The organism is Campylobacter showae (genome assembly GCF_900573985.1).
GTDB classification, from domain to species: domain Bacteria; phylum Campylobacterota; class Campylobacteria; order Campylobacterales; family Campylobacteraceae; genus Campylobacter_A; species Campylobacter_A showae_E.
This window is the reverse complement of sequence record NZ_UWOK01000001.1, coordinates 1,890,886-1,947,826: the sequence shown is the minus strand read 5'-3', so window position 1 is coordinate 1,947,826 and position 56,941 is coordinate 1,890,886. Positions and strand designations below refer to the sequence as shown.

General features: G+C 46.3%; 57 protein-coding genes, 1 tRNA gene and 2 pseudogenes (2 of these 60 running past the window's edge). 43 read left to right on the top strand and 17 right to left on the bottom strand.

Annotated features, from left to right (window positions below; genetic code table 11):
* Both argH and EE116_RS13260 read left to right on the top strand, forming a co-directional pair.
* Positions 1-137, top strand: partial view of an argininosuccinate lyase gene (argH, locus tag EE116_RS09795; RefSeq protein WP_122874256.1) — the 3' end only. It extends 1,261 nt beyond the left edge of the window; the window shows 137 of its 1,398 coding nt (coding positions 1,262-1,398); its start codon lies off the left edge, out of view; it ends in the stop codon at positions 135-137.
* Between the two features lie 460 nt (positions 138-597).
* Positions 598-1,293, top strand: a pseudogene (locus EE116_RS13260) (methyl-accepting chemotaxis protein); the annotation flags it as partial.
* 326 nt (positions 1,294-1,619) lie between these two features.
* Here EE116_RS13260 and EE116_RS09785 read toward each other — a convergent pair.
* Positions 1,620-1,826 (bottom strand): transcriptional regulator, encoded by a 207-nt coding sequence (locus EE116_RS09785; protein WP_122874254.1) that lies wholly within the window; start codon positions 1,824-1,826, stop codon positions 1,620-1,622.
* 160 nt (positions 1,827-1,986) lie between these two features.
* On the opposite strand from EE116_RS09785, the gene EE116_RS09780 reads away from it, so the two are divergent.
* Entirely contained in the window at positions 1,987-2,718 is a 732-nt protein-coding gene (locus EE116_RS09780; protein ID WP_122874253.1) for a YaaW family protein, read from the top strand.
* Positions 2,712-2,915 (top strand): hypothetical protein, encoded by a 204-nt coding sequence (locus EE116_RS09775; RefSeq protein ID WP_122874252.1) that lies wholly within the window; start codon positions 2,712-2,714, stop codon positions 2,913-2,915. Before EE116_RS09780 ends, EE116_RS09775 begins: the two co-directional genes overlap by 7 nt.
* Before the next feature lie 90 nt (positions 2,916-3,005).
* Here the strand turns inward: EE116_RS09775 and EE116_RS09770 are convergent, their stop codons facing one another.
* Positions 3,006-3,359 carry a histidine triad nucleotide-binding protein gene (locus EE116_RS09770; RefSeq protein WP_009493554.1) on the bottom strand — a complete coding sequence of 118 codons (354 nt, stop codon included), beginning with the start codon at positions 3,357-3,359 and terminating at the stop codon, positions 3,006-3,008.
* 123 nt (positions 3,360-3,482) lie between these two features.
* Between EE116_RS09770 and pheS the strand changes: the two genes are divergently transcribed.
* From pheS to EE116_RS09720, 10 genes and pseudogenes are all read left to right on the top strand, one after another.
* Positions 3,483-4,475: a phenylalanine--tRNA ligase subunit alpha gene (gene pheS / locus EE116_RS09765; protein ID WP_122874251.1), complete on the top strand. Its 993-nt coding sequence runs from the start codon at positions 3,483-3,485 to the stop codon at positions 4,473-4,475.
* Positions 4,472-6,804: pseudogene (gene pheT / locus EE116_RS09760) on the top strand (phenylalanine--tRNA ligase subunit beta). Before pheS ends, pheT begins: the two are co-directional and overlap by 4 nt.
* The gene (gene aroA / locus EE116_RS09755; protein ID WP_122874250.1) at positions 6,801-8,075 is read left to right on the top strand and encodes a 3-phosphoshikimate 1-carboxyvinyltransferase; all 1,275 of its coding nucleotides are present in this window, start codon (positions 6,801-6,803) and stop codon (positions 8,073-8,075) included. Before pheT ends, aroA begins: the two are co-directional and overlap by 4 nt.
* Positions 8,065-8,895 carry a 4-hydroxy-3-methylbut-2-enyl diphosphate reductase gene (locus tag EE116_RS09750; RefSeq protein ID WP_002948360.1) on the top strand — a complete coding sequence of 277 codons (831 nt, stop codon included), beginning with the start codon at positions 8,065-8,067 and terminating at the stop codon, positions 8,893-8,895. Before aroA ends, EE116_RS09750 begins: the two co-directional genes overlap by 11 nt.
* Positions 8,896-9,030: 135 nt before the next feature.
* Entirely contained in the window at positions 9,031-10,701 is a 1,671-nt protein-coding gene (locus EE116_RS09745; RefSeq protein ID WP_122874249.1) for a 30S ribosomal protein S1, read from the top strand.
* A gap of 4 nt (positions 10,702-10,705) precedes the next feature.
* Positions 10,706-11,191 carry a hypothetical protein gene (locus tag EE116_RS09740; protein ID WP_122874248.1) on the top strand — a complete coding sequence of 162 codons (486 nt, stop codon included), beginning with the start codon at positions 10,706-10,708 and terminating at the stop codon, positions 11,189-11,191.
* Positions 11,188-12,765 (top strand): phosphoglycerate dehydrogenase, encoded by a 1,578-nt coding sequence (gene serA, locus EE116_RS09735; protein WP_122874247.1) that lies wholly within the window; start codon positions 11,188-11,190, stop codon positions 12,763-12,765. The genes EE116_RS09740 and serA overlap by 4 nt, the downstream gene beginning before the upstream one ends.
* 43 nt (positions 12,766-12,808) lie before the next feature.
* Entirely contained in the window at positions 12,809-13,030 is a 222-nt protein-coding gene (locus EE116_RS09730; RefSeq protein ID WP_122866783.1) for a hypothetical protein, read from the top strand.
* Positions 13,031-13,140: 110 nt separating this feature from the next.
* Positions 13,141-13,707 carry an elongation factor P gene (gene efp, locus EE116_RS09725; RefSeq protein WP_002948377.1) on the top strand — a complete coding sequence of 189 codons (567 nt, stop codon included), beginning with the start codon at positions 13,141-13,143 and terminating at the stop codon, positions 13,705-13,707.
* 18 nt (positions 13,708-13,725) lie between these two features.
* A complete protein-coding gene (locus tag EE116_RS09720) occupies positions 13,726-14,352 on the top strand; it encodes a DUF4304 domain-containing protein (protein ID WP_122874246.1) in 627 nt (208 codons plus the stop codon).
* 15 nt (positions 14,353-14,367) lie between these two features.
* On the opposite strand, the gene EE116_RS13075 is transcribed toward EE116_RS09720, so the two are convergent.
* On the bottom strand, positions 14,368-14,619 hold the full coding sequence (locus tag EE116_RS13075) for a SelT/SelW/SelH family (seleno)protein (RefSeq protein ID WP_277418917.1): 252 nt from the start codon (positions 14,617-14,619) through the stop codon (positions 14,368-14,370).
* 89 nt (positions 14,620-14,708) lie between these two features.
* Here EE116_RS13075 and EE116_RS09710 point away from each other — a divergent pair, with 89 nt between their 5' ends.
* The 12 genes from EE116_RS09710 (at position 14,709) to EE116_RS09655 (ending at position 28,137) form a co-directional block, all read left to right on the top strand.
* Positions 14,709-15,257, top strand: coding sequence for a DJ-1 family glyoxalase III (locus tag EE116_RS09710; protein WP_122874245.1), 549 nt, complete (start codon positions 14,709-14,711; stop codon positions 15,255-15,257).
* A gap of 377 nt (positions 15,258-15,634) precedes the next feature.
* Positions 15,635-15,880, top strand: a complete 246-nt coding sequence (locus EE116_RS09705; protein ID WP_002948394.1) for an RNA recognition motif domain-containing protein — start codon at positions 15,635-15,637, stop codon at positions 15,878-15,880.
* Positions 15,881-15,950: 70 nt separating this feature from the next.
* A complete protein-coding gene (locus EE116_RS09700; protein WP_122874244.1) occupies positions 15,951-17,090 on the top strand; it encodes a glutamate--tRNA ligase family protein in 1,140 nt (379 codons plus the stop codon).
* A gap of 378 nt (positions 17,091-17,468) precedes the next feature.
* Entirely contained in the window at positions 17,469-21,449 is a 3,981-nt protein-coding gene (gene dnaE, locus EE116_RS09695; protein ID WP_122874243.1) for a DNA polymerase III subunit alpha, read from the top strand.
* 385 nt (positions 21,450-21,834) lie between these two features.
* Positions 21,835-22,446: a hypothetical protein gene (locus tag EE116_RS09690; protein WP_122874242.1), complete on the top strand. Its 612-nt coding sequence runs from the start codon at positions 21,835-21,837 to the stop codon at positions 22,444-22,446.
* Positions 22,443-23,192, top strand: coding sequence for an ABC transporter permease (locus EE116_RS09685; protein ID WP_122874241.1), 750 nt, complete (start codon positions 22,443-22,445; stop codon positions 23,190-23,192). The genes EE116_RS09690 and EE116_RS09685 overlap by 4 nt, the downstream gene beginning before the upstream one ends.
* Positions 23,189-23,881 (top strand): ABC transporter ATP-binding protein, encoded by a 693-nt coding sequence (locus tag EE116_RS09680; protein WP_122874240.1) that lies wholly within the window; start codon positions 23,189-23,191, stop codon positions 23,879-23,881. Before EE116_RS09685 ends, EE116_RS09680 begins: the two co-directional genes overlap by 4 nt.
* 81 nt (positions 23,882-23,962) lie before the next feature.
* Complete coding sequence (locus EE116_RS09675) at positions 23,963-24,883, top strand: ABC transporter substrate-binding protein (protein ID WP_122874239.1); 921 nt, start codon at positions 23,963-23,965, stop codon at positions 24,881-24,883.
* Positions 24,884-25,006: 123 nt separating this feature from the next.
* Positions 25,007-25,789, top strand: a complete 783-nt coding sequence (locus EE116_RS09670; protein ID WP_122874238.1) for a tetratricopeptide repeat protein — start codon at positions 25,007-25,009, stop codon at positions 25,787-25,789.
* A 236-nt stretch (positions 25,790-26,025) separates the two neighbouring features.
* Entirely contained in the window at positions 26,026-26,508 is a 483-nt protein-coding gene (locus EE116_RS09665) for a flavin reductase family protein (RefSeq protein WP_241091679.1), read from the top strand.
* 109 nt (positions 26,509-26,617) lie between these two features.
* The gene (locus EE116_RS09660) at positions 26,618-27,376 is read left to right on the top strand and encodes an SDR family NAD(P)-dependent oxidoreductase (protein ID WP_122874236.1); all 759 of its coding nucleotides are present in this window, start codon (positions 26,618-26,620) and stop codon (positions 27,374-27,376) included.
* A 110-nt stretch (positions 27,377-27,486) separates the two neighbouring features.
* Positions 27,487-28,137, top strand: coding sequence for an NAD-dependent epimerase/dehydratase family protein (locus EE116_RS09655; protein WP_122874235.1), 651 nt, complete (start codon positions 27,487-27,489; stop codon positions 28,135-28,137).
* A 78-nt stretch (positions 28,138-28,215) separates the two neighbouring features.
* Here the strand turns inward: EE116_RS09655 and EE116_RS09650 are convergent, their stop codons facing one another.
* The 3 genes from EE116_RS09650 to EE116_RS09640 form a co-directional block, all read right to left on the bottom strand.
* Positions 28,216-28,887 (bottom strand): cysteine hydrolase family protein, encoded by a 672-nt coding sequence (locus EE116_RS09650; protein WP_122874234.1) that lies wholly within the window; start codon positions 28,885-28,887, stop codon positions 28,216-28,218.
* Between the two features lie 126 nt (positions 28,888-29,013).
* On the bottom strand, positions 29,014-30,012 hold the full coding sequence (locus EE116_RS09645) for a sensor histidine kinase (protein ID WP_122874233.1): 999 nt from the start codon (positions 30,010-30,012) through the stop codon (positions 29,014-29,016).
* On the bottom strand, positions 30,009-30,824 hold the full coding sequence (locus EE116_RS09640; RefSeq protein WP_122874232.1) for a DUF234 domain-containing protein: 816 nt from the start codon (positions 30,822-30,824) through the stop codon (positions 30,009-30,011). The genes EE116_RS09645 and EE116_RS09640 overlap by 4 nt, the downstream gene beginning before the upstream one ends.
* Positions 30,825-30,939: 115 nt before the next feature.
* On the opposite strand from EE116_RS09640, the gene EE116_RS09635 reads away from it, so the two are divergent.
* The 4 genes from EE116_RS09635 to EE116_RS12845 all read left to right on the top strand — a co-directional run bounded on the left by EE116_RS09635 (position 30,940) and on the right by EE116_RS12845 (position 34,745).
* Positions 30,940-32,232 carry an aminotransferase class V-fold PLP-dependent enzyme gene (locus tag EE116_RS09635; protein ID WP_122874231.1) on the top strand — a complete coding sequence of 431 codons (1,293 nt, stop codon included), beginning with the start codon at positions 30,940-30,942 and terminating at the stop codon, positions 32,230-32,232.
* Entirely contained in the window at positions 32,229-32,861 is a 633-nt protein-coding gene (locus EE116_RS09630) for an SEL1-like repeat protein (protein ID WP_122874230.1), read from the top strand. The genes EE116_RS09635 and EE116_RS09630 overlap by 4 nt, the downstream gene beginning before the upstream one ends.
* Before the next feature lie 479 nt (positions 32,862-33,340).
* Positions 33,341-33,841, top strand: coding sequence for a hypothetical protein (locus EE116_RS09620; RefSeq protein WP_122874228.1), 501 nt, complete (start codon positions 33,341-33,343; stop codon positions 33,839-33,841).
* A gap of 28 nt (positions 33,842-33,869) precedes the next feature.
* Positions 33,870-34,745 (top strand): hypothetical protein, encoded by an 876-nt coding sequence (locus tag EE116_RS12845; RefSeq protein WP_241091678.1) that lies wholly within the window; start codon positions 33,870-33,872, stop codon positions 34,743-34,745.
* A 259-nt stretch (positions 34,746-35,004) separates the two neighbouring features.
* On the opposite strand, the gene EE116_RS09610 is transcribed toward EE116_RS12845, so the two are convergent.
* From EE116_RS09610 to EE116_RS09575, 8 genes are all read right to left on the bottom strand, one after another.
* Positions 35,005-35,556 carry an NAD(P)H-dependent oxidoreductase gene (locus EE116_RS09610; RefSeq protein ID WP_122874227.1) on the bottom strand — a complete coding sequence of 184 codons (552 nt, stop codon included), beginning with the start codon at positions 35,554-35,556 and terminating at the stop codon, positions 35,005-35,007.
* Between the two features lie 296 nt (positions 35,557-35,852).
* Complete coding sequence (gene thiE, locus EE116_RS09605) at positions 35,853-36,455, bottom strand: thiamine phosphate synthase (protein WP_122874226.1); 603 nt, start codon at positions 36,453-36,455, stop codon at positions 35,853-35,855.
* Positions 36,448-37,230, bottom strand: coding sequence for a hydroxymethylpyrimidine/phosphomethylpyrimidine kinase (locus EE116_RS09600; RefSeq protein ID WP_122874225.1), 783 nt, complete (start codon positions 37,228-37,230; stop codon positions 36,448-36,450). The genes thiE and EE116_RS09600 overlap by 8 nt, the downstream gene beginning before the upstream one ends.
* A 44-nt stretch (positions 37,231-37,274) precedes the next feature.
* Positions 37,275-38,003, bottom strand: coding sequence for a hypothetical protein (locus EE116_RS09595; RefSeq protein ID WP_122874224.1), 729 nt, complete (start codon positions 38,001-38,003; stop codon positions 37,275-37,277).
* A complete protein-coding gene (locus tag EE116_RS09590; RefSeq protein WP_122874223.1) occupies positions 38,003-38,719 on the bottom strand; it encodes a basic amino acid ABC transporter substrate-binding protein in 717 nt (238 codons plus the stop codon). The genes EE116_RS09595 and EE116_RS09590 overlap by 1 nt, the downstream gene beginning before the upstream one ends.
* A gap of 60 nt (positions 38,720-38,779) precedes the next feature.
* A complete protein-coding gene (locus tag EE116_RS09585; protein WP_122874222.1) occupies positions 38,780-39,601 on the bottom strand; it encodes a basic amino acid ABC transporter substrate-binding protein in 822 nt (273 codons plus the stop codon).
* Positions 39,602-39,613: 12 nt separating this feature from the next.
* The gene (locus tag EE116_RS09580) at positions 39,614-40,342 is read right to left on the bottom strand and encodes an amino acid ABC transporter ATP-binding protein (protein ID WP_122874221.1); all 729 of its coding nucleotides are present in this window, start codon (positions 40,340-40,342) and stop codon (positions 39,614-39,616) included.
* Positions 40,335-41,045, bottom strand: a complete 711-nt coding sequence (locus EE116_RS09575) for an amino acid ABC transporter permease (protein WP_002948422.1) — start codon at positions 41,043-41,045, stop codon at positions 40,335-40,337. Before EE116_RS09575 ends, EE116_RS09580 begins: the two co-directional genes overlap by 8 nt.
* A gap of 139 nt (positions 41,046-41,184) precedes the next feature.
* Here EE116_RS09575 and putP point away from each other — a divergent pair, with 139 nt between their 5' ends.
* Both putP and EE116_RS09565 read left to right on the top strand, forming a co-directional pair.
* Positions 41,185-42,675 carry a sodium/proline symporter PutP gene (putP, locus tag EE116_RS09570; RefSeq protein ID WP_122874220.1) on the top strand — a complete coding sequence of 497 codons (1,491 nt, stop codon included), beginning with the start codon at positions 41,185-41,187 and terminating at the stop codon, positions 42,673-42,675.
* A complete protein-coding gene (locus EE116_RS09565) occupies positions 42,676-43,923 on the top strand; it encodes a DUF2130 domain-containing protein (protein ID WP_122874219.1) in 1,248 nt (415 codons plus the stop codon).
* Between the two features lie 680 nt (positions 43,924-44,603).
* Here the strand turns inward: EE116_RS09565 and EE116_RS09560 are convergent.
* Positions 44,604-45,467, bottom strand: coding sequence for a CbrC family protein (locus tag EE116_RS09560; RefSeq protein WP_122874218.1), 864 nt, complete (start codon positions 45,465-45,467; stop codon positions 44,604-44,606).
* Positions 45,468-45,562: 95 nt separating this feature from the next.
* Positions 45,563-45,979 (bottom strand): SseB family protein, encoded by a 417-nt coding sequence (locus EE116_RS09555; RefSeq protein WP_122874217.1) that lies wholly within the window; start codon positions 45,977-45,979, stop codon positions 45,563-45,565.
* A 110-nt stretch (positions 45,980-46,089) separates the two neighbouring features.
* Between EE116_RS09555 and EE116_RS09550 the strand changes: the two genes are divergently transcribed.
* Positions 46,090-46,166: transfer RNA gene (locus EE116_RS09550), tRNA-Ile, on the top strand.
* Positions 46,167-46,413: 247 nt separating this feature from the next.
* On the opposite strand, the gene EE116_RS09545 is transcribed toward EE116_RS09550, so the two are convergent.
* Complete coding sequence (locus EE116_RS09545) at positions 46,414-47,520, bottom strand: FtsW/RodA/SpoVE family cell cycle protein (protein ID WP_122874216.1); 1,107 nt, start codon at positions 47,518-47,520, stop codon at positions 46,414-46,416.
* A 52-nt stretch (positions 47,521-47,572) separates the two neighbouring features.
* Here EE116_RS09545 and EE116_RS09540 point away from each other — a divergent pair, with 52 nt between their 5' ends.
* The 10 genes from EE116_RS09540 to tyrS form a co-directional block, all read left to right on the top strand.
* The gene (locus EE116_RS09540) at positions 47,573-48,589 is read left to right on the top strand and encodes an RluA family pseudouridine synthase (RefSeq protein WP_122874215.1); all 1,017 of its coding nucleotides are present in this window, start codon (positions 47,573-47,575) and stop codon (positions 48,587-48,589) included.
* A complete protein-coding gene (locus EE116_RS09535; protein ID WP_241091677.1) occupies positions 48,519-49,736 on the top strand; it encodes a fibronectin type III domain-containing protein in 1,218 nt (405 codons plus the stop codon). Before EE116_RS09540 ends, EE116_RS09535 begins: the two co-directional genes overlap by 71 nt.
* On the top strand, positions 49,736-50,911 hold the full coding sequence (gene trmB, locus EE116_RS09530; protein WP_122874214.1) for a tRNA (guanosine(46)-N7)-methyltransferase TrmB: 1,176 nt from the start codon (positions 49,736-49,738) through the stop codon (positions 50,909-50,911). The genes EE116_RS09535 and trmB overlap by 1 nt, the downstream gene beginning before the upstream one ends.
* Positions 50,895-51,566: a cell division ATP-binding protein FtsE gene (locus EE116_RS09525; protein WP_122874213.1), complete on the top strand. Its 672-nt coding sequence runs from the start codon at positions 50,895-50,897 to the stop codon at positions 51,564-51,566. The genes trmB and EE116_RS09525 overlap by 17 nt, the downstream gene beginning before the upstream one ends.
* A complete protein-coding gene (locus tag EE116_RS09520; RefSeq protein ID WP_122874212.1) occupies positions 51,553-52,362 on the top strand; it encodes a cell division protein FtsX in 810 nt (269 codons plus the stop codon). The genes EE116_RS09525 and EE116_RS09520 overlap by 14 nt, the downstream gene beginning before the upstream one ends.
* Positions 52,359-53,609 (top strand): murein hydrolase activator EnvC family protein, encoded by a 1,251-nt coding sequence (locus EE116_RS09515; protein WP_122874211.1) that lies wholly within the window; start codon positions 52,359-52,361, stop codon positions 53,607-53,609. Before EE116_RS09520 ends, EE116_RS09515 begins: the two co-directional genes overlap by 4 nt.
* A 71-nt stretch (positions 53,610-53,680) precedes the next feature.
* Entirely contained in the window at positions 53,681-54,400 is a 720-nt protein-coding gene (pyrH, locus tag EE116_RS09510) for a UMP kinase (RefSeq protein WP_122874210.1), read from the top strand.
* 15 nt (positions 54,401-54,415) lie between these two features.
* Entirely contained in the window at positions 54,416-54,634 is a 219-nt protein-coding gene (locus tag EE116_RS09505; RefSeq protein WP_002948448.1) for a DNA-directed RNA polymerase subunit omega, read from the top strand.
* The gene (locus EE116_RS09500) at positions 54,618-56,816 is read left to right on the top strand and encodes a RelA/SpoT family protein (protein ID WP_122874209.1); all 2,199 of its coding nucleotides are present in this window, start codon (positions 54,618-54,620) and stop codon (positions 56,814-56,816) included. The genes EE116_RS09505 and EE116_RS09500 overlap by 17 nt, the downstream gene beginning before the upstream one ends.
* A gap of 17 nt (positions 56,817-56,833) precedes the next feature.
* On the top strand, positions 56,834-56,941 hold the start of the coding sequence (gene tyrS / locus EE116_RS09495; protein WP_122874208.1) for a tyrosine--tRNA ligase. It continues 1,101 nt past the right edge of the window; 108 of the gene's 1,209 nt are visible here — the first part of the coding sequence; its start codon is at positions 56,834-56,836; its stop codon lies off the right edge, out of view.

Here is a 56,941-nt window from a genome sequence, read left to right as displayed (position 1 = left end):
AGAGTCTGGACGCGGATGCGGTTAAATTTCTTGATCTAAACGCTTCTAAGGAGGCGCGCAAGTCGCAAGGAGGCACGGCGAACGAGAGCGTGGCGGCGCAGATTGAAATTTTAAACGAGTGGCTGAAAAATAAATAAATTTTAAAATTTATCGCTTAAAGATGAAATTTTTAATATAATTATAGAAAAGTTTAAGGAGGAAAGGATGTTTGGAAACGGCTATAAAAAAGAGCTTGAGAGCAAAAACGCGGCTCTATCGCAGGAAAACGAAAGTCTAAAAGCGCAGATAAAACAACTGCAAAGCGAGCTGGAAGCGGCAAAATCAAGTGCTGCGAGCGAGCATAACGCGCCAAAACCGCAAGCCGAAGCGGTCAAGCTGCTAATAGCCAGCTATGCCGACGGTATGAATTTCTTGCAAGGCACGATGGAAGAAAATTTAGAAATACTGGAAAACATAAACGAGCTAAATAACCTAACGTTTACTAAGACAGGCGAACTGCGCGAGCAGACGAGCTTTATCGTTAGTTCTATGCAAAACGTCCAGCAAATGAGCGGCGACTTGCAAAACGACGCCTCATCGCTAAATAACAGCGTGATGTCGATCGTGGAGATTATAAATCTCATCAAAGATATTTCCGATCAGACGAATTTGCTAGCTCTAAACGCGGCTATCGAAGCGGCTCGCGCGGGCGAACACGGACGCGGATTTGCCGTGGTGGCCGATGAGGTGCGAAAGCTTGCCGAACGCACGCAAAAAGCCACTCTCGAAGTCGAGGTAAATATAAACGGACTTAAACAAAGCTCAAATACGATGATAGGAATGAGCGAAAATTTCTCTAAAATTTCGGGCGACGTGATGCGCGTTTTGAGCGATTTTCAAGGCACTATCGCAAGCGTGAACGAAAATACGCAAAACATCCTAAATCAAGCCCTAAACGTTACTAATGAAGTAAACGTCAGCAACGGTAAAATCGACCATATAAATATGAAACTAAACGGCTATAGAGCCGTTTTAAACGGCGAATTTGACGGCATTCCTAGCGTTGGTAGCTGCCGTTTCGGTAGGTGGTTTAGCGAAAAGGTCAAAAACGTTATCGTAAAAGACGCAAAAACCATCCAAGACATCTCGCACGATCACGAAAACGTCCATAGCGGACTTGATAAGGCGATCAAAATTTTCGCAGATAGTAGCAAGGATAACGCCGCCGGAGTGGAAATCCTAAAAGACGTGGAAAACTCGAGCAAAGTAGGCTTTGAAACGCTTTTAGACGCGGTTAGAGAGGCTAGGAAATAATGAAATTTAACCGTCCTGGCAAAAGGTCGGCGGCGGTTAAATTTTAAAAAGATAAAATTTGCGCGTTCGCCGATGGCTTTTGGTTCTCGGCGCGCTTAGCATAAAAACTCGTCGAGCCGCTGTTATCGCTATCCGTGCGGCTTGCTGAGAGAATTTAAAATTTCAGTTTAAATTATAAATGCAAATTTAATATATGTTTCGCGGTGTGGTCAAATTTAGCAAATTTGATTTGTGTCTAAAATTTAGCGTCAAATTTGCAGTTTATCCTATTTTTTATCGGCGCCGGATTTTTGGCGAATTTATCGCGCAAAATGCGGCTCCAATCCTTACTTCAATCTAAAATTTTGATTTTCTTCTGCGATTTTTTGAAGCTCGTCTAGGTTTTTTTCGGCTTGTTTTAAGAGCTCGTCGAATTTAAACCCTAGCATAACGATGCGGTAGAGCTCGGGCTTGCTTTTCTTCCAGTTATAAAGCGTTTTTGTATCTATATTTAAAATCCCCGCTATGTCTCTTTTTGATAGATTATTTCCCATTTTTAGCCTTTTTATCGGGAATTTTTAGTAAAATAGGCTGACTTATCAACTAAAGAATAATTACCTTATATTTATGTTTTATAAGGATTTATTCCTTAAATTTAATATCTCTTAAGGCTCGTTTCGGTAGCATTCTTAAAATTTTAAATGAGGGGTAAAAATGGCGTACAAATTTGATGAGGATTTGGAGTTCTTGCGTGAGCTAAAAAGTAGCGATTTAAATGAGCTTGTTGATATTCTTAAAGGTAAAGATGGGGATGGAAGAATGACTGAAGAGCTGAGCGCTAAAGATGATTTTAAAAAATTTTATCCAGACCATCAAAGGTATATAGAGTTGATTTGTGAGGAGTTGCAACTTTTTGGCGGTAATACGTTTGCAAATATGTTTAGAGGGCATGGTCTTTTATATAAAGAAATTTTATGCGACGTTTGCGATAAGTTAAAGGTTAATTATAATAAATCCCAAAATACTCAGATGATAGAACAGGGGTTATTTATGAAAATTTTATCGGACAGTCTAGATAAAATGAGCGAGGAGGATTTGAAAAATATTTCAAGCGACCTTGGACTAAAAACTACTAACTTTACGTCTCAAGCCGTTATGGGCGCTTTGCAAGTAGCAATTAAAGGAGGCGGATTTATGTCGTATAAAATAGCTCTCATCGTGGCAAATACTATCGCAAATATTATTTTGGGCAGAGGGCTTAGTTTGGCGGCGAATGCGACGTTTACAAGAACTATTAGCATATTTGCTGGACCTATAGGCTGGCTTATTACGGGTGTTTGGACTGCGGCAGATATAGCCGGTCCTGCATATAGAGTAACGATACCTGCGGTTATCCAAGTGGCTTTTTTGAGGCAAGTTTATTTGAATAAGGGTGAAGAATGTTAATGGAAATCGTTTCGTTAATAAGTGGGGGTAAAAAAATTTGGGATTGGATCGAAGAGCAAGAAAGACTTGAAAGGCGTAGAAAACGCAATGCCGCAATAATCAGATGCCTAATCTACTCCGCTATTATCGGCGTTTTGTATTATTACGGCTTTATGGATAGCTTTTTTGAATGGATTTATAATTGGTGGAATGATTAAATTTAAACCAAAAACAGGCGAACCGACCTAAATTAAAGGTCGGCTCGCTAAGTCAAATTTACGCTCAAATTTCGAGCGTAAATTTAAAATTTAAAACGTGCTTTGCGGATCGGTCGCGGTATCTACCCAGCCAAGCTTTGCCCCCGCTAGTAGGTGAAAGTGCAGGTGCATGACTTCTTGACCACCGTTTTCGCCGCAGTTTGTAACTAGGCGGTATCCGCTCTTATCTACGCCCATTAGCACCGCGACCTCTTGGATAAATTTCGTCATCTCGCCCATCAGCGCCCCGTCCATCTCCTGGAAATTTTCAAAGTGCTTTTTTGGGATGATCAAAATATGAATCGGAGCCTTTGGATTTATGTCGTTAAAAGCTAGAAATTTGTCGTTTTCTAGTACTTTGTTGCAAGGTATCTCGCCTGCTACGATTTTTTCGAATATCGTCATGATTTTCTCCTGGTTAAAATTTGGCTTAATTATAACAAGTAAAAGTTAAAATTTCCCGCCTTTTAGGCAGATTTTATCAAATTTTGACTACAATCTATCCTAAAATTCAGTAAAGGTAAAAACTTGCAAGAGTATAGAGAAAGTATCGCAAAATGCGGAAATTTGGCGGATTTAGACAAGATTCGCGTCGCGCTACTAGGCAAAAAAGGCGCGATCACGTCGGAATTTGCTAAGCTTAAGGATATGGACGAAGCGGCCAAGAAGGAATTTGCGGCAAATTTAAACAAGCTAAGAGACGAATTTGAGACGCTTTTAGCGGCCAAAAAAACCGAGCTTGAAAGTGGCGAGATAAAAGCCAAAATGAAGGCTGAAGCGATTGACATAACGCTATTTAGCGAGCCTTCGGGCGCGGGCGCGCTACACCCCGTGATGGCTACGATGGATAAGATCATCGAGTACTTTATGATGCAAAATTTCTCGCTCGAGACGGGACCGCTGATAGAAGATGATTTTCACAACTTCGAGGCGCTAAATTTACCTAAATATCACCCCGCGCGCGATATGCAAGATACGTTTTATTTTAAGGATTTTAGGCTGCTCCGCACTCACACTAGCCCAGTGCAGGTGCGCACGATGATGAACAAAAAGCCGCCGATTCGCATGATAGCGCCGGGAACGGTATTTCGCCGCGACATGGATCTAACGCACACGCCGATGTTTCATCAGGTGGAAGGCCTCGTAGTCGAGGAGGGCGGCGCGGTGAGCTTTGCAAATTTAAAATCAATGCTTGAAAATTTCTTAAAATACATGTTCGGCGACGTTAAAGTACGCTTTCGCCCTAGCTTTTTCCCGTTTACCGAGCCCAGCGCGGAGGTCGATATCAGCTGTATTTTCTGTCACGGCGACGGATGCCGCGTATGCAAGCAAACGGGCTGGCTCGAGGTGCTAGGATGCGGCGTGGTCGATCCAAACGTCTTTAAAGCAGTCGGCTACAAAAACGTGAGCGGATACGCATTTGGACTCGGAGTCGAGAGATTTGCGATGCTGCTTCATCAAATTCCTGATTTACGCTCGCTTTTCGAGGGAGATTTAAGATTATTGGAGCAGTTTAAATGATAATTTCAAGAAATTGGCTAAACGAATGGCTAGATATCTCAAACGTAACGAGCGAAACTCTGCTAAAGACGTTAAATTCGATCGGGCTTGAGGTCGATAGCTTTAAAGAGATCAGGGTACCTAAAAATATCGTCGTAGGCTATGTAAAAAGCAAGATAAAACACGAAAACGCCGAGAAACTAAGCGTTTGTCAAGTGGACGTGGGCGGCGAGACGCTACAAATCGTCTGCGGCGCAAAAAACGTCGAAGCCGGACAGTTCGTGCCGGTGGCGCTACCAGGCGCCGTTATGCCAAGCGGCCTAGAGATAAAGAGGGCAAAACTGCGCGGCGTCGAGTCAAACGGTATGATCTGCTCATCCGTCGAACTAGGCCTCGTAAAAACAAACGACGGCATAATGCCGCTAGATGAAAGTATCGGCGAACTAAAACTGGGTAAAGAAATTTGCGAATATCCGCTACTAAACGACGATATCATCGAGATCGAGCTAACGCCAAACCGCGGCGACTGCCTGAGCGTCTACGGCGTAGCGAAGGATCTGTCGGCCGCGCTTGATCTGCCGCTAAAAGACGCCGCCAGATACGAAGAGGGCGAAAATTTGCTCGGTATCGGGCGCATCTTGGCTATTCACGCCGAGGAAAATTTACAAAGCAGCTTTCAGTACCGCGCTTTTGAGATAAAAGAGTATTTTGACGAAAATTTGCTGATGAAGATCCGTTTGGCGCTGATCGAATGCGATAAACAAAACCGCATCGAGCGCCTGCTAGACTATGCTACGCACTCTACGGGCGTGCTGTTTAGCGCGTATGACTATGCCAAGCTTAAAAAGGACGACGAGCGCGTTGTTTTTGATCTGCAAAAGGGCGCAAATTTGGCGACTGAAATTTTAGCCGGCGGCGAGCTTTTGGGCGTTGGCGGCGTGTATCAGACGGATGCGGCCAGACTTGACGAAAATAGCAAACTAATCATAATAGAGGCTAGCTACACAGACCCGGAAGTCATCGCGACAACCGTCTACGAGGATAAGCAAATGCCGCGCCAAGCGCAGGCTTACCGCTCGCTAAGAGGCAGCGAGCCAAACGTAGGTTTTGGAGCCGATTTTTTATTTAAACAGCTGGCCGCGCTAAAATCGGTCGCGCTTTATGCGGGCTCTCAGCAAAGCGTGATGACGCGCGAACCAAAGGTCGTGAGCTTTACGATGAGCGAAATGCAAAAAATGATCGGTCAAGAAGTCGCTCAAAACGACGTCGTGAGGATACTTAAAAAGCTTGGATTTAGCCTAACTTTTAACGCCGAAAAAGAGGGTGCGAACGTGAAAGTGCCGTTATTTCGCCACGATATCGTAAATGCGCAGGACGTGTGCGAGGAGATCGTGCGAATGGTCGGTATCGATAATATCGCCTCAAAGCCGCTAAATTTCAGCGAAGCAAACCGCATAAACGATACTTTTACCGACTACAAAAACGCGCTAAATTTGCGTAAAAAAGCCGCTGCGGCAGGATTTTTCGAGAGCGTGCATTATGTATTTGACGACGCCGGCGAGCTAGCGGCGCTCGGTTTTGCGCCTTGTAAGGCCGAGATAGCCAACCCGATAAATAGCGAGCTTAACACGTTAAGGCCGACGCTTGCAAATCACTTGCTAAAATCGGCCGAGCGAAACGTAAAAAATCAGCGCAAATCGGTCAAAATTTTTGAATTCGGTAGCGTATTTAGCCAGAGCGGAGAACAAAGCGAGAGATTTGGCTTCGTAGCTAGCGGACTGACAAAAGAACCTAGCCTGCTAAACGGCGCAAAGCCTGCCGATATCGACTTTTTAGGCTTTGCGACGGCAGTTAGAAACGCGATCGGCGAATTTGAGCTAAAAGCGTGCGACGACGTAAAATATTTAAGCGAATTTGAACAAGCGAAAATCTATCAAAACGGCCTTTGCGTGGGCTATATCGGCCGCGTGGACGTGCGAGTCGAAGCCGCGCGCGACCTGCCGCGAACCTATCTTTGCGAGATAGAGTTTGAAAAGCTTAAATTTGACGGCGCGGTCGTCAAAGCCTACTCAAAATTCCCTGCTATCAGCAGAGACCTAAGCCTAATCGTGCCTAAAACTATGAAATTTGAAGCGATAAAAGAGTGCATAAACGCGCTAAAAATCGAGTTCCTAAAAGAATTTGCACCGGTTGATATATATTCAGACGATAAGCTCGGAGACGACGCGAGCTTAAGCGTCAAATTTAACTTCCAAGATATACAAAAACGCTTGAGGACGAGGAAGTGGCGGCGATAATGGATAAAATTTTGGACGCTTTAAAGCAAAATTTAAATATCGGACTAAGATGAAAGTTTACGCATTAAGAACGCCGATAAATGCGAGCCTGGAAAACATCGCGGCCGATAAATCCATCTCTCATAGATGCGCGATATTTTCGCTTTTAAGCGATAAGCCAAGCCGCGTGAAAAACTATCTAAAGGCCGAGGATACGCTAAATACGCTAGAAATCGTAAAAAATTTGGGCGCGCATATCGAGGAAAAAGAGGGCGAGCTAATCATAACTCCGAGCGCAAATTTAAAAGAGCCTAGCGTTGTTTTAGAGTGCGGAAACTCGGGCACGGCGATGAGGCTTTTTATGGGCTTTTTGGCTGCTAGCGAAGGTTTTTTCGTGCTAAGCGGAGACGAGTTTTTAAATCGTCGTCCGATGGCGCGCGTGGCTAAACCGCTGATCAGCGTCGGCGCTAAAATAGACGGTGCAAACGGCGGAGATCACGCGCCTTTGGCGATCCGCGGCAAGAAGCTGGAGTATTTTAAATTTGATAGCAAAATCGCCTCCGCGCAGGTAAAATCAGCGCTGATTTTGGCTGGGCTAAAGTCAAACGGCTGCGAGCTTAGCGAACCTGAGCTTAGTCGCGATCACACCGAGCGCATGCTAAAAGGTATGGGCGCAAGTTTGCAAATTTTACCCCGCGGCGTCAAGGTTGAGCCGATGAACGCGCCGCTAAAACCACTTGAAATTTGCGTTCCAAACGATCCTAGCTCGGCGTTTTTCTTTGCCGTAGCCGCAGCGATAATCCCAAATTCCCACATCGTGCTAAAAAATATGCTGTTAAATAAAACGCGCGTGGAGGCCTTTAAAATTTTAGCCAAAATGGGCGCGCAAGCAACGTTTAAAGAGACTTCTAGTACATACGAAAGTATCGGCGAGATCGAGATAAAGCACGCGCCGTTAAAGGCCGTGGACGTGAGTGAAAATATCTCATGGCTGATCGACGAGGTACCGGCTCTTGCTATAGCGTTTGCAAGTGCAGAGGGCACTAGTAGCGTGAGAAACGCAAAAGAGCTTCGCGTAAAAGAGAGCGACCGCATCGCGATCATGGTGCAAGGTCTGCGAAAATGCGGGCTTGAAGTCGAAGAATTTGAAGACGGCTTTAGCGTAAAAGGCGGCGAGGCAAACTGCGCTATCATAGACAGTAACGGCGATCACCGTATCGCGATGAGCTTTGCGGTGCTTGGACTAAAATGCGGAATGGTTATAGAAAAGAGCGAATTTATCGCGACTTCGTTTCCAAATTTTAGCGGGATTTTAAGGCAACTTGGAGCTAGCGTTGAAGATTGAGCTTGCTAGCAGTTACGGATTTTGTTTTGGCGTCAAGCGCGCTATAAAAATCGCCGAAAACGCTAAGGACGCCGTAACTATCGGACCCATCATTCACAATAACGACGAGATAAACCGCCTAAATAAAAATTTTAACGTCAAAACGCTTGAGGGGATAAGCGAAATCGACGGCGAAAAAAAGGCAATCATCCGCACGCACGGTATCACAAAGGGCGACCTAGCCGAGCTAAAAAAAAGCGATATAAAAGTGATCGACGCGACGTGTCCTTTTGTCACCAAACCTCAGCAAATTTGCGAGAAAATGAGCAAAGAGGGCTACGACATCGTGATATTCGGCGATGAAAAACATCCCGAGATAAAGGGCGTGAAATCATATGCCATCGGTAAGGTTTTCGTCGTGCTAGAAGAGAGCGAGCTAGAGGGCGTAAAACTAGCGCAAAAAGTAGCCGTCATCAGTCAAACTACTCGCAAAGTAGAAAAATTTATGCAAATCGTAAATTATTTGATGCTGCGCGTAAAAGAGGTACGTGTTTTTAACACGATTTGTAATGCTACTTTTGAAAACCAAGAAGCTGTTAAAAACTTAGCCGTTAGAGCCGACGTGATGGTTGTAGTCGGCGGCAAAAACAGCTCAAATACAAAGCAGCTTTATCTCATCTCAAAAACCGCCTGCGAGGATAGCTATCTCGTGGAAAACGAACTAGAACTAGAGCGCGCATGGTTTGAAGGGAAAAATCTCTGCGGAGTGAGTGCAGGAGCGTCTACACCTGATTGGATTATCCAAAAAGTGATTGATAGGCTGGAGAGCTTTCAAATTTAATAAATACTCATTACCTTTTTAAACAAAATTTCAAATTTAGCCCTGAAATTTCGCAAGTTAATCTACAAATAAGTTAATATTAAGTAAAATTGAGTCTAATTGTGTTAAAAGCAAAATACATACAAAAGGAACAAGATGGCTGCGGTGAACAAAAAAGTTCAGCTTAGTAAGGCAAACGACGGTATCGAAGACGACGATTTTGCCGCGATGTTAGAGGAGTCTTTTAAAAAGACTGAAGAGGATAGCGACGGAATAATCGTCGATATTAAGGGCGATGAGGTTTTTGTAAATGTCGGTAAAAAATCAGAGGGAATTTTAAATATTTCCGAGATCCAGGACGAAAACGGAGAGCTTAAATTTAAGGCTGGTGACACGATCAAAGTCGTCATAACCGGCTCAAGAGGCGGAAAGCCGATCGTATCTCATAAAAAAGCGCTTAGAAAAGAAAAAGTAAAAGCTTATATAGACTCATATAATGAAGAAAATCAAGACATATTTGACGTAAAAATAATCGGTAAAAATAAAGGCGGTTTTGTTGCCCAAAACAGCGACGGTATCGAGTTTTTCTTGCCTCGCTCGCAAGGCGGCTTTAAAGACGCAAACGCGGTAGTAGGAAAGTCGTTTAAAGTAAAAGTCATAAAAATAGACAAAGACGAGCAAAGCATTATCGTGTCAAGAAAAAAACTGCTTGACGAAGATAGAAAGAAAAAAAGAGAAGCGATATCTGCAGTCGCTGAAAATACGGACGTGATAGAGGGCGTGGTTAAGAAAATCACTACATATGGTATGTTTGTAGACGTAGGCGGAGTGGATGGACTCGTACACTACAGCGAGATAAGCTATAAAGGACCGGTAAATCCAGGCTCTATCTACAAAGAGGGTGATAAAGTTTTAGTAAAAGTTATCAAATACGATAATGAGAAAAAGCACCTTTCTCTATCTATCAAGGCTGCAACTCCGGATCCTTGGGAAGAGATAAAAGATGGACTAGATGTGGGCGACACTATAAAAGTAACAGTCAGCAATATTGAGCCTTACGGCGCATTTGTCGATCTTGGCAACGACATAGAGGGCTTTTTGCACATTTCTGAAATTTCATGGGATAAAAATATCAAAAATCCAAAAGATCACATTAGTGAAGGCGAGGAGCTTGACGTCGAGGTTATCGAGATAGACGCAAAAGATCGCCGCCTAAGAGTGAGTCTGAAAAACCTACTCAAAAAACCGTTTGACGAATTTAAAGCCCAATTTAAAGAAGGGGACGTCACTAAAGGCGTAGTTACTAGCGTGACGAATTTTGGAGCATTTGTTAGGATTGGCGCAGTTGAGGGCTTGCTCCATAATGAGGACGCTTCATGGGATAGAAACGACAAGTGCAAAGATTTGTTTAAAGTGGGCGACGAGGTTGAGGTAAAAATCATCAAAATAGACTCTAACGAGCAAAAAATTTCGCTTAGCCAAAAAGATCTAAAGCAAAGCCCAGTACAAGCTTATGCGAAGAAATTTAACGTAGGCGACATCGTGACTGGTAAAATTCGCGATATTAAAGATTTCGGCGTATTTGTAGAGCTTGGCGATAACGTCGATGCGCTCATCCGCAAAGAAGACCTAGGTAGCGTAAGCGCTGAAAGCTTAAACATAAACGATAATATCGAAGCTGCGATAGCTTTTATCGACGAGAAGAAAAATAGAATCCGCCTAAGCGTAAGGCGCCTTGCAAGACAAAAAGAGCGCGAGGTGCTAAACGAAATAAATAGCGATGATAAAGTTACTTTGGGCGACATTATCAAAGAACAGCTATCATAAGTAAATGAAGCGATATTTGTTCTGGGGTGCGATTGCTTTTTTGCTGATTTTCGTCTGCGTGTGTGGCGCTTTGCTGTATAAGTACGCGGACGTAAATTTAAAAGAGTCCGCGCCTGCGGAGCTACAAGTATCACAAAATAACGAGGAGCAAAATTTGACTACTGGCCCTACTTCTTGGGTTGGCGAAATGGCAAATTTGGCTCCTAAAAAATATGCTTTGGCAAGCAACGAGATATATGTAGAATTTAAAGACGAATCAAAAGCCGTCGTAAAAATCGCCTATCAGCTGATAATAGATAAAAACGATATTTACTCGATGTTCTGCCTCACTCAAACATTAAAAAATATACCCGTAGATTTTAGCGTAGTAAAAGAAAATTCACAAAATTTAATTTACATAAACACGCAAGACGGCGGCGTTTTAGATCGCGTTATAAACGAACTTAAAGCGTACGATATACGCTCAACTTTCAAGGAGATCAAGCTATGAAAACGATAATAGTGTGCGACGCAATACATAAAGTCGGCTTTGAAATTTTAAATCGCGAAGAGGATATAAAAGTAATCGACGCAGTAAACGTGCCTAAAGATAAGCTTTTGGATATCTTAGGCGAGGCTGACGTGGCTATCACGCGAAGCTCGACCGAGGTCGGCGAAGCATTTTTAAATGCGGCTAAAAATTTAAAAGCTCTCGTGCGCGCTGGCGTGGGCGTCGATAACGTAGATATAGACGGTTGCTCAAAGCGCGGCATAATCGCGATGAACGTCCCTACGGCAAACACGATCGCCGCGGTGGAGCTAACGATGGCTCATATGCTAGCTGCTGCTCGCTCGTTTCCGTATGCTCACAACGACCTAAAAATCGATCGAATTTGGAAACGCGAGAAGTGGTATGGCGTTGAGCTTTTTAACAAAACTCTAGGCGTCATCGGATTTGGCAACATCGGCTCACGCGTGGCTACTAGGGCTGCGGCTTTTGGTATGCAAATCGTTGCTTACGATCCGTATATCGATCCGTCGAAAGTAACCGATATGGGCGGCGTTTATACGCGAAATTTCGACGATATCCTTGCATGCGATTTCATCACGATACACACTCCGAAAAATAAAGAAACCATAAACATGATCGGCGAGGCAGAGATCGCAAAAATGAAGGACGGCGTGCGCCTCATCAACTGCGCTCGCGGCGGTCTTTACAATGAAGAGGCTCTGTATAGCGGCCTAAAAAGTGGCAAGATCGCGTTTGCGGGTATCGACGTATTTGAGAAGGAGCCGGCGACGGATCATCCGTTGCTTGAGCTAGATAACGTCAGCGTCACGCCGCATCTTGGCGCAAATACGCTCGAGTCTCAAGCTAACATCGCTATCGCAGCAGCCGAGCAGGCTATCTCTGCGGCTCGCGGCATCAGCTATCCTAGCGCGCTAAATTTACCGATAAAAACGGAAGACCTGCCGCCTTTTGTAGAGCCTTATATCGAGCTTACAAGCAAGATGGCCTTCCTCGCCGCGCAGATCAACAAAAAGGCTATCAAAGCTATCCGCATCGAGACGCACGGCCCTATCAGCGAGTACGCCAACTCTATGCTTACCTTTGCGATCGTGGGCGCTTTAAAAGAGAGCCTCGGCGATACGATAAACTACGTAAACGCTAAATTTTTGTGCGACGAAAAAGGCATAACGACAGAGAGCACCGTCGGCGGCAATAGTATTTTTAAAAATAAAATCACCGTTCGCATAACGACCGAAAATGATGTAGTAACGATCGGTGGAACCGTATTTGGCGAAAATCAGCAGCGCATCGTGACGATAAACGGCTTTAAAACCGACTTTAAGCCTAAAGGTAAGATGATTATCTTTAAAAACAACGACGTTCCGGGCGTTATCGCTAAAATTTCATCTATCCTTGCCGAGGAAAAGATCAATATCGCCGACTTCCGCCTAGGACGCGACGATCACGGAATGGCGCTTGCGGTCGTGCTTGTGGATGAAAAAATAACCAAAGAGACGCTGGCTAAGTTAAACGATCTTGATGTTTGCGTATGGGCGAAATACGCAGTTGTCTAAATTTGAGCCCGAATCAGGGCTTAAATTTAAGGAGGGTTTGAGTATGAAATTTTTACTTTTTATTCCGATTTTGTTTTTGCTAATGGGCTGCGAGAGCGAGGCGCAAAAGCAAAGTACTAAAAATTTCGAGAAAATTTTGACCGAAAAAAAGAAATTTCAAAAGATACAAAAAGACGAACCTAGCGTAAGCGAACAGATGAAAAGGGAAATCCACTCGCAGTCTGAACAAAGCAAGGAAAAAGGCGAGTTCAAATTTAAGCCTTAAATTTGAGTTTTGCTTCGGCGTGAGCGGTCAAATTTGCCGCCTCGCTGCTTCTTAAACTAAACTAAAAACTTTTTTGATATAATCAGCCTTTAAAACTACAAGGAGAGAAAATGGCAACCTATTCAATGGGCGACCTAAAAAAAGGACTAAAGATCGAACTAGACGGCGTTCCGTATAAAGTCGTCGAGTATCAGCACGTAAAACCTGGCAAGGGCGCAGCTTTCGTTCGCGCGAAAATCAAATCTTTTATCGACGGTAAAGTGCTTGAAAAGACCTTCCACGCGGGCGACAAATGCGATCAGCCGAATTTGGAAGAAAAAGAGATGCAGTATCTTTACGACGACGGCGAGTTTTGCCAGTTTATGGACACTGCGACCTACGAGCAAGTAGCGATCAGCGATGAGGACGTAGGCGATGTTAAAAAATGGATGATCGACGGCATGATGGTTGAGATCTTGTTTCACAACGGCAAGGCTATCGGAGTAGAAGTGCCGCAAGTCGTCGAGTTAAAGATCGTCGAGACTCCGCCGAATTTCAAAGGCGACACCCAGGGTGGCAAAAAGCCTGCTACGCTTGAGAGTGGTGCAGTCGTACAGATACCTTTCCACGTGCTCGAAGGCGAGGTCATCCGCGTAGATACCGTCCGCGGCGAGTACATCGAACGCGCAAACAAATAATCACAGTCGTCAAATTTGATGAAAACAAAATTTGACGAGCTCATAGCCCAAGCAAAGCCGCTATTTAAAGATAACGGCTTTGCTAAAAACGGGCTAAATTTCTACAAAAATACCCCCGAACTTATCTATGTTGTAAATCTCCAAAAAAGTAGCGGCAATACTGCATTTGAAACTAGATTTTACGTAAACTGCGGCATTTACGGCGCATTTATCAACGCTGCGACCGGCAAAGAAACCGTCTTAAAACCCAAAGAATACGAATGCCATTTTAGAGAAAGGATTTCATCCATCACGGGCTCCAAAACAGCTTACTATGAAATCAACGAAAATACCGACACCGAAGCCCTTTGTCAAAATTTAACAAATGATTTAACGGCGGTGTTTAGATTTTTTGGCGAGATAAAAACCGAACGAAATTTGATTGATTTGATGCTGGAGCGAAACGGTCTGGCGGTGGTTGAGCAGCTTTTTGAATATTTACTCATAAAGAATGAACAAGAAATTTTGACCAGTCACGCGTTAAATTTGTTTGAAAAGCATGGAAACGAAGCTAGATGGAAAATTTTTGAGAGGCGTATAAACGATTTGCTTAAAAAATACGAAAAAGACGAGATAAAATTTGAAGAAATAAAAGCCAAGGCCTAAGCCTCGGCTTAGACTTTAGGCTGATTTTTTAACGCTATCGACCAAAGCAACGATCTCTTCGTGGTTTGGCAGGGCATTTACTTCCGTGCCGATGAGATCTTTTTTGGAAAATACTACTTTTCCGTTTACTTCAACTATGAAGTTTCCGCCGCTACCGACGATTTTGCTAATATTAGCGCCTGGGATTTGACTTAAAAATTCATCTTCTACACGAGAAGCTACCGGTCTATAGTTTCAAGAATTGCAATACGTAATCTTTACTTCCATTTTCCTTCCTTTCGAATTTAAAGTGGCGCGATTATAGCGCAAATTTAGCAAACAAGAGTATAATAATCCGAAAATTTAAGGAGAAAATTATGAAAAAAGTTGCCGTGATTTTTGCCGACGGGTTTGAGGAGATAGAGGGCGTTAGTGTCGTGGACGTGCTTAGGAGGGGCGGCGTGGATGCTCATATAGTCGGGCTTGACAAGCTACCTATCACGGGCGCTCACGGAGTGAAATTTATCTGCGATATGACGCTTTATGATCTTGAGGAGGGCGACTACGATATGCTGGTTTTGCCGGGCGGGTATACGGGTGTCACAAATATCTCCGGTAATCTAAAAATGAGAGAGACGATCAAAAAGTTTGCTAAAAAAGGCAAATTCGTCGCTGCCATTTGCGCCGCGCCGATAGCTCTTGGGGTGGCCGAGGTGATGAGCGGCGAGTACACATGTTATCCTAGCTGCGAGGCTAGCATAGAGGGCGGAATGTACGTGAGTGACAAAAACGTCGTGCAAAGCGGAAATATCATCACTTCAAAAGGCCCTGCCACTGCGATGGAGTTTGCCTTGGAGCTGGTTAAAATTTTAAACGGCGAGCAAGTTTATAATGAAGTGAAAAACGGACTTTTATTTATCAAATAACGATTTGCGGGTTTAAATTTTGATAAATGCTGCACGTTTTGCCAGTTTTTGGCGAAGGCGCGGCTTAAATTTTATTAAGGATGCAAATATCAAATTTGCGGCTGTGAAATTATAAAAATTGCCGACAAGGCCGCATTTTGGTTTAAATTTATTTGCGCCGATTGGCTGGTGTTCCGTGCCAAACCTGCCTTAAATTTACGGCAAATTTTACCTAGCCCAAAATCGCCGAATAAAAAATAAATTTTCAAAAACGCCAGCCGAAATTTAAATTTACAAAAAATTATAAAAATATCAATTTTTATCTAGCTTTTTTATTTAAATTCAGGTATCATCTATCAACCGATTTTATCGGGAATTTGATTTAAGGAAACGTTACTGTGAATATTTACGTCGGTAACTTGTCATATCGCATGACTGAGGCAGAGCTTAAGGATACATTTGCGCCGTTTGGCGAAGTAAAACGCGCGAAAATCGTCAAAGATCGCGACACGAATCGCTCAAAAGGATTCGGATTCGTCGAGATAGAAAACGACGCAGACGCGCTAAAAGCGATCGAAGCGCTAAACAACAAGGAAGTAGGCGGCAGAGCTCTAAGAGTAAACGAATCTAAACCTAAAGAATAATCCGGCCGTCAAATCTGACGGCTTTAATCTAATTTTTAAATTTAAGCTTTTTAATTAAATTTCACTCCAAATGAACCAAAAAATCACCTCTCGTATCGCTCCGACGCCAAGCGGCTTTTTGCACGCAGGCAATGTTTATAACTTCTTGCTGACATATCTTTTTACTCGCGCGTTTGATGGGATTTTGTACTTAAGGATCGACGACTACGACTTGCCGCGCTACCGCAGGCAATACGTGGAAAATATCTTTCGCGTGCTTGATATGCTGGGCATTGATTTTGACGGGGGACCTGGCGGAGTGAGGGAATTTGAAACCAAATTTAGCTCCAAATTTCGCCTTGGCGCCTACGAAAACACGCTAAAAACGCTTGAGCAAAAAGGTGTTTGCTATGCTTGCGAGTGCTCGCACTCTATGAAAAACTCGTTTAAAAACGGCATTTATACGCGGGTTTGTGCGGATAAAAATCTTAAATTTAAAAAAGACAAAATGGCTATGCGGCTAAGCACCATCGACGGGGCGGAAATTTTAGTCGGGCAAAATTTGATAAATTTTGACGCCCTGCGCGGCGACGCGGACGGTCCAGCAAACCAAATGAGCGGCTTTTGCGGCAATGAGCGAACAACGCAAAATGGCGTGGCAAACGGTTTAAAAAAATTGGCAAATTTGGTCATCTCGGACAGTGAGAAACCTGGTGGCGAAAAATTTAACTTTGAGGCCGTTGGAAATTCGGGCGAATGTTTTTTAAATTCGGCAAATTTGGGCGCCCTAAATTTGACGGACGAGACGGCGTTTGAAACGGAAAAATTTTCGCAAGCTCAAAGTGTAAATTTGGCGCAAATTTTGGGCGATTTCGTCGTTTGGAAAAAAGACGACACGCCCGCGTATAATCTCGCTAGCCTCGTGGATGACGAGATCTTAGGCGTAAATTTGCTCGTGCGAGGCGAGGATCTGCTCGCGTGCTCGGCGGCGCAAAAATACGCGGCAGGGCTCCTGGGCTACGGTTTTAAAAATGCAAATTTCATCCATCACGGCCTGCTGGTGTATGGCGGCAAAAAGCTATCCAAAAGCTCGAGCGCACCGGCGGTGAGCGTAACGGACGGCGCAAAAATGCACTATAAATTCGCCGCTCTTAAGCTAGGGCTCGACGCATCAAAATGCGATACTTTGTCAAATTTGCTTGAGATGTTGAAAGAGAAATTTAGTCGATAAATTTAAACGCGCTACTTGGATTGTTTTAAAAGCGCGGTAAATTTTTACCGGCTTATCTAAATTTTCCTCTGTTTATAGCATAAAATATTTCTTGGCTTCCTTGTAGCCGCTCTTCAATTTTTTATTTATGCTTGCATGGTTTCATAAAATTTACCGCTCAAATTTAAGCTAAATTTGAGCGGTAAATTTAAACCGAGTTATCTATATCGCCAACCCCAAATTTGCGTCCAAAAACCTGCGTCAAATTTAAGCTCAAATTTGACGAAAAGCCCACATCAGCAGCCTACTTTCCGAGCCTAGCTAAATTTAAACGAGGCCGATTTATCCGCCTAAAAGCAAAGTTTTTGTAAAATTAAAAGCATTAAAAAGGACGAAAAAATGAGCGATTTTACAGATTTTACGCACCTGCACCTGCACACGGAGTATTCACTGCTAGACGGCGCCAACCGTATCAAGGAGCTAGCCAAAACGCTAAAAAGCCAAGGCGTCAAAGCCGCAGCCATCACCGACCACGGCAATATGTTCGGAGCGATAGACTTTTATAAAACGATGAAAAATGAAGGCATAAAGCCGCTAATCGGCATCGAAGCCTACATCCACAACGGCGAGGAGCTGGGAGATAAAAGCACCAAACAGCGCTTCCACCTCTGCCTCATCGCAAAAAACGAAATCGGCTACAAAAACCTGATGTATCTGAGCTCCATGAGCTACATCGAGGGGTTTTATTATTATCCGCGTATCAACAAAAAGATGCTAAAAGAGCACAGCGAGGGCATCATCTGCTCATCGGCGTGCCTGCAAGGCGAGGTGAACTGGAATCTCAACCAAAGCGAGCGAAATTTGCGTTTCGGCGCGGGCGGATACGAGGCGGCAAAGGAAGCCGCGCTGTGGTACAAAGATGTATTTGGCGATGATTTTTACCTCGAGATCATGCGCCACGGTATCGGCGATCAGCGCAGGATCGACGATGAAATCCTGCGCCTGGCAAAAGAGCTAAATATCAAGGTAATCGCAACCAACGACACGCACTATACGTTTAAGCAACGAGCCGATGCGCACGAGGTTTTTATGTGTATCGCGATGAACAAACTGCTAGACGATCCAAACCGCCTACGCCACAGCGTGCATGAGTTTTACGTCAAGACGCCTGCGCAGATGAGCGAGCTTTTTGCCGATATCCCTGAAGCCGTCGCAAACACGCAAGAAATCGTAGATAAATGCGACCTCACGATCAAGCTAGGCGACGCGACGCCGCCAAATTTTAAATTTACGCTCGAATACGCCGCCGAGCGAAATTTGAGCCTACCAGAGCCTGATAAACGCTACAGCATACCAAACGACAGCGTGCTATTTGAGCACGAGTGCAGGCAGGGGCTGGAGGAGAGATTGAAATTTATCCCAGCTGAGCGCCACGAGGAGTATAAAACCCGTCTGCAACGCGAGATAGATATCATAAATAAAATGAACTTCCCGGGCTACATGATGATCGTTTGGGACTTTATCAACGAAGCTAAAAAGCGCGGCGTGCCGGTAGGCCCGGGACGCGGCTCGGCGGCGGGAAGCCTCGTGGCATATAGTCTAAAGATCACCGACCTGGATCCGCTGCCCTATAACCTGCTTTTCGAGCGTTTTTTGAACCCGGAGCGCGTGAGCATGCCCGATATCGACGTGGACTTTTGTCAAAACCGCCGCGGCGAGATCATCGACTACGTCATCGAAAAGTACGGCAAATTTAACGTGGCTCAAGTCATAACCTTTGGTAAGCTACTGGCAAAAGGCGTCATCCGCGATGTCGCGCGAGTATGCGACATGCCCTATGCCGAGGCCGACGCTATGGCTAAGCTCATACCCGACGAGCTAGGCATCACGCTGGAACAAGCCTTTGAAAAAGAGCCAAAGATCGGCGAGCTGATAGCGACCAACTCAAATGCAAATAGAATTTGGAAATTCGCCCTTGATCTAGAGGGTCTAAACCGAAACGCCGGTATGCATGCCGCGGGCGTGGTCATCTCAAACGAGGAGCTGTGGAACAAAACCCCGCTTTTCCGCCAGCCAAACGCCGAGGAGGATCACTTCGTCACGCAGTATAGCCTAAAGTACCTAGAGGACGTGGACCTCATCAAATTTGACTTCCTAGGCCTAAAGACGCTAACCGTGATCGATAACGCCGTCAAGCTCGTAAAAAAGAGATTTGGCAAGGAAATCATCTGGGAGCAGGTCAATAAAAACGACCCCAAAACCTACGAGACGATCAGCAGCGGCCAGACGCTAGGACTGTTTCAGATAGAGAGCGAAGGCATGCAAAAAGTCGGAGCCGATATGCGTCCGGACTGCTTCGAGGATATCATCGCGATGATCTCGCTTTACCGCCCGGGTCCGATGGATCTTATTCCTGATTTCATCAAACGCAAACACGGTCTGGAGCCTATCACGTATATTTTCCCCGAGCTTCAGCCAATCCTAGAGCCTACATACGGCGTCATCGTCTATCAAGAGCAAGTTATGCAAATCGTGCAGACTATCGGCGGCTTTTCGCTAGGAGGCGCTGATCTCGTGCGCCGCGCGATGGGTAAAAAAATAAAAGAGGAGATGGATAGACTAAAGGGCAAATTTATCGAAGGCGCCGAGGCTCAGGGGCTAGACGGTAAAAAGGCCGACGAGCTGTTTGAGCTTATTTTACACTTCGCTTCGTACGGATTTAACAAATCCCACGCAGCGGCCTACACCTACGTGACCTTTCAAACGGCCTATATGAAGACGTACTATCCGGCCGAATTTATGGCGGCTCTCATCACTAGCGAGGAGACCAATGCCGATAAGATTTCGCGCTACATAGACGAGTGTAAGCGCCTAGATATCGCTATCCTGCCGCCGTCGGTCAATAAATCTGCCAAAGAATTTTCAGTCGTTAGCGAAGGAGGTAAGGACGCCATTATCTACGGCCTAGGCGCGATAAAAGGCGTCGGGGGCGCGGCGATAGAAAATATCCTAGAAGAGCAGGCCAAGGGCGAGTTTAAAGACATCGACGACTTCGTCTCGCGCGTGGACAACTTTAAGGTAAATAAAAAAGTCTTTGAAAGCCTGATAAAATCTGGCTCGTTTGACAGCTTTGGCCTAACGCGCAAGATGATGCTAAACAACCTAGATAACATCGTAGAGGCGTGCAAAAACGCCGCTACTATCAAGAAAAACGCCGCCGAGAGTCTGTTTGGCGACGACGAGAGTATGGCGACGGTTAAAACTAGTCTCGTGCGCGACGACTCCGAGCTGGAGCTAAAAACTAAGCTAAAATTTGAGCTAGAAAGCGTGGGTATCTATCTCTCCGGCCACCCGTTAGACGAGTACCGCGAGCAAATCTCAAAGATAAAATACACGCTTAGCGATAAATTTGACGAGCTACCCGAAAACGGCGAGATGCTGCTCGTGGGCAAGATAGAGGATCTAACGACTAGGATCAGCAAGAAAAACGGCAAAAAAATGGGCACGATCGAGATGCTGGATTTCCACGGTACGGTCGAGATCGCGGTCTTTGACAGAAGCCTTGGCGCGGTCGAGTCGATGAGTGCCGATGAGCGCGATCTGCCGCATGCGTTTAAGGTTCGCTACTCCAAAGACGGGCAGTTTATGCGCATAAATTTGGATAAAATTTTGACTCTTGACGAGGCTATGGGTATGGACTTTTCGCATCCGCTCGAAAAATACAAAGAGCAAATCGAACAGATAAAACACACGCCTAGCAAGGACTTCGGCAAGATTGATAAGACCAGCGAGATCCTAGTCGTCGGCAAGATCAGAGAGGTCGCCAGCATCACGAGCAAAAAGAGTGGCAAAGAGTTTATGATGCTAAGCATTATGGACCTTTTTAGCACGTTTAAGGTTGCGGCGTTTGACTCTGAAAAAGGACTTATCGAGAGCCTAAGTGACGAACAAAAGGACGCTCCGCTAGCATTTAAGGTGCGCTACAGCCGCGACGATCAGGGCGCTCGCATAAATCTAATCGACGTCGTGGGCCTAGAGGACGCGCGCGATATGAATTTCCAAAGCAGAAGCTTTAAACAGCGCAAGGAAAGTAGCGGCGCAAGCTACCAAAACGGCCAGGCATCTAGCGAAAGCAGAGGCAAAAGAGAGCTTGAGGATCTCGTGTTGGAGCTAAATTTGGACGAAACGGGCAAGGATATCATCACGCAAATTTACCGCGTCGCCATCGGCGAACACCGCGCCGCAGCCGATAAAAACAACAAACGCCTGATCATCCGCATAAAAGACGCGCAGGAAGGCCGCGCGCTGGTTTATACGACGGAGTTTATCGTGGGGGATGGGTTTGGCGAGAGGGCATTAGGCTTAAGGCAAGCCGTTTAAATTTGACGGCTCGTCTTTTTGGTTTATACTTCGTTGGATTTAAAATTTTACTCGGTCACTACCGGACTAGGTAGCTCCCGTCGTAAAATTTAAAAGCGGCTCGTCTCGCGAGCGCTTTTTAAATTCAAATTTGACGACTGATTTATCGGCAAGTTTTGGGTTTAAATTTAAGGAGAAAACATGCGAAAAAGCATGCTAAAAGAGTTAACGAGGCTTAAAAAAGCATACCAAGACTCGTGGTAAATCGCAGAAAAAGCAAAAGCCGGACATAAAAGTCTACCCGTTTTCTTATAAATTTGGCTTCCAAAGCCGTCTTTTTGCTTTCAAATGATACAATTCTGATTTCAATTATTACATTTTGTCTTTAAATTTGACGGGAGTTCTCATGAAAAAACTGGTTTGGCTAAATCCTGTTGTAAAAAGTATCTACGACTTTGCGACGCTTAAAGAAATTTTACAAAACAAAGGCTTTAGCGTAATGGAGTGCGAAAAAGACCACGTTAATAGCGTCAAAAACGCATACAAAAATGACCTCGCGCAAAAGGAACTCATCTTTGATAGTCGCTGTCCTAGGGCTGCAAATTTCATCAGGGCAAATTTCAAAGAGCACGCCAGCCTCATCTCAAATTTAAACCCTATTTTGATTGAAAGCGCCACCGAGCTTAACTCAAAGCTAAAAGAGGACGAGTGGCTCTACGTGACGACGCCCTGCGAGGACTTGGCCGAGCTTGGCAGGGGGCTAAATTTAGAGCGAACCACATTTTTGACGTGGAAAAGCTTTAGGGAGCAAAACGCTATAAATTTAAAGATGCGTAGTATCGAGCAAAGTCCGATACCGCCGGGATTTTTTACAAATTTAGGCGTAAAAACTCTAAGCCTTGGCAATAAAGAAAAGATACAAAACGCCCTTTCATATAAATTTAGCGAGTTTAAAAACTACCGGATCATCGAGCTTTTGTACTGCGAAAACGGCTGTCACAACGGGGATGGGCTGTGAGGGAAATTTTTAAAAAGAGCATTTTGATCCTAGCGATCTTTGTCATCTGGCAGGTCGTTTGCGAGCTAGAAATCTTCACGCCGTATATCTTGCCAAGTCCGGCAGCGACGCTAAAGACGATGTATGGCATGAGCCTAAGCGGGGAGCTTGCTACGCACACTATTATCAGCTTTAAGCGCATATTTGTAGGATATACTCTTTCTTTTGCCCTAGCGCTCGTGCTTGGCGGTATAGCTGCGCTTTTGCCAAAGATCAGCGTTTATTACGAGTGGATACTGGAGTTTTTTAGAAACATCCCGCCGCTTAGTTTGATAGCCATTTTGGTGCTTTGGTTTGGTATAAACGAGACGCCAAAGATCATTATTATCATCCTGGCCTCATTTTTCCCGATGTTTTTAAGTATCCAAAAAGGGCTAACGAGCTGCGACGTGAAGCTCATCGAAGTTGGCAAAATTTTTGGCTTTAGCAAATTTGAAATTTTTTACAAGATCATCCTAAAAAGCGCGTTAAAAGATATCTTTGTCGGTATGCGAATAGGCTTTGGCTACGCCATGCGCGCGATCATCGGAGCTGAAATGATAGCGGCTTCAAGCGGGCTGGGATATCTCATACTTGACGCCGAGGAGCTTTCGCGCGCGGATAGGATATTTGTGGGCATTTTTACGATCGGCGTTTGCGGCGTGCTCATAGATAGGCTCTTTTTGCTTTTGATAGCTAAATTTAGCCTTTTGCGAGGTGAGAAATGATAGAAATTTCAAATTTATCCAAGCATTTTTTTATTAATGGCAAGCGAATTGACGTTTTAAGAGAGCTAAATTTAAGCATAAAAAAAGATAAGATCACCGTCATACTTGGCAGAAGCGGATGCGGCAAAACTACGCTTTTACGCCTTATAGCGGGCCTTGAGAGCGTAAGTCTTGGCGAGATAAAATTTAAAGAGCCTGCAAAGATCGGCTTTGTCTTTCAAGAGCCCCGCCTCATGCCGTTTCTAAACGTCTATGAAAATATCGTTTTTCCGCTTAAAAAGCATGGGATAGAGGCTGCAAAGATAGATGCTCTCATATCTATGATAGGGCTTAGCGATTTTAAATTTGCCGCAGTTTCGCAGCTATCCGGCGGTATGAGCTCGCGCGTTTCGCTTGCGAGAGTGCTTGCATATGAGGCAAATTTGATCCTCATGGACGAGCCGTTTGCGGCACTTGATGCATTTACGAGAGCTAGCATGCAGGCTGAAATTTTAAAAATAAAAGCCGGCAAAACTATCCTTTTCGTCACGCACAACATCGACGAGGCGCTGTTTTTGGCTGATGAGATCATCTTGCTCGAAAAAGGCGGTATAAAATCAAACTACGATCTATCAAATTTAGCAAGACCACGAGATCTGCTAAGTGAGGAGCTAATAGCCGTAAAACGCAAAATTTTGAGTGAAATTTAGGATAAAGATAGATGATAATTAAAACCAAAATGAAGCAAAAAATTTATATAATCCACAAAATTTAAATCACAAGGAGTAAATATGAGAAAGTTTTTCAAGGTTTTATGTGCAGCCTCTTTGCTTTGCCTCGTCGCAAACGCAAGCGAAGGCTTAGACAAGATCGGCATGACCTACGTCAAATCGCCGCTAAACGTCCCATCGATCGTCGATAAATTTAAAGGATTTTACGCGAAGTCTTTTGGCGTGCCGGTCGAGTACTCTGAGATCACCTCGGGTGCCAAGCAAACGCAAGCACTAGCTTCAAATTCGCTCCAGTTTCTAAACTGCGTGGGCGGCACTTCTGTCATACTTGCAGCTGCAAATAAGGCTGACATAAAGATCATAAGCGCATATTCAAGGGCGCCAGAGGCATTTGTGATATTTTCTAAGGACCAAAACATAAAGTCGCCAAAAGATCTAAAAGGTAAAAAAGTAGCAGGCCCAAAGGGCACGATCTTAAACGAGCTTTTGGTTAGATACCTAGCTCTTGGAGGGCTTAGTATAAACGACGTAGAGTTCATCTCTATGGGTATCCCGGCTGCGCAAGCCGCGGTAGAAAACGGCAGCGTAGATGCAGCGCTTCTTGCAGGACCTGCTGCCTACAACGCTCAAAAATCAGGCCTAAATGTAGTCACAACCGGCAAAGGCGTTATCACTCCGGTCATCGTCACGGCAACAAGTGGAGAGTTTTATAAAAAGCATAAAGACGTCGTTGAGAAATTTAAAAAGGCTCAGGACGAAATTTTAGACTATATCAAAGCAAACGAGGATGAGGCGCTTAAATTTACAGCCGAGGAGACGGGGCTAAGCATAGAGGCGGTAAAGAGTATGTATCCTCAGTACGACTTTAGTCCAAAGATCACGGCTGAAGACATAAAAGCGCTTGAAGCTACGCAAGAATTTATGCTTGAAAGCAAGATGATCGAGCAAAAAATAGATATAAAATCACTTCTACTAAACTAAAATTTAAAGGGCAAATTTGCCCTTTAAATTAGCCTCAACACCTTGCAAAAAGCTACAAATTTTAATTATAATAATGGGCATTAGCCTCGCAAAGGCACTAAGAAAATAAATTTAAGGTATAAAATGAAAAATTTGATCGCGTTGATACTTTTTGCTATCGCGGCTATGGCCAGCGAGCCCAAAAAAGGCGAACTAAGCCCCGAAAAAGAGGCGTTTTTAAGCGCGAGGTACGAGGAGCTCAAAAAATCTTGCGCCCAAAAGGACGCAAGAGCCTGCAAGCGAGTGATCTTGTTTTACCAAAAACAGCCCAAAAAGCAAAACGAAAAAGACATCCGCGAGGCGATGCAAATTTTGCTTGATGCGTGCAAGGATGGTAAATTTGACACATGCGCGGCAGCGGGCGAAATGCATATAAATAACAAAGATTTCATCGCCGCAAGGGAGATTTTGATCCCGGCTTGCGATAGCGGCTATCAGGATGCTTGCGTGATTTACGGCAAGAGCCTTGAGGCTGACGGCGCGCCAGGCAAGGACGAAAAACGCGCGAAAAAACTATACGAAACCGCATGCGAAAAGGGCTCGGCGCTAGGATGCGAGCATCTGGGGCTAGCGATCGGCAGCAGCGCGCCGGAGCAGGCGGTCGGCTATCTGCGCAAGGCGTGCGAGATGGACGCTTGGCGATGTTTTAGATTCGGCACGATGGCGATGCCTTATGGGGCCAAGGAAGGGGTAATGGCGCTTGTTAGAAGCTGCCACGAAACAGATATGCTCGCTGGCTGCATCATGCTAGCTAAATACCACGAAAAAGAGCTACTCGAGATCGCGGGCGAGGCCGAAGTAAAGCGGCTGCACGCGAGGCTTTGCGAGCTGGTGCCGTACGGAGAACACTGCGAAAAGGCGCGGTAAATTTAACTAAATTTGCGGTTTTGGATTTGAGATAGGGCGGCTCGGCGAGGCGAGGTAAATTTAAAGTCAAATTTGAAAAGCTCGCCAAGGCGGCTCAAAAAAGCGGGCAAATTTAACAAAAACCAGGTCAAAGGAGCAAAAATGGCGATCATAAAAGTCGATCTACAAAAATCATATCCCAAACCCCGGGCGCGACCACGCTCGTATCGGCCAAATACGATGGCGACGTCAATGCGATGGCGATAACGTGGGCGCAGGCGCTTGATTATGACAAGGTTACCATCGTGCCGCATAACGGCTCGTACACGCGGACGCTCATCGAAAAGAGCGGGTATTTCGCCGTGCAGATCCCCACGGCCGCGCAGGCGGAGCTGGTTAGCGAGCTGGGCGCCGAAAATAACTCGCGCTTTGATAATGCGGACAAGATGAAAAACGTGGAAATTTTTTATCAAGATGAGTTCGACGTGCCGCTGATCGCGGGCTGCGCCGCATGGCTCGTTTGCAAGCGTATCCCCGAGCCTCATAACGAGCAGAGCTATGATCTTTTCATCGGCGAGGTCGTCGCGGCGTATGCGGACGAGCGGATATTTGACGGCGGGCACTGGCTGTTTGAAAAGATCCCTGACGAGCTAAAGACGCTTCACTACGTCGCCGGCGGTCGGTATTATCTGGACGGCAAAGCGGTGGATACCAAGCGCACGCCCATAAGCGGCGAGTAAGTGGCCCGCAAAACGCGGGCGAGTTTGTAAAATTAAGATGAAAGCGCGCGTGAATACGCGGCGAGCTTCGGTAAAATTTCAAGCCAAAGAATCTAAAAAAGGATAGAAAATGAAAAAATATATCGCGATTACGGGTGCAAGTTCTGGTATAGGAGCAGCTACGGCGAAGGCCTTTGCCGGGCGAGGAGAAAATCTAATCCTAATCGCGCGCAGAGCGGAGCTGCTGCAAAGCTTAAAGGACGAGATCGCGCAGATCGCGCCCAAATCGGACGTCGTGATTAAAATTTGCGACCTTGCGTGCAGCAAAAACGTCCGGGTGCTTTGGGAGGAGCTAAAAAGCTACGAGCTAAAGGCGCTCATCAATAACGCTGGCTTCGGAGATTACGGCGCGGTCGGCGAGCGCGATCTATCCAAAGTCTCGCAGATGTTACGTCTCAACATCATTTCGCTCACGCTGCTAAGCCACCTCTTCGTGCGCGATTACAAGCATAAGCCCACTCAGCTCATCAATATCTCCTCCGCGGGCGGCTACAGCATGGTGCCAAACGCCGTCACCTACTGCGCGAGCAAGTTTTTCGTAAGCGCCTTCACTGAGGGCTTGCACCGAGAGCTGGCGCAGGATAAAGACGCCAAAATGCAGGCTAAAGTTCTAGCGCCCGCCGCGACTAGGACGGAGTTCGGTCCCGTGGCGACGGATGACGCAGGCTACGACTACGACGCGGCTTTTAAGCGCTATCATTCAAGCGAGGAGATGGCGGAATTCCTGCGCGCGCTTTACGATAGCGACGCGTGCGTGGGCGCGGTGGATCGAAACAACTTCGAATTTAGCTTGGGGGCTGCGCGATTTGACTACGCGGGCAAACGCTAAATTTATGCATTACGCGTCGCGAGACGAGGCGTAAAATTTGAGTAACGTAGCGCCGGAGTTAAATTTGACTGTAAAGCGCGTTAAAATTTAAAGAAATTTAAGGAGTGAAAATGGGAAAATCGGCTCTTGTGCTAGGCGCTACTGGCGTCGTGGGTAGGGAGTTGGTGCGCGAGCTTTGCGAGAATGAAAACTACGACAAAATCATCGTTTGGGCGCGCAGGGAGCTAAAATTTAGCCACGAAAAGCTAGAGACGCAGATCGTAAATTTTAGCGACGTAAAAAACATGCCGCCGCGCGAGATAGACGAGATATTTTGCGCGCTAGGCACGACGATGAAGCAAGCCGGCAGTCGCGGGCAGTTTTATAAAATAGACGTGAGCTACCCCGTAAATATCGCAAAATGGGGCATCGCCTCGGGCGCTAGCCGTTTCGCGCTCATTTCGTCGCAGGGCGCTGATGAGCGGTCGAGATTTTTTTATCTGCGCGCAAAGGGAAAGGCGGAGAAAAAGATCGCCGCGCTGGGTTTTAAAAGCCTGCAAATAGCGCGGCTGCCTGCGATAAAAAGCGAGCGCGAGCAGGTGCGCATGGGAGAGCTTTTTACGATTTGGCTGTTTGGGCTTTTGCCGAAATTTATCTTAAAGAACTACCGTCCGATGAGCGCGAAAGATATCGCGACCGCCGTCATCGCCGCCGCGCAGACGGAGGCTAAGGGCATGCAAATTTATCATCCGAGGGATTTTGCGCAAACGCACGGCAAGTAGCCAAATTTCGCGCTTTAGCTCAAATTTGACTCCGCTAGCAGTCTAAATTTGCTAGCCGCTCCGCCCGCAAAATCGGCGCTAAAATTTAATCCCTCGCACGACCTGCGCGCCAAGACCCGTTTGCATATGCCGCAAAAACATCGCGTGATAAAAGTCCCCCTCGTGTCCCGGCGCGTCGTAGGTGGCGACGAGGCTTGCCGGCACTAGGACTTTGCGCCCGATATTTGCCTCGTTTGCGCTAAGCTTTAGGTGCGAGACTAGCTGATAGACGCATAGATCTGTGCAGTCGCCGAGTACTACGAAGGTGTCGATCTGCGGATTTTGCGCGATAAATGCGTTAAAATCGGCGCAGTAAGCCGCGCTCAGGGAGTTTTTGCGAAAGATTTTTATCTCGTCAAAAAACGGCAGATCGCGCAGCTGCGGTATCGTCTTCGCGCCATCGGTGCCTTTGATAGCGTGCGGCGGAAATGCGTCAAATTCCGCGCAGTTTGCCTCATGGCTATCCTCGAGCAGCACGAGATTTCTCGCGCCCGCCGCGTAAGCCGCGCTAAAAGTCTGCACTATACCGTCCGCGATCGCGCCCACTCGCGGGCTAGCTAGCGGCCCCATGCTGCAAAATCCCTCTATCATATCCACGCTGATAAAGGCGGTGTTTGCCGCGTCGCCCGCTAAAATATCGCTAAATTTGATCTCCTTTAGCTCCTCAAACCACTTCGCCAAATCCTCTAAGATTTTCGCGTCAAATTTCATTTTCTCTCCTTGTTTTGATTGTTTTTACGTTCGTTGTTCGGCTCGCCGAAGCCAAACCTTCCGCCGCCCCAAATTTTCTTAAATTTAAACTCCGCCTAGAGCATTAAATTTCATCAAATTTGCCGCCTAGCCGCGCGTTTTAGCAGGCAAATTTACGCAAAAGCTCTTTGGCTCAAGCTCGATCTCGATGCTGCCGCCGTGGGCTTGGACGATCTGTAGGCACAGGTGCAGGCCTAGGCCGTTGCCTTTTAGCTTGCTCGTTTTAAAGGGCTCAAAGACCATGGCCTGGTTTTTGATCGGCACGCCGCTATCGGTCACGGTAAATTTATGTTCGCCCTCGCACTGCTCGTAGTCCACGCGCACCCAGCCGTCATCATCCTCGTTTTCCTCGACCGCATCGATAGCGTTAAATAGCATGTTTTGAAACACCATCGCCAGCAGATCGCGGTCGCCCACGTAGGGCAGGTCGGGGAAATTTAGGCTAAATTTGATCTCCTTGCCGTATGTGTAGCACTCTATTGCCGCCTCGCACTCGCTTTTTAGCTCGGCTAGGTTAAACTCGCGCGCGTTTATCGTTAGGCCTTTGGTGAAAAGCAAGGTGGCCTTGATGATGCGCTCGACGCGCCAGATCGCCTTTTGCATCTGCTCGACGACGGGGCGAGCGCGCTCGTCCGCCTTTTTTATCAGCGTGGAGGCTAGCAGCGAGATCGAGCCCACGGGGTTGCGTATCTCGTGGGCGAGGTGGGCGGCGACCTGACCCATCGAGGCTAGGCGCTCGGTGCGTTTTTCGGTCGTTATGTCGGTTGCGGAGATGATTTTTTTGCCCTCTTTTTGGGCGATTTTGATGAGATAAATTTGTCCTGCGGCGCTTATCTCGCCTTCATTTTGCGGGATAAATTTTAAAATTTGCCCGAGTTTTAGGGCTTCTGAGTTTTGTAAAAATATCTCGCCCGCCTCGTCCAAAACCCAGATCGCATTGGGCAAAATTTCTACGATATCTTTGATGAAGCCTTGCAAATTTGCATACGACGCGGTTAGGTTTTTATACTCGCGCTCTATCAGGTAGGTCTGCTCGATCAGGCTTTTTAGTCCGTCTTGGACGCTGGTTTTGTCGATCTGGGTCATAAAAGCTCCTCGAAATTTTCTAAATCAAAAAGTAAAATTCGGTCGTTTTTTAGGCGGCTTACTTCGTTGCTAAAACCGCTTTTGGAAAATAGCGCGATGGCGTCGGGCACAAAGCCTAGCCGCTCGCATTTTTTAAGGAGTAAATTTACCACGTTTTTGCAAATTTTATGCTCTTTAAATTTAGCTTCTCCCACGACGATGCGACCTTCGATGCTCAAAAATATATCTATCTCGATATTTTTCGCCCACAGGCTGCGCACTCGCGCGGGCTGGGCGCCTAGTCTAAATGCTAAAAGCTCGCGGCAAAGCAGCTCAAAGCCAAAGCCCGCGTACGAGTCAAACTCTCGTCTGATAATCTCCATCAAAGCGGCCTTTTCGCCGTTTTTTAAAAGGGCAAAATTTGGCTCGATGAAATAAAACCAAAATCTAGTAAAATTGTCGTTAAAGACCACTTTATCCTGCGCCTTATCGCGCTCGGGCAGTTTTTTAGCTTTTTGATATTTGCTTTTTACGCGCGGTTTTTCCAGCGTCTTTTCGATACTAACCACGCCCGAGTTTATCGCGGCGGCGTAAATTTTTAGGATGAGAGGGCGGGGCAGAAATTTATTTAGGGCGTATTTTTTGCGGTCGTTTTTAGCAAGCCTGCAAAGGGCAAATTTAAGCTCGCTCTCAAAAGGCGCGTCAAAGCTAAATTTGAGCGACAGATCTTCAAATTTATCTAAAATTTCCTTTTCGATCGCCTCGAAAATATCGTAATAATTCGCCTCAAATTTTAGCGCGTCAAAGACTAGATGAAAGTAAATAAGCTGCAAGATATCAAGGTGCTTAAAGCGCGCGTAGCTTGATTTTAAGGCGTAGATTTTTGCTCCTTTTTAGCCCATTTTAGCACAACTTTGGTTATAATCTCTTTTTTTATAAGGAAAAATTTTGGTTAGCATCGACGAAATCAGGAAAAATATTATTTTAAAAAAGGGCGTGCGCTACTTTGACTACACGGCCTCGGGCCTATCCTACGCGCCGATCGAGCGTAGGATAGCAAAATACCTAAAAACCTACGCCAACACGCACTCAGAAAGCGCCTCAAACGCGCTAAAGACGCAAAAACGCTACGAAAAAGCAAGGCAAAGCTTAAAAGACGCGCTGGGGCTTGACGAGCGATTTTATCTGATCTCGGCAGGCTGCGGCGCGACTGGAGCTATAAAGAAATTTCAAGAAATCATGGGGCTTTATCTGCCGCCTATGAGTGCAAACCGCCTGGGCGAGGAGAGTCTAAAGGGCGCAAATTTACCCCTCGTCATCGTCTCGCCCTACGAGCACCACTCAAACGAAGTCAGCCTGCGCGAGGGGCTATGCGAGGTCGTGCGCATACCGCTAAGCAAGAGCGGGGAGATAAATTTCGGCAGGCTCGATCAACTGCTCAAAATCAACTCAAAGCGCGAAATCATCGGCTGTTTTAGCGCGGCCTCAAACGTCACGGGGATAATCAGCGACTACAAAAAAATCTACGTGATGATGAAGCGATACGGCGCGACCGTAGCCTTTGACGCGGCTAGTTTTAGCTCGCACGACAACCTCGACGCGGACTACTTCGACGCGCTATTTCTATCGCCGCACAAGCTTTTAGGAGGCGTGGGTAGCTGCGGACTGCTCGCGATAAGAAAAGAACTCGTGAAATCAGACAAACCGACCTTTGCCGCGGGCGGGACGGTTAGCTACGTGAGCCGTAGCTCGCATTTTTTCGCGCCAAGCGTGGAGCGCACCGAGGAGGGCGGCACCCAGCACGTGATGGGGCTCATAAGAGCCGCACTAGCATACAGACTGCGAAACGAGATCGGCCTAGACGTCATAAAAAGCCGCGAGGATGAGCTCACGAAACAGTTTTGCGAGGGGCTGGATAATATCCCCGAGGTCGTGAGCTACTGCCCGCGCGCAGTGCCGAGATTGCCGATTTTCGCGTTTAACGTAAAAGGTGTTTCGCCTTATGATTTCGCCGAAGCGCTGAGCGAGGACTATGGCGTGCAGACACGTGCGGGGTGTGCTTGCGCCGGCCCGTACGGACACGATCTGCTCGGGCTAAAAGACGATCAGAAATTTGATCAAAAACCCGGCTGGGTGCGCGTGAGTCTGCACTATTCGCACACGCAAAAAGACGTCGCCTATCTGCTAAAGGCCATCAAGAAAACTATTAAAAAATTTAAAACCAAAAAGGATAAGAAATGAATAAAATTTTAGCCGCAGCCATATTTGCTCTTTGCGCCATTTGCGCGCAGGCAAAGCCATATAGCCCCGAGCAGTACGCAAAGGTGCTGCGCGAGTACAACTCCGTTGCGGGCGCGAACAACTACTTTGAAAGCGGTAAATTTAAAGAGGAATTCGAGCTTCGCAAAAAATACTGCGACGAGGGTCTAAGAGACGCCTGCGGGGATCTGGGGCTGCTCTACGTTACTGGTCTAGGCGTGCCAAGAGATAGCAAAAGAGCGGGCGAACTACTAGGGTACGCCGCTAAAAACGACGAGTTTAAAGCCATATCGCAGTACTACGAAGCCGCACTTGACATAGCTCGCGCGGCGGAAAAGTACCCTGACGACAAGGTCACGCAGCACCTAGGAGCCGAGTTTAAAAACTCGCTAGAGCAGTGCAAATCCTACAAGGGCGACCGCCACGTGTGCTTCCGCGCGCTAGTGATCAGCGGCATGCTGCCAAAGGGCGAGGGCGGCCTCGGGCTATCTCAGGCCGAGTTTGCCAAGACATGGGAGGATATCGTCGTGAGCGACGTCGAGCGCAACGGTATGGACGACTCGAAAGTAAATGCGCTAGCAAAGGAGCTGGAAGGACTAGCGGCGCGGTAAATTTGCGGGCTTTTACGGCGTAAATTTGCTTTTTTCGGTCAGGCGATCCGTCAAATTTGACCGTCCGCGCTTTTGTCTTTTTGCGGGCGGCTTCGCGTTTCATGTAAATTTAGATTACTCGGCTCAAATTTGAGTCGGCGATTGCTAGGCTTAAATTTGGGTCGATTTTTGGGTAAATTTATCGAGCGGTGCATAATTTGTTTTTGCCCAAATTTGACTGCTTTTTACGGGCAAATTTGGCTCGCTTCCGGCGGCATTTTGCGGCTTGCGAGCTTTTGCCCGGCGGGCTTTACGGCTATCTTTACGGCGTAAATTTGCTAAATTCTTCTAGCGCTCAAATTAGCTCGTCAGGCTTAAAGTCTTTGCTTGCGCTTTTTTGCGCATGCGGTCAAATTTACGCGCCCGCGCGGGTTTTGCCCCGCTCAAATTTGTGCGGCGTTAATTTTTACGAATTTACAAAAACTTTGGAGAAAATTTAGATGCGAGATTCGCGCGAGTTTCAGGTCTTAGCGGGCGAGGTAAAAAACGTGAGATGGAATGCGGCGACGGACGAGTGCGCTTTTGAGATCGCGGGCTCGAAATTTAACGCCAAAATTTCTAAAGATCGCCTCGTGCCGCGCGAAAACGACCGCCTAGCCGTAGCCTACGGCGAGCAAAACGAGGTTTGGAATTTTAAAAATTTAACCTCGGGCAAGTGGCTCAAAAACTACGCTTGGCGCGCGCACTTTATACTATCTTGGGCGGCGATCTTTGATATCGTTCCGGGTAAAATTTTAGGCGCGATTTTTGCGATACCTATCATTTATCTAAGCAAGCATTTGTCCGAATTTGCAGGCATGGCAGCCTTGTTTGCCTTTGTTGTTTGCCTGTTTTTATCGCTGCCATTTTTGCACATATACTGGAGCGAAAATAAGAGCTTAAGCGGCACCGTCGAGGCATATCTAACTGTAAGAAAATTTTTAAATGAGATAAATTTATAAAATGGCGTCAAATTTAAGGGGATTTTTGATGAAAACGCAAAACAGCTTAAATCTACTCAGCGGCCGCGCGGGTTTGCTTGAGTGCGTCTATAAAGACAAAAGCGGATTTGATTATAGCTTTAGCTTGGAGGATCAAATTTTAAACATCCGCTCGCTACAAAGTCCGCTTCTGCCGGTAAATGACGGCGATGAGATGGTGGTCGTTTGCGATAAAAAGGGGCGGGTTTTGGGGCTAAAGAATCGCTCCCTAAACTCCGCGGCCTGGTACGCCTACGAGCCTAGCCTCTTTTTTGCGGCTCTATTTTTCGTGCTGTTTTTGTTGTTTGGCGTGGCCGGCGTTTGGGCGATTTTTTCGGGCTTTGACGGACGGCAGCCACTTTTTGGCACCTTGCTGCTTGTTTTTGGTTTTAGCTCTCTTGCCTTTGCTTGGTTTAAATATCACCGCGAGGCGTCATTGGGTTTACGCGTTAGATTGATGCTTGGCGCCGCAAAAGAGCCCAAGGTAAACGGCGAGGTTAGCGGCACGGCGCGAAATCTAAGGATTTTTGAGATGAAAGAGAAAAATTATTTTAGCGTCACTATCGGCGATACGTTTTTGTGGGGTAGCAGCCCTAAAAAGCTCGCCCTGGAGCTAGTAAACGGCGACGAAGCGAGCGTAAAATACGAAAATTTCAAGGTTTTAGAAATACGAAATCTCAGTAAAAATCTGACGGCGAAAAAATCGCAAGGCTTTTTTGAGAGGGGCGTTAGTTTTATCGCGGATATCGCGATCAGCCTTTGCGCGGGACTTGTTTTGCTCTATTCGGGGACGATGGATTTTTGGTTTTCGCCTTTTGCGGGGATTGCCGGCTTGATAATCTTGCTCGGTGGATTTGGATTTAACGTGTTTTATAAAAAAGATTAGCCTTCGGCGAGGCTTAGCAAATTTGGCACGGAAACTTCAAATTTGAGCCCGTTCGCCGTAAATTTGACGCTCAAATTCGGCTTAAAATTTGAGTAGCGTAAGCGGACTCGTCAAATTTTAAGCCTTACAAAAACGCTTACAAATTTTGCCGAGCGCTAAATCGCGTAAATAACGGCGATAAAGCTTAAATTTAGCGCGGTCTCCGTGATTTATAGCGAGGCAAATTTACGCGTAGCAAGACTAACTGCGACCGTCAAATTTAGCCTAAATTTCGCAAAAACTCCGCGTATTCTCTAGCTCCGCGCTCTAAATCGCCCTGGCTTGATACGTAGTCCACGCCCGGGGTCTCCTCGGCGCCGTAAAATGCGAAAAAGTCGCGGTAATCGGCGCGAAAATAGTATTTAAATGCAAGCTCAAACGGCGTAAGAACCTCGCGCAGGCTAAAATGATAGCGTCCTTGCGGGCAGTAGTCGCTCTTTTTGATGCCTGCGGTCACGGCTAGCGCCACCTTGCGGCCCGCGATACCGTCCGAGCCGCGCCCATAGGCAAAACCGTGCGTCATCACCGCGTCGATCCATGATTTTAAAATCGGAGGGCAGGAGAAGTTGTGAAGCGGAAACTGCAAAACGAGGGCGTCGTGGGCTCTGATGAGCTCTTGCTCGTGCGCGGCATCGATATCGCCGCTCCCGTAAACCTGCGTCAAATCATGAACGCTAAAGCGCTGCGGCTCTTTGAGAGCTTCTTGCAGTAGGCGTTTGTTTATGACCGAGTTTTGGATGCCCGGGTGAGCTAAGATGATTAGAGTTTTCATTTTTTTCCTTTTTAAATCGAGTAAATTTTAACTGTCGGCAAGCGCCACCTCAAGCTCGCAAATACGCTGTTTCAAACCCAACGGGGTAAATTTGCGCCGGCGGCACTACCGTAGAGCTATCAAGCACGGTGTTTCAAACCCCAATGGGGTAAATTTGCACTGTTGATAGGCTCTCCGCTCTCTTTTAGCGCCTCGTTTCAAACCCTATCGGAGTAAATTTTGGCGGACTCGGCTTAAATTTTAGCGGAGTATTGCACGGTTTAGCGGCGCAAATTTGATGTAAATTTAGATCATTTTTACAAAAACGCTTGCAAATTTCGCAAATTTTCTTTTATGGATGCGGGGCGGTAGAGCGCTGAGATAACGGCGATGTAGCCTGGATTTAGAGCGGCGATTTGCGCGATATTTGCCGCGTTTATGCCGCCGATCACGCAAACTGGGATACGTAAAATTTCCTTTGCGCGCATTATAGTTTCAAATTTGCAAAGCGGAGCGTTTGGTTTGGTCGGGCTCGCAAACACGGCACCAAATGCTGCGTACGAAGCACCCTCGTCCTGTGCCCTTAGCGCCAAATTTAAGTCGTCGTAGCAACTAACGCCGATGAAAGCGTCCTCGCCTAGGATCTTGCGAGCGGCCTTTACTCCGCCGTCGTCCTTGCCGATATGCACGGCGTTTGCGCCTATTTTTGCGGCAAATTTGACGTCGTCGTTTACGATAAATCTCGCGCCGTAACGCTCGCAAAGCTCTTTTAGCGCAACAGCTACGCGCTCGTTTTTTGGCTCGATTTTAGTGCGGTACTGCAAAACTTTCACTCCGCACTCTAGCAGCTCGCGAGTTTGTTTGAGTACGCTGTTTTCGGGCGTTAGGATGTCGTCCGTGATAGCATAAATTTCAGCCACGGTTTGCGCCCGCTGCTTTGTGATCTAGTAGCCGCATGCCGAAATTTGAGCCGTGGGCGTTTTTAATCGCGTTTGCGACAAAGGCTTTGGCGAGTCTGATCGCCGTTACCTCGTCTGCACCACACGCTAGGGCGCATGCGATAGCCGTGGCAAAGCTACATCCCGCGCCGTGCATGATTGTGGGACGCTCTAGCGGCTCATTAAATTTAACTACCTCGCCGCTTTTTTTATAAAGCGTATCCTCGCAAATCTCGCTCGTTTGAGTGCGTTTTAGCACCACGTCGCAGGGCAGATCCGCACCCAAATTTAACCGCTCGCCGTCAAAATTTAATCCCAAAATGCGCGCTTCGTCTAAATTCGGCGTCGCAATGCGGGCGAGGCTTAAAAGCTCTTTTAGCGCGTTTATGGCGCCCTCTTGCAGTAGCTTGGCGCCTGATTTCGCCACGCAGACGGGGTCTATCACGGCGCTTATGCCTCTGTTTTGCTCTAGCCAGGCTTTGACGTAGGCTATGAGCTGTTCGTTAAAGAGCATGCCGATCTTTACGGCGTCAAATTTTAGCTCGGTGCAGACTGCTTCTAGTTGCGCGTTTAAAAACTCGGGCGTTACTGGCATCACCGCGCTCACGCCGTTCGTGTTTTGCGCGGTTAGTGCAGTGATCGCGGTCGCGCTGTAGCAGCCGTAGGCCTCGCAGGTTTTTATATCCGCTTGCACGCCGGCACCCCCGACGCTGTCGCTGCCTGCGATGATTAGGATATTTTTTTTAGGATTTTTCATTGTTTTGCCTTGAGCGGTTTTGTTAAATTTATCTTTGGGCGAATTTATCTGTCGCCAAAATCCTTGCCAAACTCGACGCCTAGCTCCTTTAAATTTACGGGGCCGTTTCCTTGCGACTCCATCGGCGCAGGCACGGTTTGCGGCTGCGTTTGAGCAGGTTGCGAGCCTAAAGAGTTTTGCTCGGTTTGATCGTTTTTAGTGGCGTTACTTTCGGCTTTTTTAGGTTTTTTCTTCTCTTCTTCTAGCTTTTTGCCGGTTAGGCACTCGTAAATTTCCGCGTGATTTTTCTTTACCCAGTCCTCTTTGACCTCGATTTTTTGGTACTCTTTGCTAGTAGGCGCGGCAAGGCCGTTTTTGACCAGGGTTTTGTTTAGGATTTGGCTTTCGTCGCTTACTTCGCACAGCCATCTATCGCCTAGATTTTTTAGCGTGAGTACATAATAGTTGCGCTCCGGACGAAATATCTTTTTGATCTCTTTGTCGTAGGATTTGGTGAAATTTTCCAGCTCTTTTTTATCTTTTATGCATTTTGAGCCATCGTAAAATTTAACATTTGCAAGCTTGCAAGGGGCGATCACGGCGGCGTTTAGCCTAAAGACGAAGGTATTGTAGTCTAAAATTTTTTCTAGAAAAAGGACCTCTTTGACGACTTTTTCGCGTTTGGATTTGGTTGTTTGAGTGATTTGCATGTCGGTAAACTGGGCAGCCGAATTTACCGACAGCAAGGCTAAAGCGCAAAATTTAAGCAGAGTAAAAAATGCGCCTTTTTTCATTATTTCAGATCATATCTTTCTAGCAGTTTGTCGTAGCTGCCGTCTTTTTTCATCTCATCAAGCGCGGCGTTTATTTTAGCGATTAAATCGGCTTGCTTGCCTTTGTCAAACGCCATAGAAAAGCCCTCGCTACCGTCGTTTTCTTTGTAAAATTCCTCAAGCTCCGGATTTTTCTTTAAAAACCCGTAACCGATCGAACTATCAAGCACTACCGCGTCTATTTTGCCCTTTTTTAGTCCCATGATTAGCGGAACCGGATCCTCGGCAGGCACGACTTTAGCGCCTGCGATAGCGTTAGCGGCGATCTCTTGGACGGTGCCTTGTTGTACGCCCACTCTTTTGCCGTTTAGAGCCTCTTTGCTCGCAATAGCGTCGTTGCCTTTAGCGCGCAAATAGATATTTTCCGTAGCGTAGTAAGCCTGCGTGAAATCAACCGACTTTCGTCTATCGTCGGTCGCACTCATAGCGCTTGCTACGGCGTCGATCTTGCCCGTTTTTAGAGCTGGGATTAGGCCGTCAAAGCTCATATTTACGATCTTGTACTCAAAACCCGCGCGTTTAGCGAGTTCTGCGACTAGATCCATGTCAAAGCCCGTGATTTTGTTTTGCTCGTCCACGTACTCAAACGGCGGATAGTTGGCGGCTGTACCGATCTTTAGCTCGGCAGCGCCAAGCGTAGCTAGAGCCGCTAAAAGCAGCGCAAAAATCTTTTTCATTTTCTCTCCTTTAAATTTGGTTTCAAATTTAAGCCCGCGTTTTGGTGCGGGCTCGCAAATTTACTTCAGGCCGTATTTTTCCATCATCTTGTCAAATTCGCCGCTCTTTTTGAGCTCCTCTATCGCGGCGTCTATCTTGCCGATTAGCTCTAGGTGCTTACCTTTATTAAACGCTACGGCAAAGCCTTCGGTGCCGTCGGGAAGCTTTAAAAACTCCTCCAAATCAGAGTTTTGCTTTAGATACTCGTAGCCGATCGGGCTATCTGTTAGCACTACGTCGATTTTGCCCGCTTTTAGCGACAAAATCGCAGCCGCTACGGTTTCTGCAGGCACGGATAGGTCGCCGCAGATAGATTTAGCCGCGCTCTCTTGCAGTGTGCCTATTTGTGCGCTTATTTTTTTGAGATGCATATTGGTCGCATTTACGTCAGCGCCTTTTTTGCGGATGAAAAGATTATCCGAAAAATAATAAGGCTTCGTAAAATCGACCGATTTTCGTCTCTCCTCAGTCGCGCTCATGCCGCTTAATGCGGCGTCTATCTTGCCTGTTTTTAGAGCAGGGATTAACCCGTCAAAGCTCATATTTTGTACGTCAAATTTGACGCCGATTTTCTTGCCGACGGCTTCTATCATATCGATTTCAAAGCCTACGATCTTGTTGTGCTCGTCGATATACTCAAACGGCGGATAGTCCGCGCTCGAGCCCACTCTTATCGTTTGCTGTACCGCTACGGGGGTTGCCTCGTTTTTTACTGCGGCGTCTTTGCTTGCTTTTTCATTCGAGCTTTGACCGCAGCCTGAAAGCATCAAAGCGGCGGCTACGAAAACGAAAAGTTTTTTAAATTTGCCGGCGGACAAAGCCGCAACGATGTTTTGTGACATTTTGACCTCCTTTTAGTGGTTTAAAATTTTACCTAGAAAATCCTGCAAACGCTGATTGCTAGGGTTTTCAAATACGTTTTTAGGTGTGTCATCCACGGCTATTTTTCCGCCGTGCATGAAAAATATTCTATTTGCCACGTTTTTAGCAAAGCCCATCTCGTGAGTGACGACTAGCATCGTGATGCCTTTTGCGGCGACGTCTTTCATGATGTCTAGCACTTCGCCGATCATCTCGGGATCTAGCGCGCTGGTTGGCTCATCAAAGAGTATGACCTCGGGATTCATCGCTAGGCTTCTAGCGATTGCTATACGCTGTTTTTGACCGCCCGAGAGCTTGTGCGGGAAGGCGTATTTTTTATCGCTTAGACCCACGCTTTTTAGTAGCTCGTCGGCTTTTTTTTCCGCGCTTTCTTTATCCAAAATTCCTGCTTTTATCGGAGCTAGGGTTAAATTTTGCAAGACGTTTTTATTTGCAAAAAGGTTAAAGTGCTGAAAAACCATGCTCACTTTTTGGCGGATTTTGTTTATATCCGTTTTTTTGTCCGTTATATCCTCGCCGTTTATCTTGATGTGCCCGCCGCTTGGCTCCTCTAGGCGGTTTATGCAGCGCAAAAACGTGCTCTTTCCGCCGCCGCTAGGACCTATGATAGCGATGATTTCGCCTTGTTTGATATCTACGCTGATGTCGTCTAGGACGCGCAAATCGCCGTAATTTTTACTCAAATTTCTAATCTCAATCATGGCGATTTAGCCTCCTCTCTAAAATTTTAACCAAAAACGTAAAGAACTTCACGCTGACGTAGTAAACTATGCCCGTGAAAATCACGGGCTCCGGACTATAAAATACCGCTTGCAGGCTTTTGCTTTGCATCGTGATATCGATGACGCTGATGTAGCCTACGACCGAAGTCTCTTTAAACAGCGAGATAAATTCGTTCGCAAGCGCAGGCAGGATGTTTTTAGTCGCCTGCGGGAACACCACCTCGCGCATCGAGACGTAGTAGTTTAGGCCCATCGCCCTTGCGGCTTCCATCTGCCCTTTATCGACGCTATTTATGCCGCTACGCACGATCTCTGCGACGTAGGCGGAGCTGTTTAGTCCAAGCGCGATCAAAGCGACGTAAAAGTTATCGCTCCAAGTAGCAAAAATCACGACCGAAAATATAAGAAGCTGCAAAATAATCGGCGTTCCGCGCAGGATATCTACGTATTCGTCGATGAGAAAGCTTAAAATTTTGATATTTAAAAATTTTAAAAACGCCAAAATAAAGCCCAAAGTCACGCCGATAGCCGTGCCGCCGATAGTGAGTCCTAGCGTCACGCCGTAGCTTTTAAGGTAAGCTAGACGTTGCGCCTCGTTTAACTCCGTCGGATAAAAATAGTAAACGCCCGCGGAGACGATGACGACGAAAAACAGCGCCCTGAAAAATTTTTCGTTTAGCATTTCTTAAACCTTAAAAGTGTAATGGGGGTTAATAATACGAAAAAAAATATAAATTTAACCTTTTTTACGCGAAAAAATTATCTTTTAAACAAATTTATCATATTATCGTAACTCAAATTTAAAAAACCGAGGGAAATTTATGGACTATGCACGCTATATCGCCATCGCGCTGTATTTTGGATTTTTGCTTTTCGTGGGGCGATACTCTTATAACAAAAACGCCAATATGGGCGAATATCTGCTCGACAACCGCCGCCTAGGGCCGGTCGTAACGGCACTGAGCGCCGGAGCTAGCGATATGAGCGGCTGGATGCTACTTGGCGTGCCGGGCGCGCTTTATGCTACGGGACTGGCTACGATTTGGATGGTTTTGGGGCTTGTTATAGGAGCGTATTGCAACTACCTGTTTTTAGCAAAGCGCCTGCGCGTTTATACCGAGGTTGCGAGCGACAGCATCACGATTCCCGATTTCTTGCAAAATCGCTTTAAAGACGAGACTAAAATTTTACGCATAGTCTCCGGCCTTTTGATTTTGATATTTTTCACGCTTTACGTTAGTAGCGGGATAATCGCGGGCGGCAAGAGCTTTGAGAGCTTTTTTGGCCTAGATTTTAAATTTGGCGCGATTTTTACGCTGGCTATCGTCGTTTTTTACACGTTTTTCGGCGGTTTTCGCGCGGTTTGTATCACGGACGCGTTTCAGGGCACGCTGATGTTTTTGGTTTTAGTCGCCGTGCCTGCAGTAGCGTTTTGTAACCTAAATTTGCCCGACGGCGCTACGTTTTGGAGCGAGGTGGCTAAATACGGCAAAAACCACCTAAACGTCTTTTACGGCCAGACTTTTTTAAGCATTTTGGGACTTATGGCGTGGGGGCTTGGATATTTCGGGCAGCCGCACATCATAGTTAGATTTATGGCGATACGAAGCTCAAAAGAGCTAGCTCAGGCACGCCGCATCGGTATCTGCTGGATGGCGATCGGCTTAGCCGGAGCGATGATGAGCGGACTGATCGGCTTTGTGTATTACAGCGAGTTAAATTTGCCTCTAGCCGATCCTGAAAAGGTCTTTTTGCAGCTTGGCGAGACGCTGTTTCATCCGTTTTTCGTGGGTATCATCATTTCAGCCGTACTTTCAGCTATCATGAGTACGATCTCTAGCCAGCTTTTGGTTAGCGCAAGCTCGGTGACGCAGGATTTTGTATTTGCTTTTTATAAAAAAGAAATCTCTCAAAAAGCTCAGGTTGCAGCTGGTAGATACGCTGTCGTGGTCGTCGCGCTAGTGGCTACCGCGCTTGCTTTTAGCTTTAACGAAAGCGTGCTAAACGTCGTGGGTTACGCGTGGGCGGGCTTTGGCGCGAGCTTTGGGCCGGTGCTGCTTTTTAGCCTTTACTGGCGCAGGATGAGCGCGCTAGCGGCTTTGCTCGGTATGATAACGGGCGGAGCGACGGTGATCGCGTGGATAGCGCTCGGGCTAAATTCTTACGTTTACGAGATATTGCCTGGCTTTGCGGTCTCTTGCATCGTGATTTATCTAACCAGCCTCTACGGCGACGCGATAGACAAGATGAGCAACGAGCCAAACTCGGCCACCGTGCAGGACGAATTTGAAAAAATGAAAACGAGGCTGTAAATGCAAAGTAGCGTAAAATGCGGTAACTGCGGCGCCGAAGTCGATGTAAATTTGGCTCTAAAAACCGAGCTTGAGCTTGAAATGAAGCAAAAAATGGCGGCGGCTAGGCGAGATTTTGACAAAGAGATCGAGATTAAGAGGGCCGAATACAAGGCGCATTTAGACGCTTTAAACGCGAAGGAAAAAGAATTCGACGCCAAATTTGCCGCAGCCCTAAACGCTAAAAAAACCGAGCTTGAAAATGAAATAAAAGCAAAACTCGAGGGTGAAAATTTAAACATAGTAAACGCCCTAAAAACCGAGCTTGAAGCTAAGTCAAAGCAGATAAACGAGCTAAATTTAAAGACGCTTGAGATAGAAAAGCTAAAACGCGAAAAGAGCGAGTTTGAAAGCGCGCTGATGGCTAAAACCGAGGCTGAGCTAAGCAAGCGCCTAAACGAGGAAAAAGAGCGGCTAGGCAAGGCTTTGGCAGAGCAAAACGAGCTAAAATTTAAGCAAAAAGACGAGCAGCTAGAAGCGCTAAAAAAGCAGCTAAACGAGGCGCAAAGGCGCATAGAGCAGGGCAGCGAGCAGCTACAAGGCGAGACGCAAGAGCTAGCTATCGAGGCGTGGCTGCGGGAGAAGTTCGTATTTGACGTCATAGACGAGGTTAAAAAGGGGGCAAACGGCGCAGACGTGATGCAGATCGTAAATACCCGCGAGGCGCAAAACTGCGGCAAAATCTACTACGAAAGCAAACGCACGAAAAATTTCTCAAACGAATGGATAGAAAAATTTAAGGCCGATATGCGCGCATCGGGCGCCGACGTCGGAGTGCTAGTTAGCGAGGCGCGGCCAAAGGAGCTAGAGCGCATGGGGCTGGTTGACGGCGTATGGGTGTGCAACTATGAGGAGTTTAAGGCGCTTTGTTTCGTGCTAAGGCAGGGCGTCGTGGAGCTAAATTTTGCTAGGAACTCCGCGCAAAACCGCTCAAACAAGATGGAGATGCTCTACTCGTATCTCGTCAGCAACGAGTTTAAGATGCGCATTGAGGCTATCGTGGAGGGCTTTTCTGCGATGAGCGAGGAGCTGGAGCGCGAGAAAAACGCGATGAAACGCATCTGGAAGAGCCGCGAAAAACAGATCGAAAAGGTGCGCGACAACGCGATCGAGATGTTTGGCTCGATAAAGGGGATCGCTGGAAATGCGATAGGGGAGATAAAAACGCTGGAGCTTGGGTTTGATGCGGGTGATTTTGATTCCCCGTAAATGACGGATTTTGGAATAAATTTTTCTACGCCCGCCGTAGTCACGGACGACTAGTCCGCTCCTTTGCAGGCAAGAAAATTTATTTAAACTACGCCTATTCTGTCTGGAACACTTGTTTCATATCTTCCTAAATTTGTAAATTTTATCTGCCGAGACCCGTATCTTTAAGGCGCTAAATTTGGTTTTCAAATTTGATGCTATGTGTTAAATTTCTTAAAAACAAAAATGATTGTCTAAAGTTATCTTGCTTCTTTGTTAAGGGGGGCTTGAATTACGCTCTGTTTTGCAGCTCTCAAAGAGAGTGCAAGCACAAGGCGAGGCAAGGTCGAAGCAAAAGAGCTCCCTTCCCCCTTAACAATCCTCTATCCCCTACGATGTGAGAGGTGGCGACATAGCTTTGCTGACGCAAAGCGTCGCTGGGTTTTTAAATTTGCAAATTTGCGTCTGCTATAAATTAAAAAGATGTGTAGCGCGTAAGCGCCAAATCTAGACCTGCACGCAGTGCAGCAACTTCTAACGTGCAGTGGGGCTGGAGGGGGCTTCTGCGTCGTTACACTCGCAACTGCGAAGCAAAGCGTAGTTTAAAACCCTTCAACATAAAAGCAAAACAGCATCAAATTTAGCTAACTCAAATTTTACGTTTTCAAGATGCAAGTCCGGGCGAGTAAAATTTTTCAAATTTAGCTTGCATCGACATAAATTTTATACTTGCCGCAGCGGGCGCAACGAAACAGATAGCCCGCCATGTCGCCGCCCGCGATGAGGTAACTCTGCACGTCCTCTACCGCAAATTCCCCGCGCAAGGCGTAGTCTGCAAACACATCTTCCGCTATGCCCATCTCCTGCAGCTCCTTCGTGCCTATGTCGCCTAAAAACTCGCAGTAGTCGTCGCAGCAAGCAAGCCGGTGCTCTCCCTGCCAGCTAAAATATCCGGGCGTCCTTTTAAATGGCTCCTCGGTTTTAGCCTGTGCGTCCGAAGTGCTAGGCGGCAGAGGATCTGCGTCCTGGATAAAACTGGCGTCAAATTTCGCTGCAGCCGCACCGCTAGCGATGCAGTGCGGGCAGAGGTAGTTTACGTCCTCCACGCTGTAAACACTACCGCAATAATACGCGTCAGTCGCCTGCCCGCAGCACTCGCAAACCACGCTTACACCCTCTTTAAACACCCCCGTTTTAAAAGGATCCGGGTGGTAGCGAAAATGAGGCAATGCCTTTAGCTTTTTGCTTTGGCGCGCCGTCTCGCTAGCTGTTTTAGGAGGCTTTATCGCGCCCGCATTGCCGTTTTTTGCATACTGCTTCAGATAGCCGAGCTTTTTGAGTTGCTTTCTGTCCTTCGCATCGCAAATTTTACCGAGCAGTTCGCAGGCGCTCTTTTTAAGTCCTAGCAGCTCGTAAACGTCCACGAGCACAAGCTTTGCCTCTGTTTCATCGAATTTTTCGAGCTCGTCTTTGAAGTCATACAGTGCCAAAACGCTCGCCGCTCCGCCGTCAGAATCCCAAAACGCCTTTTGAAGCGCGATATATCTTTGTCTAAGCTTATCCATCTTTTCCCCTCAAATTTGCGGGCGGTACTGTTTTTAAAATTTAAATTTTACAGAGCGCGCTTGATGTTTTAGAGGATGCCCGTTCGGGTCAAATTTTACTCCGTGCAGATTGCTTTGAGCTTTGCAAGATCTAAAATCAAACTATGCGAAAACGCGTCTATCACGACTCCTGCATATTTGCCCTCAGCGCTTTCTAGCATAGCGGCGTAGTCTTTTAGGTGCAGATTTATCGCCTCCTGCTCGGCATCGTTTCGCCATCTCATCATCTCGCCCCTGCTAGAAAACGCCGGGAAATAGCTAAGTCCGCTCTCCTCGTCTTCTAGTAAGACAAATTTGATATTTGAGCCCTCTTCTTCATAAACCGCGCTGCCGTCGGGCTTTGCTAGGGCTTGGTTTATGAGTACGGGAGCCAAAAACTCGGCCTTTTTTAGCGCCGCGATTAGTGCCTTTTCGCTCTGCTCGCCGCCGTCTAGTAAAAACGCGTCTATGAAATCGTTTAAATTTTCGTTCATCTTTTACCTTGGATTAAATTTGGCGTATTATACATTTTTGCGTTTTTAAATCAAAATTTAGCAGTAAATAAGCTTTGCGTTGCTATAATCACAACCTCACTTCAGCTGGCGGGTTCATAGCTCAGTTGGTTAGAGCATCCGGCTCATAACCGGATGGTCCCAGGTTCGAGTCCTGGTGAACCCACCACTTCAATTTATCTTTATCAAATACTTTAAAGTACATCATCTTATTATTTTGTAAGTTTGTTCGGTACATATAAAACATTTGTAGGTTTGTGCTTGCACGATCAGGGCAGGCTGTCAAAAAAACGTCGTTAATAAAATGACCTAACAACAAATGCGGTTAATATTTCAAAACTTCAAATTTTATTTAGGATTTGATTGAAAATTATTTCAATCAAAATTCACGTATGTATTTAGTAAAGTTTTTATGTTTAAATTTTAAATTTAACCAACCTATATGTCGGATCAAACCTAAACGCGAGCAAATTTTGCAAAATCCCAAAAAGGCACATAAAAGTAACGAAGCTACTGCCGCCGTAGCTGTAAAACGGCAGCGGGATACCCACCACCGGCGCAAATCCTATCGTCATCATGATATTTACGCTAACGTAGATAAACAAGAGTATCCCGATCCCAGACGTCATGGTCTGGGTGAAATAATCATCTTTTAGCCCGTAGTTTAGGCTGAGTAGATGAGCTATCAGCGCGCCGTAAAAGCTAAGTAGCGCAAGCCCGCCGTAAAATCCGTATCGCTCGATCGTGTATGCGAAAATAAAATCGCTAGTGGAAATGGGCAAAAATTTAAAATGCGTCTGCGTAGCTTCGTCTTTTGGTTTGCCCTTTAGTCCGCCGCTGCCGATAGCGATGATGCTTTGGCGTACGTGGTAGTTAGACTCCTCGCTTAAAAAATCGGTAATGCGCTTTTTTTGATAATCGTGCAAATTTTCGTAAATCAAGGGGGCGGCGAGCAAAACCCCCGCAAATATCGCAAACCAGATTTTTTTATTTACCCCGATGATAAAAAGCACGGCGTAGCCCACGATGAGTAGTATCAAAGCGGTGCCTAAATCAGGCTCTTTTAAAATCAGTACGAAAGGCAAAAGGATATAAAGGCTAAGCCGTCCAAAATCTTTAAGCCCGTATCCCTCTTCGCCGGGCGGGTGCTGTTTTATGAGGTAGCCTAGCATCAAAAGAAGCGCCGGTTTCATGATCTCTGATGGCTGAAGCGTAAAGTGGATAAAAGGAAACTCAAGCCATCTTTTTGCGCCCAGTTTGCTTGCGCCAAAAAGATCGACGCAAATAAGCAACACGACGCAAATCCAGTAAAATAGCGGTATGAGCCAGGCGATCTTGCGAATGGGGAGCAAAAAGAAAAATAAAAACGCCGCCAGCCCCACGCCGAAATATACAAGCTGCTTGCCGGCTAGGATAGAATTTGCCTCAGAAACCAAAATGTATGATAAAATAATAATAGGAAGTATCAAAAACGGCTGAACGAAGTCAAAATGGGTTAAAATTCGCCTATCGAGTCTTATCAAAAATTTGCCTTTTTTGAGCGATTATAGCATTTTAAAGGAAACAAATCTAAAAATGACGGAAAAAGAGATCAAAATTTTAGAGGATGCGCAGGCGAGGGCGGACGCGTTTTTGGCGGCCGAGCTAAACGTCGCTAGAAACCAAGCGCTAAATTTGATAAAAAGCGGGCTGGTTAGCCTAAACGGCAAGCCGCTAACTAAGCCCTCCGCAAAGCTAAATTTAGGCGACGTTTTGAGGATAAAATTTGAGCAAAGCGAGCCTGATAGGGCTAAATTTGAAGCGGAATTTGAAGTGCCGATCATTTACGAGGACGAGGATTTGCTCGTGCTAAATAAACCGGCAAATTTAGTCGTCCATCCAGCTCCCAGCGTCAAGGAGCCTACGCTTGTGGACTGGCTCGGGGCGAAGGGGTTTTTGCTATCAAATTTAAGCGGACAAAGCAGGGCGGGCATCGTTCACAGGCTAGATAAAGGCACTAGCGGAGCTATCGTCGTAGCCAAAAATAACGCCGCTCACGCCGCGCTTTCAAATCAGCTAAGCGATAAAAGCATGGGGCGCATTTATCTAGCGCTAACCGATCTGCCGCTCAAGCAAAACTGCACCGTAGAGCGAGCTATTGGACGAAATCCGATTAACCGTCTAAAAAAGGCGATAGTTTCAAGCGGCCGCGCGGCAAAGAGCGCCTTTGCGAATTTGCTTTTTAGCGAATTTGACGGCTCGGCGCAGAGCAAAAATGCGGGCGTAAATTTGATCGCGGCAAAGCTTTTTACGGGTAGAACTCATCAGATAAGAGTGCATCTAGCTAGCCTAAACCGCCATATTTTGGGCGATGCTTTATACGGTTTTAAGAGCGAAAAGGATAAAATCGGCCGAGTAATGCTTCACGCCTACGGGCTGTATTTCACGCATCCGCGCACGGGCGGGCAAATGAGCTTCGTTGCGCCCGTCTGGGATGATTTTAGTGAAATTTTACTTAGTAAATTTAGTAAGGAGAATATAGATGAAAAGATTGATTTTATGGGGCTTAGCGAGCTCTTTGGCCATTGTGATGAGTGGATGCGTATCCTCTAGCGGGCCTGCGCAAGTAAATCCAAATTTGCCGACCGTCCAGAGCCTAAAAACCATCAGCGATATGACCGAAGTGGGCTTTGAGTGGACGCCGACTCCGACCTCAAACGTCGCAGGCTACTATCTATACCGCTCAAATCCAAATGAAAATAACGGCAAAATGAAAGTCGTAGCCGTTATAAAAGACCGCTTTGCCAGCCACTACGTGGACGCAAATTTAGCCCCCGAGACGACCTACTCGTACGAAATGAGAACATATAACGAGAGCAAGCAAATCTCGGGCCCGGGCATGATCGTTAGCGCCACGACCAAGCCTCTTATGGACTCCGTACCTTTCGTTAGAGCACTTACGAATTTACCTGAGCGCGTGAAGCTCATCTGGAGACCGCATCCGGATCTTCGCACGGCGTCTTACGTCGTCGAAAAGGCCGATATAAATAAAGAAAACTGGAGGCAAATCGCCGAGGTAAAAGGCAGACTAAACGCCGAGTATATCGATGACGACGTGAAGTCGGGCAGAAGCTACAAGTATAGAGTTTTCGTAAAAACGACTAGCGGCACGATCTCAAAACCTAGCGAGATCGTAGACTCTACGACGAAGCAGCTGCCAAGCGAGGTCGTAAATGCCCAAGCTACTCAAAACGTGCCTAAAAAGATTATTTTGACGTGGGATAGCGTGGCTAGCGACGACTTTGGCTACTATAAAATTTACAGCGTGTCAAGCAAATTTATGCCCTACACTTACCTCGTCAAAACAACGTCTAATAGCTACGAGGATCTCATAAACGAAAACGGCGCGACCAGATACTATAAAATCACCATCGTCGATAAAGACGGCCTAGAGTCTAAAAAGCCTAGCGAGCCTATCATCGGCATGACGTTAGGAGCTATCGACGCGCCGGTCGTATCCTCTATCGTAGCCGACAGCACGGCGGTTAAGCTCACGTGGAACGCCTCTGATAAGGCTAGAAGCTTTACCGTTATAAGAGACGGCGGCGGCAGCGAGCAAAAATTTACAAATATAACGGGCAACGAATTTGTCGATAATAGCGTAACATACGGGCAAAAATACAGCTATAAAGTGATCGCCGTAGATGAATACGGCATAAGCTCCGACGCTTCTGCTAAAGCAGAGATAGCCGTCGAATAATGCCCAATTTTATAGCTAAAAACGTAAATTTTACGCCAAAAGATTGCGGCGAGATAAGCTTTTTGTGGGAGGCTCGCGGCAGGCAGGGCGTTAGCCTCGTTTATACAAAAAGCTCTAGCGAGGAGTTTTTTATCACGCTAAAAAAGCGCGAAGGGGGCTGGGTCGTAAAGGGCGAAAAGCTAACGAAGCCTGCCAAAATAGGGCTTTTGCAAAATGCTTTGGTTAAATTTAAAGAGCTTTACTGCGATCAAATTTTAAGCGAAGCCATCGCTGTAAAAAACACGCGCCTCACGCAAAAAGACTCGGCGATCTTTAGCGTGGGCGAGTTGCTTGAGAATTTAAATCAGAGCGAATTTGAGAGCAAATTTATCGAGATCGGATTTGGTTCGGGCAGGCACTTGCTATTTCAGGCGGAAAATAATCCAAATACGCTAGTCGTCGGTATCGAGGTCTACAAGCCCTCGCTCGAGCAGGTCGCAAAGCTGGCTAAAGCCAAAAACCTAAACAACGTCATGCTTGTAAACTGCGACGCGAGACTGCTTTTGTCGCTTGTGGAGTCAAATTTGATAGATAAGATTTTCTTGCATTTTCCCGTACCTTGGGACGACGCTCCTCATAGGCGCGTAGCCTCGGCTAAATTTGCCCTGGAGTGCGAGCGAACGCTAAAAGTAGGCGGCAAATTTGAGCTGCGAACCGATAGCCGCGAGTATGCGGACTTTACTTTGGCGCAAATTTTAAATTTGAGCGATGCCGACGTGCAAATTTACAAAAACCGCGACCTAAAAGTGAGCAGCAAATATGAAGACCGCTGGAAAAGGCACCAAAAAGATATTTACGACGTTATCTTTACCTGCGAAAAGCAAAGCGAACCAAGAGCCGATCTGGGCGAGCTAAAATTTGAAAGCGGCTACGACGCGAGCAAGGTCGCGGCTAAATTTAGTAACCAAACGATAAAAGAGGATGATTTTTTCTTGCACTTGGAGGAAAAATACGAAAAAGACGGCGAAATTTTGATTCGCGCCGCGTTTGGCTCATTTAACGCGCCCGAGCACTGCTATATTTTGCTCGGCGAAAAGGGCGCGGAATATTTTATAAAAAAGCCGCTCGTTACGGCTGAAAATTTAAAGGCGCATCTTGCGTTGAAGGAGTATTTGGCGGATGCAAAAAATAATTAGCGCAAGCGGGCTTTGCCTAGGATACGAGGGCTGCGAAAAGCTCATAACGGACGCGAAATTTGACATTTACGCCAATGATTTCGTTTTTATCACCGGGCAAAGCGGTAGCGGCAAATCGACGCTTTTAAAATCTTTTTACGGTGAGATAAAGCCAAGTGCTGGCTCGCTAAACGTCTGCCTAACCGATATGATGAATCTTGGCGGGCAAAATCTAGATAAACTAAGGCAGCGCATCGGCGTGGTCTTTCAAAACTACCGCCTGATAAGTGAATGGAATATCGAAAAAAACGTGATGCTGCCGCTGATGATAAAAGGTCTTAGCGCTAACGTTTGTAAAAATCAGGCGACCAAACTCCTAAAGCACGTAAATTTGCTCCATAGGGCGCACAAATATCCAAACGAGCTAAGCGGCGGCGAACAGCAGCGAGCTGCGATGGCTAGGGCGCTCGCGCATAATCCAAATTTGCTACTTTGCGACGAGCCGACGGGTAGCCTCGATGAATACTCAAGCGACGTTATCTGGGGACTTTTGCACTCGGCTAAGGAGTTTTTGGGTACTTGCATCGTGGTCGTCACGCACAGGGTGCCAAGCTCGCTAAGAGTACCCTATAGACATCTTGCTATAGAAAATGGACGCCTATATGAAATTCTTTAAAAACCACTTAAGCACTATAATTCCACTTATGGCGTTACTCGTGGGCATTCAGTTTATATTGCTAGTCGGGCGAGTGGTGGACGAGTACGAGTCCGTGATGAACAAAGACTATAACATTATCATCGTAAGTCAAAACGAGCTAAACGCTACCGACGTAAAGCCGCTCGTTCATACGTTTGAATCTCTTGAACCGCTTAGTTCAAAGCCCGTACTAGAGAAGCTCTCTAAAGATATTTCGTCTAAAAATATCGCCGTTTTGCAAAACGCTTTGCCTAATTTTTACTCGCTAAAGCTAAATGCCTTTCCAAGTACCCAATATATGCAAGAGATAAAGGATAAAATTTCAAAGATTAACGGCGTAAGCAGGGTTGAGACCTTTTCAAAAACGCATGATAAAATTTATAAAATCATGCAGCTGATTAAAAATATTTCGGCGATATTTTCGGGGCTAATCGGGTTAATCGGGCTTATGCTCATCGCAAAACAGATGCGAATTTGGCTATACGAGCACAAGGAGCGCATCGAGATAATGACGCTGCTGGGAGCTCCGTCGTGGCTAAAATCTGGCGCGTTATACAAAAACGCGTTGTTTGATTCGTTTATAGCGACCGTTTTGGTGGCGGTTTTTTACATTATCTTGCCGGATTTGCAGCCCGTTAAGGAAGTCGCTACCGACCTAAATATTAATTTGCCGGCGATTGATCTGTTTTACGAGGGCGGAGTACTGCTGGGCGTTTCGCTTGCGATTAGTTTTTTAGCCGTTTATCTCGTAACCAGAAAAGCAACGGCGATATGAAAAAAATTTGCTTTTTGCTGGCCGCCATGATTTGCTTAAACGCAAGCACTGGCGAAAAGATAAAAAATCAAACGACCTATCTCGAGTCCTCAAAAGAGCTTGAAAAGCAGCTAAATAAAAAGCTAGACGACCTAGCCGGCGACATACTCGGCGGCGAAAAAAGCGTCAGACAAACCGACGACAAGATGAAAGAGCTCATTTTGCAAATAGCGCAGCTGGAAAACAACGCAAAAAGCGCTAGCGGCGAGCTTGACGAGCTAGTAAAGCAAAACAAAGACCTAACGCAAAGTCAAAAAAATATCCAAAAAAGTATCGTGCGCATCATCTCGGACGAGTTTTCTTTCGATCTTATAATGCCAAAAGAGTACGAGGAGGGCGTGGATAGCATAATCGCGACCGAGATTTTAAGCAAGCTAAATTCGGTACTAAAAGATGATTTTAACGAGCTAGCCAAGCAATATGAAAGTACGCAAAATTTAATAAAAACTCAAAACGACAAGATAGACGGCATAAAGTCAAATTTAAAAACCTTTAAATTTAAGCAAGCCGAGCTCGTTTCCCTGCAGGATAAGCAGATGAAAACGCTGGCAAATTTAAAGCGGGATAAGGAAATTTATCAAAAGCAACTCTCGCGCCTACAAGCGCAACAAGACGAGATCAGAAAGACGCTAGAAGAACTAAAAATCGTCGCAAAAAGGGAGAGCGAGGAGGCTAAAAAGGCTCTAGCCGCGCAAAAAGCAGCCGAAGCCAAAGCTCAAAAAAATAAGAAAGATAAAAAAGGCGAGGCCGCAGCAAGCGCGTCTGAGGGCGACGTGAAGCAGTTTGGCTCAAGCTACCAAACTAGCCTTGTTAAAAAATACAGCGGCGAAAAGACTATCGCACCGCTTGACGGCTTTACGGTCAAGCAAAAATTCGGCAACTACGTAGACCCCATCTATAACATCAAAATTTTTAACGAATCGGTTGTGCTAAGCGCAAATTCGGCCGATGCAAAGGTAAAAAGCGTGTTTAACGGTAAAGTGGTCTTTGCCAAAGAAACGGCGATGCTAGATAAGGTCGTCATCATCGAAAATCCAAACGGCATTCACACGATCTACGCGCACCTTAGCCAGATAGCTCCTACCGTAAAAGTGGGCGCAAAAGTGCAAAAAGGCTACGTCATCGGACGCGTGCAACGAGATCTAACCTTTGAAGTTACGCAAAAAAACTACCACATAGACCCCCTCGAGCTAATCAGCCTAAAATAGTACTCGCGCTCCGAGATTAGCAAAATTTAAAGCAAATTTAGCTAAAATCCGAAAATTTAAGGAGATGAAAAATGGAGCGAAAAAAGCGAATTTTAGTTAAATTTTCAGGTGAGGCGCTAGCTGGAGACAGCGGCTTTGGTATAGATAACGCTGTGCTTAAATTTATCGCAAAGCAGATCAAAGAGCTAGTAGAAAACGGCATCCAAGTGGGCATCGTTATCGGCGGAGGCAACATCATACGCGGCGTGAGTGCGGCTAGAGACGGCATCATAAAGCGCACCAGCGGCGATCACATGGGCATGCTGGCTACCGTGATAAACTCCATCGCGATGAGAGAGGCGCTAGAGAGCGTAGGCCTAGACGTGCGCGTACAAAGCGCGATAAAGATGGAGGCTATCTGTGAGACCTTTATCGTCGGACGCGCGAACAGACACCTTGAAAAAGGCCGCGTCGTGATCTTTGCCGCGGGAACTGGAAATCCATTTTTCACTACCGATACGGCGGCGACTTTGCGCGCTATCGAGATAGATTCAGATATGATAATCAAAGCTACGAAAGTGGACGGTGTTTACGATAAAGACCCGCATAAATTTGAAAACGCGAAGCTCCTAAAAGAGCTAAACTACGAGCTTGCGATGAGTGACGATATCAAAGTGATGGACGATACGGCAATTGCGTTAGCTAAGGATAATTCGCTACCGATCTTGGTGTGCAATATGTTCAAAGACGGAAACCTACTCAAAATCATACAAGGCGACGAGAGTGCGTTTTGCTCTATCGTAAGAAATTAAATTTAAGGAGAATAAATGAGATCTGAAGAAGTAGCGGCAAAGGCTCTAAAACTCGTCGGAGACGATAGGTACATGCTCGCTCTAGCGGTAGCAAAAAGAGCCGAGGCTCTAGCTGGCGGCGCAAAAAGCTTGCTTGATATCGACGTTACTAAGATGAAATTTGCCGATATCGCCCTACGCGAGATAGCTGAGGGCAAGATAGCTTTAGAGGGCATAGTTGAAGCAGCTAAATAGCGGATTTTTACTAGAACAATTAATCGATGATATAACCGCTTGCAAGGATGTCGCTCAGGCGAGACAGCTGCTTAGCGAGCTGATAAATTTTACACCGAATTTAGAGCGCGCGATCGAGTGTTGCGTCATCTCGCATGCGGGGCAGTTTAGAAAAAGCGGCGAACCGTATGCTATACACCCTATCCTAGTGGCCTGCATCGTGGCGCACATGGGCGGAGACGAGGATATGATTATCGCCGCCTTGCTGCACGACGTGGTTGAGGATACGGATAGATCGATCGAGAGCGTGCGGGAGGACTTTGGCGAAGAGGTCGCAAAGCTAGTCGAGGGGCTAACTAAAATCGTAGCCATCAGAGAGGATAAGCTCGCAAGCTCGGAGTCAAACGAGCGTCTGGCGGCCTCTGCGATGACCTTTCGCAAGATGCTTCTTATCTCTATCGAGGACGTGAGAGTGCTCGTGGTAAAGCTTTGCGATAGGTTGCACAATATGCTCACCCTGCAAGCTTTGCGTCCGGAAAAGCAAAAACGAATCGCCGAAGAGACGCTGATGGTTTACGCTCCGATCGCGCATAGGCTAGGCATTTCGTCGATCAAAAACGTGCTTGAGGATCTTAGCTTTAAATATGCTTTGCCAGAAGAGTACAAAAAAATCGACGACTACTTAACCGAGCACAAACAGCAGCTCGTGCTAAAGCTAAACGCGTTTACCGATAAAATTTTTCAAATTTTACTCAAAAACGGTTTTAGCGAAAATGACTTTGAGATACAAAAGCGTATCAAACATCACTATTCGATTTATCTAAAAATGCAGAGAAAAGGCATCTCGATCGAAGAGGTGCTGGATCTGCTAGCTGCGCGCGTGCTGGTTAAAGAACCGCAGGATTGCTATTTGGTGCTTGGAAATTTGCATATAAATTTTAACCCTTTAATCTCGCGTTTTAAAGACTACGTTGCACTTCCGAAGCAAAACGGCTATCAGACGATACATACTACGATATTTGACAACAAAAGCATCTTTGAGGTTCAAATTCGCACCTTTGATATGCATAAAACCGCAGAGTACGGCGTTGCGGCGCACTGGAAATATAAAAGCGGCGGCTTTTTAAACCCGAAACTTGACTGGCTAAGCGATATCAGCGGCATAGAAAACGGCATGGAGGAAGCAGGCGAAAACCCTGAGGAGCTCTACGAATATGCAAAAGATAGCCTCTACGTCGAGGATGTCGCGGTTTATTCGCCAAAGGGCGACATATTCACGCTTCCGCGCGGCGCTACGGCACTTGATTACGCTTATGAGATACACACGCACGTAGGCTTGCATGCTAAAGAAGCCTATGTAAACCGCGTGCGAGTACCGCTACTAACGGAGCTAAAAAACGGCGATATCGTGAGTATCGTAACCGGCGATGAGCCAAAATACCGCTGTTCGTGGCTAGGTAGCGTAAAAACGGGCAAGGCTAGAGCCACGATCCGCTCGTACTGCAAGCAAAAGATAAGAGATATAAACAACATGGTCGCGATCGAAATTTTAAGCGGTATCTTTGCCGTACCTTCTCAAACTATCGAGCAGTGGCTAGAGACTGAAAATTTGACCAAGAAAATTTTTAGAGCGGCGTTTGATTCGGTTTACCTGCAAGACGTGGTAAACGCGCTAAAAAAATACGTAAAAAGAGACCGTCCGTTTGCTATCGCGATGACGGATAAATACAACGTCAAAAAGCAAAAATTTGAAAATATCGTGATCTACTCGAATCACAAGATAAATAGCATTGAGTTTGATTATTGCTGCAATCCAAAGCGCGGCGACGATATCGTGGGATTTAGAAACTACCACCACGTAACCGTCCATCACAAGCTTTGCGAGCGGTTTATGAAGCTAGCCGAAGAAAAAAACGAGATGATTTTCGTCAAATGGACGCGGGTTGCTCCTCATAGATTTAAGATCATCTTAAGCCTAGAAAACAGACGCGGGTCGCTTGCGGAGTTTTTGACGCATATGGCGAAAATGCAAGTCGATCTCGTAACTATCAGCCTCACCGAAACTAGAGAGGCGACGGCGGACTTTTTCGAGCTAACGATCGAACTTGGCGAAAATTTGAACGTGAACGAGATAAAGGAGCGGCTAAGAGATCGCTACAAGATCATAGACTTCGTGTCGCTTGACGACGCATACGGACATTAATAAATTTAGGAGAGAAAATGGGCGAAAATTTGAGCAAAATAATGAGTGATATAAAAAAGGGCGTCGCCGAGATGATCGATGAGGAGCGTGTCGAAAATTTAGTAAAAAACTACTACGAAAAGGGC

Excerpts from the sequence above, each read along its gene's own strand:
- EE116_RS09785 (WP_122874254.1), bottom strand. The coding sequence starts at position 1,826 with ATGGGAAATAATCTATCAAAAAGAGACATAGCGGGGATTTTAAATATA.
- EE116_RS09780 (WP_122874253.1), top strand. The coding sequence starts at position 1,987 with ATGGCGTACAAATTTGATGAGGATTTGGAGTTCTTGCGTGAGCTAAAA.
- EE116_RS09775 (WP_122874252.1), top strand. The coding sequence starts at position 2,712 with ATGTTAATGGAAATCGTTTCGTTAATAAGTGGGGGTAAAAAAATTTGG.
- EE116_RS09770 (WP_009493554.1), bottom strand. The coding sequence starts at position 3,359 with ATGACGATATTCGAAAAAATCGTAGCAGGCGAGATACCTTGCAACAAA.
- aroA (WP_122874250.1), top strand. The coding sequence starts at position 6,801 with ATGAAAGTTTACGCATTAAGAACGCCGATAAATGCGAGCCTGGAAAAC.
- EE116_RS09745 (WP_122874249.1), top strand. The coding sequence starts at position 9,031 with ATGGCTGCGGTGAACAAAAAAGTTCAGCTTAGTAAGGCAAACGACGGT.
- EE116_RS09740 (WP_122874248.1), top strand. The coding sequence starts at position 10,706 with ATGAAGCGATATTTGTTCTGGGGTGCGATTGCTTTTTTGCTGATTTTC.
- serA (WP_122874247.1), top strand. The coding sequence starts at position 11,188 with ATGAAAACGATAATAGTGTGCGACGCAATACATAAAGTCGGCTTTGAA.
- EE116_RS09730 (WP_122866783.1), top strand. The coding sequence starts at position 12,809 with ATGAAATTTTTACTTTTTATTCCGATTTTGTTTTTGCTAATGGGCTGC.
- efp (WP_002948377.1), top strand. The coding sequence starts at position 13,141 with ATGGCAACCTATTCAATGGGCGACCTAAAAAAAGGACTAAAGATCGAA.
- EE116_RS09720 (WP_122874246.1), top strand. The coding sequence starts at position 13,726 with ATGAAAACAAAATTTGACGAGCTCATAGCCCAAGCAAAGCCGCTATTT.
- EE116_RS09710 (WP_122874245.1), top strand. The coding sequence starts at position 14,709 with ATGAAAAAAGTTGCCGTGATTTTTGCCGACGGGTTTGAGGAGATAGAG.
- EE116_RS09700 (WP_122874244.1), top strand. The coding sequence starts at position 15,951 with ATGAACCAAAAAATCACCTCTCGTATCGCTCCGACGCCAAGCGGCTTT.
- dnaE (WP_122874243.1), top strand. The coding sequence starts at position 17,469 with ATGAGCGATTTTACAGATTTTACGCACCTGCACCTGCACACGGAGTAT.
- EE116_RS09690 (WP_122874242.1), top strand. The coding sequence starts at position 21,835 with ATGAAAAAACTGGTTTGGCTAAATCCTGTTGTAAAAAGTATCTACGAC.
- EE116_RS09680 (WP_122874240.1), top strand. The coding sequence starts at position 23,189 with ATGATAGAAATTTCAAATTTATCCAAGCATTTTTTTATTAATGGCAAG.
- EE116_RS09675 (WP_122874239.1), top strand. The coding sequence starts at position 23,963 with ATGAGAAAGTTTTTCAAGGTTTTATGTGCAGCCTCTTTGCTTTGCCTC.
- EE116_RS09670 (WP_122874238.1), top strand. The coding sequence starts at position 25,007 with ATGAAAAATTTGATCGCGTTGATACTTTTTGCTATCGCGGCTATGGCC.
- EE116_RS09665 (WP_241091679.1), top strand. The coding sequence starts at position 26,026 with ATGGCGATAACGTGGGCGCAGGCGCTTGATTATGACAAGGTTACCATC.
- EE116_RS09660 (WP_122874236.1), top strand. The coding sequence starts at position 26,618 with ATGAAAAAATATATCGCGATTACGGGTGCAAGTTCTGGTATAGGAGCA.
- EE116_RS09655 (WP_122874235.1), top strand. The coding sequence starts at position 27,487 with ATGGGAAAATCGGCTCTTGTGCTAGGCGCTACTGGCGTCGTGGGTAGG.
- EE116_RS09650 (WP_122874234.1), bottom strand. The coding sequence starts at position 28,887 with ATGAAATTTGACGCGAAAATCTTAGAGGATTTGGCGAAGTGGTTTGAG.
- EE116_RS09645 (WP_122874233.1), bottom strand. The coding sequence starts at position 30,012 with ATGACCCAGATCGACAAAACCAGCGTCCAAGACGGACTAAAAAGCCTG.
- EE116_RS09630 (WP_122874230.1), top strand. The coding sequence starts at position 32,229 with ATGAATAAAATTTTAGCCGCAGCCATATTTGCTCTTTGCGCCATTTGC.
- EE116_RS09620 (WP_122874228.1), top strand. The coding sequence starts at position 33,341 with ATGCGAGATTCGCGCGAGTTTCAGGTCTTAGCGGGCGAGGTAAAAAAC.
- EE116_RS12845 (WP_241091678.1), top strand. The coding sequence starts at position 33,870 with ATGAAAACGCAAAACAGCTTAAATCTACTCAGCGGCCGCGCGGGTTTG.
- EE116_RS09610 (WP_122874227.1), bottom strand. The coding sequence starts at position 35,556 with ATGAAAACTCTAATCATCTTAGCTCACCCGGGCATCCAAAACTCGGTC.
- EE116_RS09600 (WP_122874225.1), bottom strand. The coding sequence starts at position 37,230 with ATGAAAAATCCTAAAAAAAATATCCTAATCATCGCAGGCAGCGACAGC.
- EE116_RS09595 (WP_122874224.1), bottom strand. The coding sequence starts at position 38,003 with ATGAAAAAAGGCGCATTTTTTACTCTGCTTAAATTTTGCGCTTTAGCC.
- EE116_RS09590 (WP_122874223.1), bottom strand. The coding sequence starts at position 38,719 with ATGAAAAAGATTTTTGCGCTGCTTTTAGCGGCTCTAGCTACGCTTGGC.
- EE116_RS09585 (WP_122874222.1), bottom strand. The coding sequence starts at position 39,601 with ATGTCACAAAACATCGTTGCGGCTTTGTCCGCCGGCAAATTTAAAAAA.
- EE116_RS09580 (WP_122874221.1), bottom strand. The coding sequence starts at position 40,342 with ATGATTGAGATTAGAAATTTGAGTAAAAATTACGGCGATTTGCGCGTC.
- EE116_RS09575 (WP_002948422.1), bottom strand. The coding sequence starts at position 41,045 with ATGCTAAACGAAAAATTTTTCAGGGCGCTGTTTTTCGTCGTCATCGTC.
- putP (WP_122874220.1), top strand. The coding sequence starts at position 41,185 with ATGGACTATGCACGCTATATCGCCATCGCGCTGTATTTTGGATTTTTG.
- EE116_RS09565 (WP_122874219.1), top strand. The coding sequence starts at position 42,676 with ATGCAAAGTAGCGTAAAATGCGGTAACTGCGGCGCCGAAGTCGATGTA.
- EE116_RS09560 (WP_122874218.1), bottom strand. The coding sequence starts at position 45,467 with ATGGATAAGCTTAGACAAAGATATATCGCGCTTCAAAAGGCGTTTTGG.
- EE116_RS09555 (WP_122874217.1), bottom strand. The coding sequence starts at position 45,979 with ATGAACGAAAATTTAAACGATTTCATAGACGCGTTTTTACTAGACGGC.
- EE116_RS09540 (WP_122874215.1), top strand. The coding sequence starts at position 47,573 with ATGACGGAAAAAGAGATCAAAATTTTAGAGGATGCGCAGGCGAGGGCG.
- EE116_RS09535 (WP_241091677.1), top strand. The coding sequence starts at position 48,519 with ATGAAAAGATTGATTTTATGGGGCTTAGCGAGCTCTTTGGCCATTGTG.
- trmB (WP_122874214.1), top strand. The coding sequence starts at position 49,736 with ATGCCCAATTTTATAGCTAAAAACGTAAATTTTACGCCAAAAGATTGC.
- EE116_RS09525 (WP_122874213.1), top strand. The coding sequence starts at position 50,895 with ATGCAAAAAATAATTAGCGCAAGCGGGCTTTGCCTAGGATACGAGGGC.
- EE116_RS09520 (WP_122874212.1), top strand. The coding sequence starts at position 51,553 with ATGAAATTCTTTAAAAACCACTTAAGCACTATAATTCCACTTATGGCG.
- EE116_RS09515 (WP_122874211.1), top strand. The coding sequence starts at position 52,359 with ATGAAAAAAATTTGCTTTTTGCTGGCCGCCATGATTTGCTTAAACGCA.
- pyrH (WP_122874210.1), top strand. The coding sequence starts at position 53,681 with ATGGAGCGAAAAAAGCGAATTTTAGTTAAATTTTCAGGTGAGGCGCTA.
- EE116_RS09505 (WP_002948448.1), top strand. The coding sequence starts at position 54,416 with ATGAGATCTGAAGAAGTAGCGGCAAAGGCTCTAAAACTCGTCGGAGAC.